At 61.4% G+C, this 55,325-nt stretch carries 56 protein-coding genes and 3 pseudogenes (2 of these 59 cut by a window edge); 23 read left to right on the top strand and 36 right to left on the bottom strand.

All coding sequences use genetic code 11. The features are described 5' to 3' along the window. Both gltB and ASE04_RS20035 read left to right on the top strand, forming a co-directional pair. Positions 1–1,027, top strand: the 3' end of a protein-coding gene (gene gltB / locus ASE04_RS20040) for a glutamate synthase large subunit (protein ID WP_200960748.1). It extends 3,698 nt beyond the left edge of the window; only the last 1,027 of its 4,725 coding nucleotides appear in the window; its start codon lies beyond the left edge, outside the window; it ends in the stop codon at positions 1,025–1,027. A gap of 220 nt (positions 1,028–1,247) precedes the next feature. Continuing rightward, positions 1,248–2,702, top strand: a complete 1,455-nt coding sequence (locus tag ASE04_RS20035; protein WP_056820990.1) for a glutamate synthase subunit beta — start codon at positions 1,248–1,250, stop codon at positions 2,700–2,702. A 142-nt stretch (positions 2,703–2,844) separates the two neighbouring features. On the opposite strand, the gene ASE04_RS20030 is transcribed toward ASE04_RS20035, so the two are convergent. Both ASE04_RS20030 and ASE04_RS20025 read right to left on the bottom strand, forming a co-directional pair. Then, the gene (locus ASE04_RS20030; RefSeq protein ID WP_244490459.1) at positions 2,845–3,921 is read right to left on the bottom strand and encodes a DUF1254 domain-containing protein; all 1,077 of its coding nucleotides are present in this window, start codon (positions 3,919–3,921) and stop codon (positions 2,845–2,847) included. Next, positions 3,888–5,338, bottom strand: a pseudogene (locus tag ASE04_RS20025) (DUF1254 domain-containing protein). Before ASE04_RS20025 ends, ASE04_RS20030 begins: the two are co-directional and overlap by 34 nt. Before the next feature lie 263 nt (positions 5,339–5,601). On the opposite strand from ASE04_RS20025, the gene ASE04_RS20020 reads away from it, so the two are divergent. Further along, positions 5,602–5,985, top strand: coding sequence for a glyoxalase superfamily protein (locus ASE04_RS20020; protein WP_056820985.1), 384 nt, complete (start codon positions 5,602–5,604; stop codon positions 5,983–5,985). Between the two features lie 134 nt (positions 5,986–6,119). On the opposite strand, the gene ASE04_RS20015 is transcribed toward ASE04_RS20020, so the two are convergent. Further along, positions 6,120–7,328 (bottom strand): SGNH/GDSL hydrolase family protein, encoded by a 1,209-nt coding sequence (locus ASE04_RS20015; protein ID WP_056820983.1) that lies wholly within the window; start codon positions 7,326–7,328, stop codon positions 6,120–6,122. 84 nt (positions 7,329–7,412) lie between these two features. Continuing rightward, positions 7,413–8,636 (bottom strand): lytic murein transglycosylase, encoded by a 1,224-nt coding sequence (locus tag ASE04_RS20010; RefSeq protein WP_056820981.1) that lies wholly within the window; start codon positions 8,634–8,636, stop codon positions 7,413–7,415. A 200-nt stretch (positions 8,637–8,836) separates the two neighbouring features. On the opposite strand from ASE04_RS20010, the gene galU reads away from it, so the two are divergent. After that, entirely contained in the window at positions 8,837–9,724 is an 888-nt protein-coding gene (galU, locus tag ASE04_RS20005) for a UTP--glucose-1-phosphate uridylyltransferase GalU (protein ID WP_056820979.1), read from the top strand. A 4-nt stretch (positions 9,725–9,728) separates the two neighbouring features. On the opposite strand, the gene ASE04_RS20000 is transcribed toward galU, so the two are convergent. Continuing rightward, positions 9,729–11,252 carry an outer membrane beta-barrel protein gene (locus tag ASE04_RS20000; RefSeq protein WP_056820977.1) on the bottom strand — a complete coding sequence of 508 codons (1,524 nt, stop codon included), beginning with the start codon at positions 11,250–11,252 and terminating at the stop codon, positions 9,729–9,731. Between the two features lie 123 nt (positions 11,253–11,375). Here ASE04_RS20000 and ASE04_RS19995 point away from each other — a divergent pair, with 123 nt between their 5' ends. Continuing rightward, the gene (locus tag ASE04_RS19995) at positions 11,376–12,371 is read left to right on the top strand and encodes a KpsF/GutQ family sugar-phosphate isomerase (protein ID WP_056821486.1); all 996 of its coding nucleotides are present in this window, start codon (positions 11,376–11,378) and stop codon (positions 12,369–12,371) included. Here the strand turns inward: ASE04_RS19995 and ASE04_RS19990 are convergent, their stop codons facing one another. Together ASE04_RS19990 and ASE04_RS19985 are read right to left on the bottom strand one after the other, a co-directional pair. Continuing rightward, the gene (locus ASE04_RS19990; protein ID WP_056820975.1) at positions 12,372–12,827 is read right to left on the bottom strand and encodes an NfeD family protein; all 456 of its coding nucleotides are present in this window, start codon (positions 12,825–12,827) and stop codon (positions 12,372–12,374) included. Between the two features lie 3 nt (positions 12,828–12,830). Further along, positions 12,831–13,838 (bottom strand): SPFH domain-containing protein, encoded by a 1,008-nt coding sequence (locus ASE04_RS19985; RefSeq protein ID WP_056820973.1) that lies wholly within the window; start codon positions 13,836–13,838, stop codon positions 12,831–12,833. A gap of 202 nt (positions 13,839–14,040) precedes the next feature. Between ASE04_RS19985 and queC the strand changes: the two genes are divergently transcribed. Genes queC through queE form a run of 3 tightly spaced genes read left to right on the top strand, consistent with a single transcriptional unit; the run spans position 14,041 to position 15,841 of the window. Further along, positions 14,041–14,751, top strand: a complete 711-nt coding sequence (gene queC, locus ASE04_RS19980; protein ID WP_056820971.1) for a 7-cyano-7-deazaguanine synthase QueC — start codon at positions 14,041–14,043, stop codon at positions 14,749–14,751. Continuing rightward, on the top strand, positions 14,751–15,107 hold the full coding sequence (gene queD / locus ASE04_RS19975; protein ID WP_056820969.1) for a 6-carboxytetrahydropterin synthase QueD: 357 nt from the start codon (positions 14,751–14,753) through the stop codon (positions 15,105–15,107). The genes queC and queD overlap by 1 nt, the downstream gene beginning before the upstream one ends. Next, positions 15,104–15,841, top strand: coding sequence for a 7-carboxy-7-deazaguanine synthase QueE (queE, locus tag ASE04_RS19970; protein ID WP_056820967.1), 738 nt, complete (start codon positions 15,104–15,106; stop codon positions 15,839–15,841). Before queD ends, queE begins: the two co-directional genes overlap by 4 nt. Before the next feature lie 168 nt (positions 15,842–16,009). Here the strand turns inward: queE and hemH are convergent, their stop codons facing one another. The 7 genes from hemH to ASE04_RS19930 form a co-directional block, all read right to left on the bottom strand. Then, positions 16,010–17,047 (bottom strand): ferrochelatase, encoded by a 1,038-nt coding sequence (gene hemH / locus ASE04_RS19965; RefSeq protein WP_056820963.1) that lies wholly within the window; start codon positions 17,045–17,047, stop codon positions 16,010–16,012. A 122-nt stretch (positions 17,048–17,169) separates the two neighbouring features. Beyond that, positions 17,170–19,056, bottom strand: a complete 1,887-nt coding sequence (locus tag ASE04_RS19960) for a bifunctional metallophosphatase/5'-nucleotidase (RefSeq protein ID WP_056820961.1) — start codon at positions 19,054–19,056, stop codon at positions 17,170–17,172. Positions 19,057–19,429: 373 nt separating this feature from the next. Beyond that, complete coding sequence (omp10, locus tag ASE04_RS19950) at positions 19,430–19,798, bottom strand: outer membrane lipoprotein Omp10 (RefSeq protein ID WP_056820957.1); 369 nt, start codon at positions 19,796–19,798, stop codon at positions 19,430–19,432. 170 nt (positions 19,799–19,968) lie between these two features. Continuing rightward, complete coding sequence (locus tag ASE04_RS19945; protein WP_056820955.1) at positions 19,969–21,420, bottom strand: homospermidine synthase; 1,452 nt, start codon at positions 21,418–21,420, stop codon at positions 19,969–19,971. A 136-nt stretch (positions 21,421–21,556) separates the two neighbouring features. Then, positions 21,557–22,435: a heme-dependent oxidative N-demethylase family protein gene (locus ASE04_RS19940; protein WP_056820948.1), complete on the bottom strand. Its 879-nt coding sequence runs from the start codon at positions 22,433–22,435 to the stop codon at positions 21,557–21,559. 9 nt (positions 22,436–22,444) lie between these two features. Next, positions 22,445–22,813: a nuclear transport factor 2 family protein gene (locus tag ASE04_RS19935; RefSeq protein WP_056820939.1), complete on the bottom strand. Its 369-nt coding sequence runs from the start codon at positions 22,811–22,813 to the stop codon at positions 22,445–22,447. Positions 22,814–22,832: 19 nt separating this feature from the next. Then, positions 22,833–23,117: a YciI family protein gene (locus tag ASE04_RS19930; protein WP_056821483.1), complete on the bottom strand. Its 285-nt coding sequence runs from the start codon at positions 23,115–23,117 to the stop codon at positions 22,833–22,835. Positions 23,118–23,247: 130 nt separating this feature from the next. On the opposite strand from ASE04_RS19930, the gene ASE04_RS19925 reads away from it, so the two are divergent. After that, positions 23,248–24,153: a sensor domain-containing diguanylate cyclase gene (locus tag ASE04_RS19925; protein WP_056820937.1), complete on the top strand. Its 906-nt coding sequence runs from the start codon at positions 23,248–23,250 to the stop codon at positions 24,151–24,153. On the opposite strand, the gene ASE04_RS19920 is transcribed toward ASE04_RS19925, so the two are convergent. The 3 genes from ASE04_RS19920 to ASE04_RS19910 are packed head-to-tail and all read right to left on the bottom strand — an operon-like array spanning position 24,150 to position 27,814. After that, complete coding sequence (locus tag ASE04_RS19920) at positions 24,150–24,776, bottom strand: aminotransferase class IV family protein (RefSeq protein WP_056820936.1); 627 nt, start codon at positions 24,774–24,776, stop codon at positions 24,150–24,152. The genes ASE04_RS19925 and ASE04_RS19920 overlap by 4 nt on opposite strands. Continuing rightward, positions 24,773–25,933, bottom strand: a complete 1,161-nt coding sequence (locus ASE04_RS19915) for an aminodeoxychorismate synthase component I (protein WP_056820934.1) — start codon at positions 25,931–25,933, stop codon at positions 24,773–24,775. Before ASE04_RS19915 ends, ASE04_RS19920 begins: the two co-directional genes overlap by 4 nt. A 21-nt stretch (positions 25,934–25,954) precedes the next feature. Next, positions 25,955–27,814 (bottom strand): M3 family oligoendopeptidase, encoded by a 1,860-nt coding sequence (locus ASE04_RS19910; protein WP_156408844.1) that lies wholly within the window; start codon positions 27,812–27,814, stop codon positions 25,955–25,957. Between the two features lie 205 nt (positions 27,815–28,019). On the opposite strand from ASE04_RS19910, the pseudogene ASE04_RS19905 reads away from it, so the two are divergent. From ASE04_RS19905 to ASE04_RS19900, 3 genes and pseudogenes are all read left to right on the top strand, one after another. Continuing rightward, positions 28,020–29,276, top strand: a pseudogene (locus ASE04_RS19905) (sigma-54-dependent transcriptional regulator); the annotation flags it as partial. 87 nt (positions 29,277–29,363) lie between these two features. Continuing rightward, positions 29,364–29,573, top strand: a pseudogene (locus tag ASE04_RS32265) (helix-turn-helix domain-containing protein); the annotation flags it as partial. A gap of 180 nt (positions 29,574–29,753) precedes the next feature. Then, positions 29,754–31,643 carry a DUF882 domain-containing protein gene (locus ASE04_RS19900; protein ID WP_056820929.1) on the top strand — a complete coding sequence of 630 codons (1,890 nt, stop codon included), beginning with the start codon at positions 29,754–29,756 and terminating at the stop codon, positions 31,641–31,643. 152 nt (positions 31,644–31,795) lie between these two features. Here the strand turns inward: ASE04_RS19900 and ASE04_RS19895 are convergent, their stop codons facing one another. From ASE04_RS19895 to ASE04_RS19885, 3 genes are all read right to left on the bottom strand, one after another. Further along, positions 31,796–32,059 (bottom strand): DUF2312 domain-containing protein, encoded by a 264-nt coding sequence (locus ASE04_RS19895; protein WP_056820927.1) that lies wholly within the window; start codon positions 32,057–32,059, stop codon positions 31,796–31,798. 88 nt (positions 32,060–32,147) lie between these two features. After that, on the bottom strand, positions 32,148–32,453 hold the full coding sequence (locus ASE04_RS19890; RefSeq protein ID WP_056820925.1) for a DUF1244 domain-containing protein: 306 nt from the start codon (positions 32,451–32,453) through the stop codon (positions 32,148–32,150). A gap of 11 nt (positions 32,454–32,464) precedes the next feature. Further along, complete coding sequence (locus ASE04_RS19885) at positions 32,465–33,256, bottom strand: N-formylglutamate amidohydrolase (protein ID WP_056820924.1); 792 nt, start codon at positions 33,254–33,256, stop codon at positions 32,465–32,467. A 200-nt stretch (positions 33,257–33,456) separates the two neighbouring features. Here ASE04_RS19885 and ASE04_RS19880 point away from each other — a divergent pair, with 200 nt between their 5' ends. The 3 genes from ASE04_RS19880 to ASE04_RS19870 all read left to right on the top strand — a co-directional run bounded on the left by ASE04_RS19880 (position 33,457) and on the right by ASE04_RS19870 (position 36,148). Next, entirely contained in the window at positions 33,457–33,942 is a 486-nt protein-coding gene (locus ASE04_RS19880) for a DUF1036 domain-containing protein (RefSeq protein WP_156408843.1), read from the top strand. Then, the gene (pyk, locus tag ASE04_RS19875; protein WP_056820921.1) at positions 33,942–35,381 is read left to right on the top strand and encodes a pyruvate kinase; all 1,440 of its coding nucleotides are present in this window, start codon (positions 33,942–33,944) and stop codon (positions 35,379–35,381) included. The genes ASE04_RS19880 and pyk overlap by 1 nt, the downstream gene beginning before the upstream one ends. Before the next feature lie 131 nt (positions 35,382–35,512). Then, complete coding sequence (locus ASE04_RS19870; protein ID WP_056821476.1) at positions 35,513–36,148, top strand: LysE family translocator; 636 nt, start codon at positions 35,513–35,515, stop codon at positions 36,146–36,148. A gap of 4 nt (positions 36,149–36,152) precedes the next feature. Here ASE04_RS19870 and ASE04_RS19865 read toward each other — a convergent pair whose 3' ends face one another. The 3 genes from ASE04_RS19865 to ASE04_RS19855 are packed head-to-tail and all read right to left on the bottom strand — an operon-like array spanning position 36,153 to position 37,518. Next, on the bottom strand, positions 36,153–36,704 hold the full coding sequence (locus ASE04_RS19865) for a DUF4865 family protein (protein WP_056820919.1): 552 nt from the start codon (positions 36,702–36,704) through the stop codon (positions 36,153–36,155). Beyond that, positions 36,701–37,099, bottom strand: coding sequence for a cupin domain-containing protein (locus ASE04_RS19860; RefSeq protein ID WP_056820917.1), 399 nt, complete (start codon positions 37,097–37,099; stop codon positions 36,701–36,703). Before ASE04_RS19860 ends, ASE04_RS19865 begins: the two co-directional genes overlap by 4 nt. After that, entirely contained in the window at positions 37,099–37,518 is a 420-nt protein-coding gene (locus ASE04_RS19855; protein ID WP_056820915.1) for a tautomerase family protein, read from the bottom strand. Before ASE04_RS19855 ends, ASE04_RS19860 begins: the two co-directional genes overlap by 1 nt. A 108-nt stretch (positions 37,519–37,626) precedes the next feature. Between ASE04_RS19855 and ASE04_RS19850 the strand changes: the two genes are divergently transcribed. After that, on the top strand, positions 37,627–38,556 hold the full coding sequence (locus ASE04_RS19850) for a LysR substrate-binding domain-containing protein (protein WP_056820913.1): 930 nt from the start codon (positions 37,627–37,629) through the stop codon (positions 38,554–38,556). Here ASE04_RS19850 and ASE04_RS19845 read toward each other — a convergent pair. Further along, the gene (locus tag ASE04_RS19845; protein ID WP_056820912.1) at positions 38,547–39,491 is read right to left on the bottom strand and encodes a GlxA family transcriptional regulator; all 945 of its coding nucleotides are present in this window, start codon (positions 39,489–39,491) and stop codon (positions 38,547–38,549) included. The genes ASE04_RS19850 and ASE04_RS19845 overlap by 10 nt on opposite strands. A 117-nt stretch (positions 39,492–39,608) precedes the next feature. Between ASE04_RS19845 and ASE04_RS19840 the strand changes: the two genes are divergently transcribed. Beyond that, positions 39,609–40,406, top strand: coding sequence for an SDR family NAD(P)-dependent oxidoreductase (locus ASE04_RS19840; RefSeq protein ID WP_056820910.1), 798 nt, complete (start codon positions 39,609–39,611; stop codon positions 40,404–40,406). Between the two features lie 270 nt (positions 40,407–40,676). On the opposite strand, the gene ASE04_RS19835 is transcribed toward ASE04_RS19840, so the two are convergent. Together ASE04_RS19835 and ASE04_RS19830 are read right to left on the bottom strand one after the other, a co-directional pair. After that, entirely contained in the window at positions 40,677–41,651 is a 975-nt protein-coding gene (locus ASE04_RS19835; RefSeq protein ID WP_056820908.1) for a threonine ammonia-lyase, read from the bottom strand. A gap of 69 nt (positions 41,652–41,720) precedes the next feature. Continuing rightward, positions 41,721–42,782 (bottom strand): helix-turn-helix domain-containing protein, encoded by a 1,062-nt coding sequence (locus ASE04_RS19830; protein ID WP_056820902.1) that lies wholly within the window; start codon positions 42,780–42,782, stop codon positions 41,721–41,723. Positions 42,783–42,942: 160 nt separating this feature from the next. Here ASE04_RS19830 and ASE04_RS19825 point away from each other — a divergent pair, with 160 nt between their 5' ends. Then, positions 42,943–43,650 (top strand): hypothetical protein, encoded by a 708-nt coding sequence (locus tag ASE04_RS19825; RefSeq protein ID WP_056821471.1) that lies wholly within the window; start codon positions 42,943–42,945, stop codon positions 43,648–43,650. Here ASE04_RS19825 and ggt read toward each other — a convergent pair whose 3' ends face one another. The 7 genes from ggt to ASE04_RS19790 all read right to left on the bottom strand — a co-directional run bounded on the left by ggt (position 43,651) and on the right by ASE04_RS19790 (position 49,380). Beyond that, entirely contained in the window at positions 43,651–45,402 is a 1,752-nt protein-coding gene (gene ggt, locus ASE04_RS19820) for a gamma-glutamyltransferase (RefSeq protein WP_056820901.1), read from the bottom strand. Between the two features lie 69 nt (positions 45,403–45,471). After that, entirely contained in the window at positions 45,472–46,527 is a 1,056-nt protein-coding gene (locus ASE04_RS19815; RefSeq protein ID WP_056820899.1) for an alpha/beta fold hydrolase, read from the bottom strand. Positions 46,528–46,595: 68 nt separating this feature from the next. After that, on the bottom strand, positions 46,596–47,213 hold the full coding sequence (locus ASE04_RS19810) for a tetratricopeptide repeat protein (RefSeq protein ID WP_056820897.1): 618 nt from the start codon (positions 47,211–47,213) through the stop codon (positions 46,596–46,598). Between the two features lie 91 nt (positions 47,214–47,304). Further along, on the bottom strand, positions 47,305–47,430 hold the full coding sequence (gene ykgO, locus ASE04_RS19805; RefSeq protein WP_003566454.1) for a type B 50S ribosomal protein L36: 126 nt from the start codon (positions 47,428–47,430) through the stop codon (positions 47,305–47,307). A 177-nt stretch (positions 47,431–47,607) separates the two neighbouring features. Next, a complete protein-coding gene (locus ASE04_RS19800) occupies positions 47,608–48,669 on the bottom strand; it encodes a 5-(carboxyamino)imidazole ribonucleotide synthase (protein WP_056820895.1) in 1,062 nt (353 codons plus the stop codon). Further along, positions 48,666–49,160, bottom strand: coding sequence for a 5-(carboxyamino)imidazole ribonucleotide mutase (gene purE, locus ASE04_RS19795; RefSeq protein WP_056821466.1), 495 nt, complete (start codon positions 49,158–49,160; stop codon positions 48,666–48,668). Before purE ends, ASE04_RS19800 begins: the two co-directional genes overlap by 4 nt. A gap of 16 nt (positions 49,161–49,176) precedes the next feature. Beyond that, positions 49,177–49,380, bottom strand: coding sequence for a YdcH family protein (locus ASE04_RS19790; RefSeq protein WP_056821461.1), 204 nt, complete (start codon positions 49,378–49,380; stop codon positions 49,177–49,179). 229 nt (positions 49,381–49,609) lie between these two features. Here ASE04_RS19790 and ASE04_RS30265 point away from each other — a divergent pair, with 229 nt between their 5' ends. Further along, entirely contained in the window at positions 49,610–49,783 is a 174-nt protein-coding gene (locus ASE04_RS30265) for a YdcH family protein (protein ID WP_082597410.1), read from the top strand. Positions 49,784–49,934: 151 nt separating this feature from the next. Here ASE04_RS30265 and ASE04_RS19785 read toward each other — a convergent pair whose 3' ends face one another. Next, positions 49,935–50,195 carry an ArsR/SmtB family transcription factor gene (locus ASE04_RS19785; RefSeq protein WP_056820892.1) on the bottom strand — a complete coding sequence of 87 codons (261 nt, stop codon included), beginning with the start codon at positions 50,193–50,195 and terminating at the stop codon, positions 49,935–49,937. Positions 50,196–50,264: 69 nt separating this feature from the next. After that, positions 50,265–51,029, bottom strand: coding sequence for a sulfite exporter TauE/SafE family protein (locus tag ASE04_RS19780; RefSeq protein WP_056820886.1), 765 nt, complete (start codon positions 51,027–51,029; stop codon positions 50,265–50,267). A gap of 108 nt (positions 51,030–51,137) precedes the next feature. Between ASE04_RS19780 and ASE04_RS19775 the strand changes: the two genes are divergently transcribed. Both ASE04_RS19775 and ASE04_RS19770 read left to right on the top strand, forming a co-directional pair. Continuing rightward, positions 51,138–51,791, top strand: coding sequence for a thiamine phosphate synthase (locus ASE04_RS19775; protein ID WP_056820882.1), 654 nt, complete (start codon positions 51,138–51,140; stop codon positions 51,789–51,791). A 10-nt stretch (positions 51,792–51,801) separates the two neighbouring features. Further along, positions 51,802–52,884, top strand: coding sequence for a tetratricopeptide repeat protein (locus ASE04_RS19770; protein ID WP_056820875.1), 1,083 nt, complete (start codon positions 51,802–51,804; stop codon positions 52,882–52,884). Positions 52,885–52,887: 3 nt separating this feature from the next. Here the strand turns inward: ASE04_RS19770 and ASE04_RS19765 are convergent, their stop codons facing one another. Beyond that, complete coding sequence (locus tag ASE04_RS19765; protein ID WP_056820870.1) at positions 52,888–54,624, bottom strand: hypothetical protein; 1,737 nt, start codon at positions 54,622–54,624, stop codon at positions 52,888–52,890. A gap of 344 nt (positions 54,625–54,968) precedes the next feature. On the opposite strand from ASE04_RS19765, the gene ASE04_RS30260 reads away from it, so the two are divergent. Beyond that, a complete protein-coding gene (locus ASE04_RS30260; RefSeq protein ID WP_443216890.1) occupies positions 54,969–55,298 on the top strand; it encodes an STAS domain-containing protein in 330 nt (109 codons plus the stop codon). Beyond that, a protein-coding gene (locus tag ASE04_RS19755; RefSeq protein ID WP_056820863.1) for a response regulator crosses the window boundary here: on the top strand, positions 55,295–55,325 show its beginning. Its footprint extends 338 nt past the window's final position; the window shows 31 of its 369 coding nt (coding positions 1–31); it begins with the start codon at positions 55,295–55,297; the stop codon falls past the right edge of the window. The genes ASE04_RS30260 and ASE04_RS19755 overlap by 4 nt, the downstream gene beginning before the upstream one ends.

Below are 55,325 nucleotides of genomic sequence, written 5' to 3'. Positions count from 1 at the left end.
GCTCGAGAAGGACGAGATGCTTGCGCACTGGAAGTCCAAGGGTCTCGACTTCAGCCGCATCTTCCACAAGGTCGAGGCGCCGAAGGAAGCCACCTACTGGACGATGCGCCAGAAGCACCCGATCGACGACATTCTCGATCGCAAGCTGATCGCGGAAGCCGAGCCGGCACTGTCGTCGAAGACGCCTGTTGCCTTCGAAGTCGACATCAAGAACGTCGACCGCTCGGCGGGTGCGATGTTGTCGGGTGAAGTGGCCAAGCGCTACAATCATCGTGGCCTGAAGGAAGACACGATCAACGTGACGCTCAAGGGCACAGCCGGCCAGTCGTTCGGTGCGTTCCTGGCGCGCGGCATCACCTTCAACCTGATCGGCGACGGCAACGACTACGTCGGCAAGGGACTTTCGGGCGGCAAGATCATCGTTCGGCCGCCGGAGAACTCGAAGATCGTGGCGGAAGAGTCGATCATCGTCGGCAACACCGTTCTCTACGGTGCGACCGAAGGCGAATGCTACTTCCGCGGTGTCGCCGGTGAGCGCTTCGCGGTCCGCAACTCGGGTGCGATCGCTATCGTCGAAGGCGTGGGCGACCACGGCTGCGAATACATGACGGGTGGTGTCGTTGTCGTTCTCGGCCAGACGGGTCGTAACTTCGCGGCCGGCATGTCCGGTGGCGTGGCCTACGTTCTCGATGAGGCCGGCGATTTCGCCAAGCGCTGCAACATGGCGATGGTCGAGCTCGAGCCGGTTCCGGAAGAGGACGACATGCTTGAGAAGCTGCATCATCACGGCGGCGATCTCGCGCACAAGGGACGCGTCGATGTCTCGGGTGACATGACGCGCCACGACGAGGAGCGCCTCTACCAGCTGATCTCCAACCATCTGCATTACACGGGTTCCACCCGCGCCAAGCAGATCCTGGACAACTGGGTCGACTACCGTCCGAAGTTCCGCAAGGTTATGCCGGTCGAGTACCGCCGTGCCCTGGAAGAGATGGAACGTGCCCGCATGGGAATTGCGGCGGAGTAAATACGCTTACTTCCGTTGCGCCGGTGAGTGCCGGCGCGGCGGATGACCGAAATATCTCAATGAACCACGGATCGGCAGCAGCCTCGGGCAGCGCAGACACGTGGATGCACCCAAGGGATATCTTAATGCCGGTCGAAAGAAGCAACCTGCCTCCACTGTCGAGGCTGATGATGGACAACTGGCCGCAGGCGAGGCGGTCATGAGTGTAAGGGACGAAAATATGGGTAAGGTCACAGGGTTTCTGGAAATCGACCGGCAGGTAGCGAAGTATCAGCCGGCGTCGGATCGCATCCGGCATTTCCGCGAATTCACAATCCCGATGTCGGACCCGGAAGTGCAGAAACAGGCAGCCCGCTGCATGGACTGTGGCATCCCTTATTGTCACGGCCCGACCGGTTGTCCTGTGCACAACCAGATCCCTGATTGGAACGATCTGGTTTACAACAACAACTGGGAAGCGGCGATCCATAACCTGCATTCGACCAACAACTTCCCTGAGTTCACCGGTCGCGTCTGCCCGGCACCCTGCGAAGAAGCTTGCACGCTGAACCTCGAAGACACGCCAGTTGCGATCAAGACTGTCGAACAGGCGATCGCCGACAAGGCCTATGAGCTCGGCTTCATCCGGCCGCAGCCGGCTACTGTTCACACCGGCAAAAAGGTTGCGATCATCGGTTCCGGCCCGGCGGGCATGGCAGCTGCCCAGCAGCTTGGTCGTGCAGGTCACGAGGTCCATCTGTACGAGCGCGAAAGCAAGGCGGGCGGTCTCCTTCGCTACGGTATTCCTGACTTCAAGATGGAAAAGAACTTCATCGATCGCCGCGTCGAGCAGATGCAGGGCGAGGGCGTCACCTTCCACTATGGCGTCAATATCGGCGTCGACGTGAAGGTCGAGCAGTTGCTCGCCGACCACGACGCGGTGCTCTATTGCGGTGGTTCGGAAACGCCGCGCGAAGCCGGCATTCCCGGTGTCGAACTGGCTGGCGTCCATGACGCGATGCCGTATCTCGTGCAGCAGAACAAGCGCGTCGGCCGCGAAAACATCGACAGCGTGGGCTGGGCGTCGGACCCGATACTCGCAGGCGCCAAGCATGTCGTCGTCGTCGGCGGTGGCGATACCGCATCGGACTGCGTCGGGACGGCATTCCGTCAGGGTGCTGTGAAGGTCACGCAGCTCGACATCCGCCCGCAGCCGCCGGAGAAGGAAGACAAGCTCGCTGTCTGGCCGTTCTGGGCGACCAAGATGCGCACCTCCTCGTCGCAGGCAGAAGGCGCGATCCGCGAATTCCAGGTGGCAACGCTCGAGTTCGTTGGCGAAGACGGTGTGCTGACCGGCGTGAAGTGCTGCGAAGTCGACGAGCGCCGCAAGCCGATCGCCGGCACGGAGTTCATCATCAAGGCCGATCTCGCCTTCATCGCGATCGGTTTTAGCGGCCCGTTCAAGGACAGCGTGCTCAAGGAACTGGACGGCAAGCTCACGCTCAACACCGACCGTCGTGGCTCGACCAACGTCGTTGCCAACGACCGCGACTACAAAACCTCGGTCGACAAGTTCTGGACGGCGGGCGACGTGCGCCGCGGCCAGTCGCTGGTGGTCTGGGCCATCCGCGAAGGCCGCCAGGCCGCCCGCGCCATCGACGAAGCCCTGATGGGCTCGACGGTACTGCCGCGTTAAGCGACCGGTATCGATACAATGAATGGGGCCGCTTCGAGCGGCCCTTTTTGTTGGGTGGCGATGCTGATCCACCGCATGTTTTCGGACAGGTGTGCAACCTGACAAGTTGGTGACCGCTTCTGGCTACCCGTCTAGGAGCCTATCATCGGGCGACTGGGATCGGCTCCGGGAATGTCCAGCGACCATCCAGCAGTTCCTGACGTGGGCGATATAGCCGGACTGTGTAGTTCCAACCGTTTGCGATAGGGATGCAGTTTTCAACTTTGCCGTCACAGGCTCCGAACTGAACCTTCACCGAACTATCAGGTTCCTTTTTCGCCGTGATATTGTTGAGCGTGTAGGCGTTGAGCTCATTCGCCTCAAAATAACCCTCGGCATTGTAGACGCTGATGGACCAGAAACCATCGACGGGTACGTCCTTGACGGTGAGATCATAGACGGTCTTGCCGTCGTTTTGTGGTGGCGTGACGTTCAGGTAGAACGCGTCCTTGTCGGGATTGCCGCCCCATCCGAGCGCCGTACCGATCAGGTGGCGGATCGGGTTCACCGTCTCCTTGCTCCCGAACGCTCCCCTGAAGTCTGGAATTGTCGAGCCAAGCACCAGTAGCGCATCGCGCACCTTCTTCTGGCTCGCGTCATCCCAGGTTGGAATATCAAATGCCCCTTTGCCGCCCGGCTGGTCGACCTTGATTTGCTCCTGCAGCTTGTGGACCGTTTCGACGTCATCGGCATCGTCGGGAATCACCAGCGTGCGGATACCAATCAGCATGTAACGCGTTCCAACGGCGTTCTTGTCGTAGGTATAACTCCCTGCACCATATCGGATGTCGCCAACCACATAGTGGTCTTCGTTGATCGCCATAAGCGACATGAACCGGTTGCCGGGATCGGGCATCGTCAGGGTGACGGGGCCAGCATCGAGATCGAACACCGCAGAGGAGTAAAGCGTGTCGCGATTGGCGCGGATCACCACCTGATGAGAGATCTGCATCGGCTCCCGGCGATGATGAAACACCCCAGGCCCGCCTGCGTCCTTGATGGCATTTCCGAAATAGAGGTCGGATTCGGCGCGCGTGAAATTATCAACGGTCACCGGTTCGGCGGCAGACACCCCGGCTGCACCGAAAATAGAGAAACCACCCACAACCAACAAAGCTCGCACGGTTTTCATGCCGGTCTCCCTGATCAGTTCATTCGAACCACTGGCGGGGCCTTCCATTGCCCATCCAGCGCTTGCTGCTTGGGCCAGTAGAGCCGCATTGCCAGGAAGAACGGTCCGTCTGGCGCCGGAAGCCAGTTTGCTTCCTTCTCCTCGCCCGGCGAAGCGTTTTGTATGTGCAGCGTCAACCCGCCATCCGCGTCCTTTTTCAGCGTTTCCAGCATTGGCGAGTTGATAAGGTAACGGTTGAGCGGATTTGCCGACAGAATGCTCTCGGGAAGCTTGTAGAGCGTGAGCGACCAGAACGCATTGACCGGCGGCAGCCCGCCCGGCGCGAAGCGCAAGGCGTAGGTGTTCGCCCCGCTCATCGGCTTCATGTCCGCGTCGGTGAAATACACCGGATACATGGCTTCCTGTTTGGAATTGCCGTAGATGCCGAGGACGGCGGCCGACATCCGATAGAGATAGTTGTTGTCGAGAAAATCGCGGGAACCTGCCATGTCGCCGCTTGCGACTTCGCCGGTGTCGATTTTCGCGTGCTTGAACTCCTCGAAGGTCTCCCAGGCGTCCTTGATCCCGAGTTCGATCGCCTGCCCGATATCAGGGTGCAGTGCGTCGACGTCGAATGGCTTATCCGTTCCCACGCCAAGCTTCGCAAACTGCTTCCTGATGTCTGTTTCGCTGGGATTCACCGGGCATAATCGCAATACGAAATCCAGCATCTCGAAGAACTTGGGAGACGTTTTCTGCTCATCTCGGCCAAGGGGCGGAACGAAGGAGATTTCAGGCTGCTGCGGTGGCACCTGGCCAAGGACTGTAGACAATGGCTCAATTTTGTATCCGGACTGAATCTTCTGGACGTTTGCGATGTCATCGGTACCGAAGAGCTGCGTCCGGTAGATGAGGAAGGCCATCTCGGTCTCACACCGGATGACATCCTTGATCCCCGGCGGACGCTCGCCTTTCCAGCCTGGTCCTGCAAGCAGGAAGCGCCCCGCAGCGTTTCCGGTCGCGCGACTTCCAACATAGGCGAAGTTGAAGGTGTACCATCGATGAACTGGACGGAATAGTAGCGTCCTTCGTCCACGTCGGGCACCGTCAAGACCACGGGTTCAGCCCGCAGATCGACGCCGACGAACGAGTAAGGCGTATCCGAGTTCGGCGACTGGATGGCTTTGTCTTCGGGCGTATAGACACGCGCCGTGTTGTGAACCTCATTCCAGTGCCCCTTATACTCCGGGCCCTTGGCATCGACGAAGTAGGAATATTGAATTCGGTAGCTGTCTACGAGCGGAAAGCCATAGACATAGGCGTCCTTGGCGATCTTACGAACATCCTCGACCGACAGCTCCTGCGCGCGCAGGGGAGTAAAGCCGAGCCCAAGGGGCATGATCGCAAGCGCTGCCGAGCGCAGAAGCGCGTCGCGGCGCGTGAGGAGGCCTATGGAACGATGCTGCCCTGTTTCCTGCGATGGCATGTCGACCTCCCGCTGCACCCTAAATTTGCGGCCACTGACGTCAGCCTCTAACGTATGGAAGTGTGCGCTGGCACCAAAGAATCGGGAAGTACGTAACGGTAAATGTACGCGTTCAGGCCCGGTTAGGCGCTCATGCCGAGTGGGCGTTGTGTCCGCGATTGGCGCTTTGCGGACGAGGCGCTCTCGTTTGGCTCGGCCTCTTTGCAGACAGATGGATCGACCTGTAGACTCAACCAGTGGATATCGACGTAGCGGAGACATGCATGAGCGAAATTGCCCTGACATCCATCGTCCCGATCCTCTTTGTGCGTGATGTGCCGGCGAGCGCCCAATTCTTTCACGAGAAACTCGGATTTGACGTCGATTTCCTCCACGGTACGCCGCCGTTTTACGGCGCTGTGTCGCGCGGCGCGGCCTGCCTGCATCTTCGGTGTGTCAGCAAACCGAATTTTGCCAATCTGGCAGCACGCGAGGTCTCGCTTATTCTCGCTACAATTGAGGTTTCGGACGTACGCGGGTTGTTTGAGGAGCTGCGGGGCCGCGGCGCGGAGTTTGCGCAGGAGCCAACCAGCCAGCCCTGGGGTGGAACGGACTTCCATGTCCGCGACCCGGACGGGAACGTGATCTCGTTCGTCGCCTACGAGTGATGGAACCATAGCAGCAGCAGTCGTGAAATGACCGCTTCTGGCGCAAAGCGGACATCCGAGCTCGTCGATCCGAACGAGAGATTTTTCGGAAAGTAGGTATTCCGCGTTAGGGTTGCCGCTTCACACGGCCCATCTTACTTCGCGGAAACTTCGGCCGGTTTTAAGGGCGTCATCGAATAGTCGTCGACGCGCCCTGCCGGTGGCGGGGCCATTTCGCCGTCCTGAACCAATTTGTCGCGCGGTGACTTGCCGGTGGAGACGGGCTGCACGGCTCCTCCGAGGAGCGCCGTTCCGCCGTCGAGATTGGGGTCGGAAAGGCTGATCGGATCGGTGTGGTCGGCAGGGTTGGAAGAGAGGTCGAGCGCCGGCACATTGCTGCTGTCGAGCCGGACCAGATCGGGGCTCGCCTGTGTGCCGAGGATGCGGCGGACTGGCTTTTCGACATAGAAGGCGAGCTTGCGGCGGCCTGCCTCGGTCAGATTGATGCCATCCGATGTTCTCAGGCGAACCTGCTGACCGTTGATGTCGGAGCCGGTCACGATGAATTCGCCGTTCTCGTTGACAAAGCCGTCCCAGACATCGACGAACTCGCCGCCGACGCTCTCGACCTGCTTGCGGTAGAGCTGGTTCATCTGCAGCGCGTCCGATGTCATCGAAGGAGAATCGAAAGCCGGCAATCCGACCCAGAGCAGGGGAATCTTGCGGGCGGTCACTTCCTTGCCGAAGCTTGCGACACGGCGCTGATATTCCGCGAACCAACCGTCGGTGCGGAATTTCTCCTTGCCGCTGTCGGTGACCATCTGCTGCCGGTCGTTGGCGCCAAGCAGGACGACGACCATCGCCGGCTTGCTTTCGTCCATGAACTTCGTCAGCTGCGACGGCCAGTCGTAATAGTCGTCGCGCACGAGGCCCGAGGCGACGTTGCTATGGGTCTCGATGACCACACCCGGCGAATCCTGGAAAGCAGCGTCCATGCCGACGCCGAGCCCGCCTGCAAGAAAGTCGCCGACGACGAGAATCTTCTGGGCGGTGTCGAGCTTTTCCACGGCCTTCTCTTCCGGGGGCGCGACCGGCGGTGCCGGGCGGGGAGCAGCAACAGTCGCTTTCGGAGCCGTCTTCTTCTTCTTGGGAATGGAGCGCGGCGGCGCGCTTCCGTTCGGAGCCGGCGGGTAATCGTCGATGTAACGGCGGCCGAGGAAGAAATCGAGAATGGAACGGCGCTGATAATAGCCTTGCTGTGCTTCAGCAACGCCAAACGGCGGCAGGATGCCTGAGGACAATATGAGGGCGGCGGCGCCGATGACGCCCCAGCGGGCGGTTTCCCTCTTTACTCGTTTACGCATATCAACAGCCTCGCATCTGCCGCTATTTTCTCACGGAGCGGCGGAAGCGTCCACACCTCAAAACGTAGGGTGCGGACACCGGTCCTACTTGCGAAGCGCGTTCAGCAACGGCAGCGAGGGTTCGCCATCCTGCTGCATGCCCATTCGGCTCTGGACGGCTGATATCGCGGCCTTGGAGCCGCTGCCGAAGTTGCCGTCCACTTCACCGTCGTAGTAGCCAAGCGCCTTGAGGCGTGTCTGCAGCTCGAACTTTTCCTTGACGTCGAGCGTGCCATCAGGCCGCGGCCAGCGCTGCTTCATGCCGCCGTAGCCGGCAATCTCGTCCGCCAGGAGGCCGACCGCGATCGCATAGCTGTCGGAGGCGTTGTACTTCTTGATGGTGAAGAAGTTGCTGGTCATCAGGAAGCCCGGGCCGTTCGGACCGCCCGGCATTTTCAGAATGGCCTTGCTGCCGCCGTCACGAAAGCTCTTGCCGTTCGGCCGCGTCACGCCCATGGCTGCCCATTGGGCAAGGGTGTGGGTCTTGCCGACCTGCTTTGCCGCGTTCTGCGAAACGCTCACCTCGTAACCCCAAGTCTTACCGGCTTCCCAGCCGTTCTTCATGAGGAGGTTAGCCGACGTCGCGAGCGCGTCGGGGACGGAATTCCAGATATCGCGATGACCGTTGCCATCGGCATCGACCGCGTAAAGAAGGTAGCTAGTCGGAATGAACTGCGTGTGGCCCATGGCGCCTGCCCAGGAACCGGTCATACCGTCGGGCGAGATATCGCCGTTCTGCAGGATTTTCAGCGCGGCGACGAGCTGCTTCTTGGCGAAATTCGCGCGGCGTTCGTCGGCATAGGCAAGCGTTGCCAGCGCGCGCGGAACGTAATGCAGCCTGTCGTCCTTCTCGAGAACTGCGCCATAGTTGGACTCCATCGACCAGATGGCGAGGAGAATTGTTTTGTCGACGCCGAAGTGGCGCTCGATCGCATTGAGTGTGGAGGCATGTTTCGCCGCCATCTTGCGGCCGATCTGCACCGTATACGGGTTTACACGAGAATCTACATAGTCCCAAATTTTCGTTGTAAATTCAGGCTGATAGGCAGCTTTTTCGAGCACCGTGGGATCCGGATCCGTGACGCCGGAGAAGGCTTTCCTGTAGGTTGCCTTGCTGATGCCATTTTGCGCGGCAGTTTGATAAAAGTCCGCGATCCATTTCTGGAACCGCTGGTCAGCCTTCGCGTTTAGGGGGGCCAGACCGGCAGTCGCGGTCACGATGAATGCGATAGCAAGACCACGAAGGGAGTTTCTGTGATTTTGAGTCATCGGCGGTCATCCGTCCTTTCGTTTCAGGCACAGCAGAGCGCGAAAGCCCGCTCAGACCTGAGACTAACCGAACGGAGTCAACAAATTCTTTACCATGACCCATGAACACAGTCACCATTTGCAAAACGGTAGCAAATCTCGTCTAGTTCAATCAAAAATGCCTTTTATTTCAAGCGGTGAAATCACTGCAGGAGGATTGTGTGGCAGAGCATAAGAAAGTTCGCAAAGCTGTATTTCCGGTCGCAGGTCTGGGGACTCGCTTCCTTCCGGCCACCAAGGCGGTTCCGAAGGAAATGCTGACGGTCGTTGATAAACCGATCATTCAGTACGTCGTTGACGAAGCTCTGGAAGCAGGGATCGAACAATTCGTTTTCGTCACGGGCCGCAACAAGCACATCATCGAAGACTACTTCGACATCCATTTCGAGCTTGAGCAGACCCTGCGTGAGCGCAGCAAGAAGGCGGAAATGACGCTGCTTGCCGGCCAGCTTCCCAAGGCTGGTACGGTCAGCTTCACCCGCCAGCAGGAGCCGCTCGGTCTCGGACATGCGGTGTGGTGCGCACGCGAGATCGTCGGCCATGAGCCTTTCGCCCTGCTTCTTCCTGACATGATCATGAAGAGCGAAGGCAAGGGCTGCATGAAGGGGATGATCGACCTTTATGCGCAGAGCGGCGGCAACATCATCGCCGTCGAAGAGTGCGAACCCGAACAGGCGCACAAGTACGGTATCGTCGGCGTCGGCGACGCGATCGGCGACGGCTTCCGCATCACCGATATGGTCGAAAAGCCGGCCAAGGGTACTGCGCCTTCCAACTTCTTCATCAACGGTCGCTACATCCTGCAGCCCGAGGTCTTCAAGATCCTCGAAACCCAGGAGCGCGGCGCCGGCAACGAGATCCAGCTCACCGACGGCATGCTGAAGCTGCTGAAGGATCAGGATTTCGCCGGTTACCACTTCAAGGGCACGACCTACGACTGCGGCGCCAAGGATGGCTTCATCCTCGCCAACGTCGCGTTCGCGCTGGAGCGTGCGGACATTCGTCCGACCGTCGAAGAAGGCTTCAAGGCGCTGCTCAAGACACTCTGAGCGATCAGCGTTTCAGTTTGAGACCGACGCCGGCTCGCAGTTGCTGCGAGTCGGCGCTTGTTTTTCTGGAGGTCACTTCGTAGCCGATCGTCGTAGTCAGATCGAGGTAGCGGTTGATGTTCCAGGTCAGGCCGGCGCTCGTCGTATAGACGGTCTCGTCGTTGGTCGGGCTATCCGAAGGGTAGTCGCGCAAGGTAATGCCGCCGAGGAAGGTGCCGACCAGATTGTCACGCAGCTGATGGCTGACGGTCGTCGTCAGGGCATGCGAGACGTAGCCCGACTCGCCCGCCGTGGTCGAGGGCTGGATGCTGGTCTGCAAACCGAAATCGATATCCGTTCCGCGTAGCGGCGACCACAGGAGATGGGCGTCGATGACGCCCGCGTCGATATCCGAGAGACGATCGTCATCGAAGGTCGCGACCTCATAACCGATCCCGACCTCGCCGCGCAGTTTCTCGCCCATGTCGACTTCGACGCCGACCTTGGCGCCGTAGGATTGGCCGGAGCGGCGATAGCCGGCGCTGTCGACCGTATCGTCGTAGATCGTCTTGCCGACGTTCGCCTCGAGGAAGGGAATGAGGGCCGGTGACAATTCGTAGCCGATACGGCCGCGAAGTGTGCCGCTCGTCTCGTTTCTGTCGCTGAGGTTGACAGTCGTGCCGTCGCTCAGCGTGGCGTCCGAGTAGATCGTTCGCGTCAGGTCGATCCCGGTGCTGCCGCGCAATATGCCGAAGTCGCGCTCGATCGAGGCGCCGACGGAGAGTTCCTGAACATCGGACTGCTTGTCGGCGTCCTGCACGGCGTTCGGATCGTCAGTATCCTCACGGTAGAAATGGTAGCCGCCGGTCAGGTGGGCGGTGGTATCCTCGGGCAGGTCGAGGCGCAGGTCCCCATTGATCTTGAAGTCCGGCTGCTCTTCGCCTTCACCGGTGAAATTCTGCTGCCACGCACCCTGCGTCGTGATCGTCAGCTGGTGCAGGGCCCAGTCGGACGTCAGGGTGGCGAGAAAATCGGTTTCGAGGAAGCCGCGTGTCTGCTTGACGTCGCCATCCCGCTGGGTCTCGGCGTTGACGCTCTGCGTTACCGTCGGTCGAAGCACGAACGTGCCGACGCGAATTCCCGGCGTTTCCTCGGTCGAGACGTAAGCGTCCGGTTTGCGTGCGGGCAGGCGTTCGTCGAGTGCCGGTTCGCGCGTGTTGAGACGCAGTATGTCCTCATCGAGGATCGAGCCTGTCGTCTCGTCGCTTACCGGCTGGTCGCCGGTCGTTTTCGCCGCGGTTGTGCTTGTGGCGGTCGCGTCGTCATCGGCGGTCGCGGCCCTGGGTGCCGATGCGTCATCGGTATTGGCGCTGTCATCGCCGATTGGCGAAATGGGCGCTGCCGGCGAATTCGCGGCCGAGCGCGTCGTCTGGGTAGATTGTGCCTGCGCATGACCGGGCTGAAGCGCCACGCAGCCGAGGGCTGCCGACACGGCAACGCACGCCGCGCGGAGCGGCGTCAGACTGCTCGTGTTTCTCCAGTGGGCCATGAATGTGCGCTCGGCATGCTTCGAATTATTACCCGAACGTAAACCCTCGTGGTTAATCATTCGTTGCCTGCGGCCAGTCTCCGGCCGATGGACACGGCGGATGAAAACCGCTAACGCATGGCCATGACAAAGGCAGCGGCAAATCTCACCGAAGACGGCATCCTTCAATCCGCGAAGCGTACCGTCGCCACCGAACGGCGTGCACTGGAATCGCTCGAGCGCGCATTCGACAACGGACTGGCCGAGCCCTTCATCCGGGCCGTGGAAACTATCAGCAACATTGCCGGCCGGGTTATCGTCACGGGTGTCGGCAAGAGCGGCCATATCGGCGTGAAGGTCGCCGCCACGCTTGCCTCGACGGGAACGCCGGCCTTCTTCGTCCACGCCGCCGAAGCCAATCACGGCGATCTCGGCATGATCGGCACGACCGATGTCGTCATCGCTCTTTCTAAGGGCGGCGAGAGTGCGGAACTGCGCAACATCATCGCCTATACGCGCCGCTTCTCCATTCCGCTGGTTTCGCTGACCTGCTCCGAGCAGTCGTCGCTGGCGAAGGCTTCTGACATCGTGCTGCTGATGCCGAACGAAGAGGAAGCATGTCCGCACGGACTGGCGCCGACGACCTCGACGCTGATGCAGTTGGCGATGGGGGACGCGCTGGCGATCGCTCTCTTGGAGAAGCGGGGCTTCAGCGCGCGCGACTTCCACGTTTTCCATCCGGGCGGAAAACTCGGCGCCAGCCTCAGCCACGTTGCCGATATCATGCACACCGGCGACCGTGTGCCGCTGGTGGCGAAGGGAACGTCACTCCCGGAAGCCATTTCGACACTGTCGCGCAAGCATTTCGGCTGCGTCGGAATTCTCGATGATGACGGGCGGCTCTGCGGGATCATCACCGAGGGCGACCTTGCGCGCAATCTTGCCCGCAATCTGGCCGAGCTCGTCGTTGACGACATCATGACCCGCACGCCGAAGACCGTGAAGCCGACGGTTCTTGCGACCGCGGCGCTTGCCATGCTCAATCAGAACAACATCGGCGCATTGATCGTCGTCGACGAGGACAACAAACCGGTTGGCCTCGTGCACTTCCACGATCTTCTGAGGATCGGCGTCGCCTGATCAGGTTTCCTCGACTGTCAGATCGCGGCCGTTGCTGGACACGACCTTGACGCGCGCTCCGATCGGCAGATCGGGGCCCATGACCTGCCATTGGGTGTCGTCGAGCCGGATGCGGCCGCGTCCCTCTAGGATGGGTTCCGCAAGCGTTGCGGTGCGCCCGACGAGGCTTGCACCGCGCTGATTGAGGAAAGGTTCATCGCTCGCTCCATGCTCCCTTGTCAGCTTTCGGCCGACGAAGGTGGCGGCGACGGCGAGGATGGCGAAGAGAATTGCCTGCAGCTGCCAGACCCAGAACGCGCTGTCCCAGAAGAGCAGCGAAACAGCGCCGACGACGATCGCCGCAATCCCGATCCACACCAGAAAGAAACCGGGCGCCGCCAGCTCCGCTGCCAGCAGCACCATGCCGGCGACCCACCAGCTCCAAGGTCCAAGCTCCGCTGCGATCCGGGCGATCATGGCTTATCGATCTCCGTCGGGATTGAAGGGATTGATCGTCGGCGTCGAACGCGGCGGCGCCTGGCGGGCCGGCCGTGTCGGCGGGGTGGAGCCGTCACCGAAAACTTCCTTGGCAATGGCGCCGATACCGCTCAGCGACCCCAGGATCGACGAGGCCTCGATCGGCATCAGAACCACCTTGGAGTTGCTTGCCGAGCCGATCGAAGTGAGGGCTTCGGTGTATTTCTGCGCCACGAAGTAGTTGATCGCCTGAATGTCACCGACGGCGATCGCTTCCGAGACCATCTTCGTGGCCTTGGCTTCGGCCTCGGCCAGACGCTCGCGCGCTTCGGCGTTTCTGAACGCCGCTTCGCGCTGACCTTCAGCCTGCAGGATCGCCGACTGCTTGGCGCCTTCGGCCCTGAGGATCTGCGCATTTCTCGAGCCCTCGGCCTCCAGAACCTGAGCGCGCTTTTCGCGCTCGGCCTTCATCTGCCGCGCCATCGCGTCGACGAGGTCGCGCGGCGGCTGGATGTCCTTGATCTCGACGCGCGTGACCTTGATGCCCCACGGGCGCACCGCATCGTCGACGACGCGCAGCAGGCGATCGTTGATCGCGTCGCGGTTCGACAGCAGCTCGTCGAGATCCATGGAGCCCATGACCGAGCGGATGTTGGTCATCGTCAGGTTGAGGATGGCGTTCTCGAGGTTCGAGACCTGATAGGCGGCCTCGGCGGCATTCAAGATCTGGTAGAAGGCAACGGCATCGGCAGAAACCGAGGCGTTGTCCTTGGTGATGACTTCCTGGGTCGGCACACTGAGGACCTGTTCCATGACGTTCATGCGGGCACCGACGCGCTCGATGAAGGGCGTGATCAGGTTGAGGCCGGGTTCCAGCGTGCGGGTGTAGCGGCCGAAGCGCTCGATCGTGTAGCGATAGCCCTGCGGCACCGTCTTGATCCCAGCAAACAGGACCAGGATGACAAAGATGACCAGAGCAATAACAACGATGTCAAAGCCGCCCAAAACCATGAAACTCCTCCGCGATAGAATCGACTGACGCAACCTTAAACGAGCCGACTTCAAACGCCAGTGACTTTGGCCGGCGGCGTCGTCAGTTCGTGGATTCGATATGGGGGTTCCGCTGACTATTCACAACGGGGCCAGTTTGGCCTAGAAGACCCGCAGGAAATACCGGTCGCAGCCCACCCGGTCAAAACAAGGGATCCTCATCATGAAGACCATCGTCATCTGCTCCGGCGGATTGGACTCCATTTCGCTCGCCCATAAGGTCGCAGCGGAGCATCAACTCATCAGCCTGCTTTCCTTCGATTACGGACAGCGACATCGCAAGGAACTGGACTTCGCCACGGTTTGCGCCAAGCGGCTCGGCGTGCCGCATCAGATCATCGATATCCGGACAATCGGCCGGCACCTGACGGGATCGGCGTTGACCGACGATGTCGACGTGCCGGATGGCCACTATGCCGAGGAGACGATGAAGGCGACGGTTGTGCCGAACCGCAACGCCATCATGCTGGCGATCGCCTTCGGCCTCGCGGCCGCCCAAAAGGCGGATGCGGTGGCCGTTGCGGTGCATGGCGGCGACCATTTCATCTATCCGGATTGCCGGCCGGGTTTCATCGATGCCTTTCAGGACATGCAGAACAAGGCGCTCGATGGTTATGCCAGCGTCTCGCTGCTTGCTCCTTATGTCACCGTTTCCAAGGCCGATATCGTCACCGACGGTGCGAAATACGGGACACCCTTTGCCGAGACGTGGTCCTGCTACAAGGGCGGTACGCGCCATTGCGGGCGCTGCGGCACCTGTGTCGAGCGGCGCGAGGCTTTTCATCTGGCCGGTATCGCCGATCCGACGGAATACGAGGATCCGGATTTCTGGGAGGCCGCAACGTCAGGCTATTCGGCCAGGGAGGTGAAGTGATGTTTCGCATCACCAAGGAATTCCACTTCTCCGCTTCGCACCAGCTGACGCATCTGCCTGCCGATCACCAGTGTGCGCGGCTGCATGGGCACAATTACATCGTCGTGGTCGAGCTTGCGTCTGCGGAACTCGATGAGAACGGTTTCGTTCGCGACTATCACGAGCTTTCGCCGCTGAAGCGCTACATCGACGAGCGCTTCGACCATCGGCACCTGAACGAGGTGTTCGGCCATGACCGTGTCACCTCGGAATATCTCGCCAAGCACTTCTACGACTGGTGCAAGGAGCGGCTGCCGGAGACGTCGGCCGTGCGCGTCAGCGAGACGCCGAAGACCTGGGCGGAATACCGGCCATGAGCGGGGTTCGCGAGGCGCAGATCCGCGTCAGCGAGATCTTCGGGCCGACGATCCAGGGAGAGGGCGTCCTGATCGGCCTGCCGACCGTCTTCGTCCGCACCGGCGGCTGCGATTATCGCTGTTCGTGGTGCGACAGCCTGCATGCTGTCGATAGCGAATACCGCGACCAATGGCTGCCGATGACGGTCGATGGCATATGGGCCGAGGTGACGCGACTTTCCGGCGGCAAGCCGCTGATGGTGTCGCTATCAGGTGGCAATCCGGCGATCCAGCCGCTTGGCGGTCTCATCGCACACGGGCATGCGCAAGGCTACAAGTTCGCGCTTGAGACGCAGGGCAGCGTCGCCAAGGAATGGTTTGCCGATCTCGATGCGCTGGTGCTGAGCCCGAAGCCGCCGTCGAGCGGCATGGCGACGGATTGGGATGACTTCGCGGACTGTCTTCGCTTGGCGGGCAACGGACCCGCGATCGCGTTGAAGATCGTGGTTTTCGACGATCGCGACTATGCCTATGCCCGTGAGGCGGCTGCGCGTTATCCAGATCTCTCCGTCTATCTACAGCCGGGGAACCATACGCCACCGCCGCCCGATGACGACGATGCGCGCGTCGATATTGACGGCATCATGGACCGGATGCTGTGGCTGATCGACAAGGTGACCGAGGACCGGTGGTTCGAGGCCCGCGTGCTGCCCCAGCTGCATGTTCTGCTGTGGGGGAACAAGCGCGGCGTGTGAAGGGGTTGTGTCGCCCGCTGCCAAGACCCCTCCCAACCCTCCCCACAAGGGGGAGGCTTAACCCGGGTGAAGCGCCAGCGCCTGACGGGCCGGCGGTCACTCAGGATTTTCCCCGGGGAGATGACCGGCAAGCCAGAGGGGGTGTTTCCCAGGGGCCTACCCGTCTGATCAGACCCAGCCGAGCAGTTCGCGGCGGACGACCTTTTCCAGCACCCGCATGCCGTCCTCGCTGTCGTTGAGGCAGGGGATGTGGGCGAATTTCTCGCCGCCGTTCTCGTGGAAGGAATGGGCGGCCTGTTCGGCGATTTCCTCGAGCGTTTCCAGGCAGTCGGAAACGAAGCCGGGGTTGAGGACGGCGATCTTCTTGACGCCATCCTGCGCGAGCTTCTCGACGGTCTTGTCGGTGTAGGGCTGCAGCCACTCTTCAGGCCCGAAACGGGACTGGAAGGTCACCATGAATTTGTCTTCGGACAATCCCAGCCGTTCGCGCAACAGGCGACCGGTCTTCTGGCATTGGCAATAGTAGGGATCGCCCTTCCGGAAGTAGGACATCGGGATGCCGTGGAAGGAGGCGAGGATCTTTTCCGGTTCCCAGTCGAGCGTTGCCAGGTGGCTCGTCACCGAATTGGCAAGCGCCTCGATGTAGGCGTCGTCGTCGTGATAGTCGGGAACGGTGCGCAGCGCCGGCTGCCAGCGCATCTTGAGGAGATGCTGGAAAGCCTTGTCGTTGACCGTGGCCGTCGTTGCCGCAGCGTACTGCGGGTAGAGCGGGAACAGCACGATCCTGTCGCAACCGTCGTCCTTCAACGCCTGGATGCGCGATGCGATCGACGGCGTGCCGTAACGCATCGCCCAGTCGACCTGGACGTTGGGCAGGTCCTTGAGACGATCGGCCATCAGCTCGGCCTGGCTGCGGGTATAGGTCCGCAGGTAGCTTTCGTTCTTGTCCTTGTTCCAAATCAGCTCGTAGGCCTTGCCGACCTTACCGGGGCGGGTGTTGAGGACGATGCCGAAGAGGATCGGGTACCACTTCCACGGCGACCACTCGATGACGCGCTTGTCGGTCAGGAATTCCTTCAGATAGCGGCGCATGGACGTGTAGTCGGTACCGTCAGGGGTGCCGAGATTGACGAGCAGGACGCCCACCTTGCCGGATTTCACGGGCGGGTGACCCGCCGGGCGGTGCGCAGTATCAACAGTCGTCATTCAAACCCCGGTATCTTGTCTGTCCTGGCTCATACGCAGCCGAGTCTCGATGGTTCACCCTATAGGAACAAAAGCCGGCCCGGGAAACCCCGGACCGGCTTTCAGGGTCGAGACAAATCGTCTTACTTCGACGGAATCTGCAACTCCTTGCCGACCGTCAGGTGGCGCGGCGCGGGCTTGCCGTTTGCTTCCGAAATCTTCTTCCAGAGCGCGCCTTCGCCGTAGAACTGCTTGGCGAGATCCCAGAGTGTGTCGCCTGATGCGATGACGTGGTTGATCGGCGTGTTCGGTGCAAGTGCGGCGGGGGCAGCCGGGTTTGCTGCCGCAGGGGCTGCGGGTGCGGCTGCCGGGGCGACGGGCGCCGTTGCCGCCGGTTCCGGTGTGGCCGGCGCTGCCGCGTTTGCCGCAACGTCGGTGACACGGCCATCGGTGTAGGGCTTGTAGGGCGAGTGTGCGGCAATGTAGTCGGCCGTCACGTCGGCAAGATCGGGGCCGAAGTCATAGGCGTTCTTGCCCGCTGTGGCGAAGATCGAATAGCCGTCGCCGCCGGCGCGCATGTAGTTGTTGGTCACCACGCCGTAGGTCTTCGCGTCGTCGAGCGGAACGAAGGCATCGCCTTCCTTCGTCTCGACCGAGACGAGACGGCTGCCGGCCGGCTTGCTTTTGTCGTAGCTGTATTTGAGGCCGGAAACCTGCGGGAAACGACCGGCGCCCTGTTCGATCTGGCCCAGGCCATTTTCGAGCGCCTTGCGGATGTCAGCGCCAGTCAACTGGAAGGTCGCCAGCGTGTTCTGGAACGGCAGGACGGTGATCACCTCGCCCTGCGTGACCTCGCCACCATCGATCGAGGCGCGCAGGCCGCCGCCGTTCTGGATGGCGATGGTCATGCCCTGGCTCTTGCCGCGGTCAAGCATGGCGTCGGTCACCAGATTGCCCATCGAGCATTCCTGGACGCGGCAAACGGTGCGGTCGCCCTGGATGGGTCCTTCGGACGAGCCGATCACCTTCTTGCGCAGTTCCTCGATCGGCTTGGCGAGCTCGACGATGCGCGCGGTCAGCGTCGGATCGGGCGTGAAGGAGGAGTCGATCAGGATCGGGTCGCCCTTGGCCTCCTTGACGACGCCGCTGTCGTCGAAGGTGACGAGGAGGTCGCCTAGATACTTGCTGTAGGATGCGGCCTGCACCACCGGAACCTTGTAGCCGCCGGGATTGTCGACCATCGTCGGATAGGGGCCTTCAGCCTTCGCGTCGGTATTCGACAGCAGGCTATGCGAATGGCCGCCAACAACGATATCGACGTCGGGGATCTTGGCGATCGCCGAGAGGTCGCGCGGATAGCCAACGTGGGTGAGGGCGATGATCTTGTTGATGCCCTGCTTCTTCAGGTCCTGGACGGCGGCAGTGATTGACTGCACGTCGTCGGCGATCATGACCTTCGGCCCTGGGGAGGAGATTTCTTCGGTGTCGTTGGTGACGGCGCCGACGATGCCGATCTTCTGGCCGCCGACATCGAGAACCAGCGACGGCTTGATGCGGTCGCCGAGCTTGGAGCCGTCGCCGGCGAGGACGTTGGCGGAGATGACGGGGAACTTCACCTTGTCGAGGAAGGTTGCCAGACCGTCTTCGCTGTCGTCGAATTCATGGTTGCCGACGGTCATGACGTCGAACTTCATGTCGTTCAGCACTTCGGCTTCGACCGCGCCCTTGTAGGTCGTGTAGAACAGCGAACCCTGGAAATTGTCGCCGGCGTTGAGCAGCAGCACGTTCTTGCCTGACAGGGCCTGCCGGCGCTGGTCGATGGCGGTCTTCAGCCGGGCTGCGCCGCCGAAGCATTCCTTCTTTCCCTCTTCCTCGGCCGAGCAGGTTGAATCGAACTTGTTGATCGACTCGATGCGCGAATGGAAGTCGTTGATATGAAGGATATTGAGTTCGTAATCGGCAAAGGCGGCTCCGCTCGACAGCGCCAGCATCGACGCGGTCAACAGACCGAATTGAAATGATTTCGTCATCCTGCTCTCCTGATTGTGGCGAGGCCCACCCCTGCACCTCGCCGTCCCTACGCAATCGATGTTTCCACCAAGCATCTAGCTGCGGCAAGAGAAAAAGCTGTGACAGTTCAGGCGCATTCCAAGGGCGGTAGACGAAAAACCTCTCGCGAGAGGCTGCTTTCTTTTGGGGGACGACGAATCCGCTCAGGCTGCGAAAGCAGTCATCCTCGGAAACCGGCTTGTCGAGAATTTAAGGACGGCCAGCGTGATCTCGCGGCAGCAACGTGACGTCAATCGGTCGCCCGACCCCGTTCTAAAGATAACGGCAGTCGCGTCCTCGGGCCTTGTGACAGACCAGGACCATTAAGTCCAATGCAAATCGGGCTTTACAGCGCTACATGCGGCGCGAAAGCGTGAACTGCGAGCCGGCGTCGGAGGTGCAATTGAGCTGGCTCTGGGTCACCAGCGCGCAGTTGACCTTCGATTGTGTCTTGCGAACCAGCGACGTCATGTTGATTTCGACCAGCGAGGGCGAGGTGTTTATGTATGTGCCGGAAGCGAGCAGCTGGTTGCTGTCGGTTGTGCGGGTCGTGAAGGTACCAGCCTGGAACGTGGAAATGATCCCGTTCGGATCTGCCCATGAGCCCTCAACGCCAGCCGGGGCCGGATTTGCTGCGACCGGCATGGGACGCGGTGACGGCGAAACGCACGCAGACAAGGCCGCCGAGGCACTCGCGATCACGAGGAGGGTTCTGAGTTTCATAAGCTTCTCCCGGAAGATTCAGACCGAAAAGATACGTTTGGTTAAGAAACACATGGCGCGGGCGTCCAGGGAAGGCAAGGCTTCAGCGGCGCCCGAGGGAATTTATACAGCAGGCGTTACAAAAATGCCCGCCTTGCGGCGGGCATCTTTAAATGCGGTTCGTCCGGCGGTTAGCGAACGAGGATATTCTTGAACTGCCAAGGATCCTTGGTGTCGATGTCCTCGGGGAAGAGGCCCGGGCGACCATCCAGCGGGGTCCAGTCGGTGTAGTGACCTTCGACCGGACCGAGGTAGGGCGTCTGCACTTCGAGGCAGCGCTTGTAGTCGATCTCGTCGGCTTCAACGATGCCGGCCTTCGGGTTCTCAAGCGCGTAAACCATGCCGGCCAGAACCGCCGAGGTGACCTGCAGGCCGGTGGCGTTCTGGTAAGGCGCGATGCGGCGGGTCTCTTCGAGCGACAGGCGGGAGCCGAACCAGTAGGCGTTCTTCTCGTGGCCGTAGAGCAGCACGCCGAGTTCGTCGACGCCATCAACGAGTTCATGCTCGTCGAGAACGTGGTGAACCGGCTGCGCGGTGCCGCCATTGCCGAACATCTCGTGCAGCGACAGAACGGCGTCGTTGGCCGGATGGTAGGCGTAGTGGCAGGTCGGGCGGAAGGTCACTTCGCCGTCCTTGTCGCGCACCGTGAAGTAATCGGCGATCGAGATGGATTCGTTGTGGGTGACGAGGAAGCCATACTGCGGGCCCGGCGTCGGGCACCAGGTGCGAACGCGGGTGTTTGCGCCCGGCTGGTCGAGGTAGATGGCTGCCTTGCAGCCCTTCTTGTGCTTCTTGGCGTTCTTCGGCATCCAGTTTTCGTGGGTACCCCAGCCGAGTTCTGCCGGCTGCAGACCTTCGGAGATGAAGCCTTCGACGGACCAGGTGTTCCAGAAGACATTAAGTGGCTTCGGGTTCTTGGTGAGCTGGGTGTCGCGCTCGGCGATGTGGACGCCCTTGACGCCGAGCTTCTTCATCAGCTTGGCCCAGCCTTCGCGGTCGTGCTGATCCGGCTCGTCGAACTTGAGGCCGGTGTCGTTGGCGAGGTTGACCAGCGCCTGCTTGACGAACCAGGAGACCATGCCGGGGTTTGCGCCGCAGGTGGAAACGGCGGTGGTGCCGCCCGGGCTCTTCTTCTTCTCATGGCGAAGGGTTTCGCGCAGCGCATAGTTTGTGCGCTCCGAGTTCTTCATGTTCTTGTCGAAGTAGAAGCCGAGCCAGGGCTCGATGACGGTGTCGATGTAGAGAACCTCGAGCTTGCGGCAGAGCTTCATCAGGTCGAGCGAGCCGGTATCAACCGAGAGGTTGACGCAAAAGCCCTGGCCACCACCCTCGGTGAGGAGCGGCTTCAGCAGCTCCTTGTAGTTGTCCTTCGTCACGTATTCCTTGATGTGACGGACGCCGTGCTGCTTGAGGATCTCCATGTCGGAAGGCTCTTCGCGCGGGTCGATGACGACCATCCGGCTCTTGTCGAATTTGAAGTGGCGCTCGATCAGCGGCAGCGTGCCGCGGCCGATGGAGCCAAAGCCGATCATCACGATCGGGCCGGTAATTTCGGCATATACCGGGTGGGTCTGTTCCGTCATTCTTTTCTCCTGTGGAAGGTGACGAAGGCGGTGGGCCTTAAGGATTCATTTGAAATTGCGCAAATAATGCGAGGTGACCGGCTCTAACCATAAAACGGCGTCACAATAAAGAGCGTTCGGGCCGAGAACGCAAATATCAAGTGGGAGCAAGGTTGCCTGCAAGCGCCCGGAGCTTGGCGGCGAGCTCGGCTTTTTGAAGCGTCAGACCCTTATAGGCCGCCTGCCGATCATCAAGTCCGTCCAGCTGCGAGGCAAAGCTTGCGGCGAGTGCGGCAGCGTTGGGGTGGCCGGCGATCGCGGCGATCGGATCGACATAGACGCGGATCGTGAAAAGGATGTCACCTGACAAGGGAAGCCTGCGCAATGTCTGGCGCTCGACGCGGGCGAAGCGCTCGGAAAGCGTGAAAGGCTTGGCGGATGGCGGGCGTCGATGCTTGGAGAGCGGCAGGAAGAGATCGCCGGTGACGTTCACGGACCAATTCAACCGTTCGACCGGCTGTGAGACCTGCAGATTGTCGAAGATGCGGGTGATCAGGGTTGCGTTGCGGGTGCCTTCGCCAAAGTCGGGGACGTCGGCGTGAATTGCCTGCATCGGCAGTCCGAATTTCTCCCGCAGCGACCAGGAGGAGGGGAAGGCCACGAAACCGGCCACAAGATGCCAGCCGTCCGTCTTGCGCCTCATGATGACGAGATCGTCCTGGATCGTGAGGCCGGCGTTAAACAATGGCGGTGCGTCTTGCAGGGTCGGCGTCTCGCGCAAGTTGGCGGCAAGTTCCGGGTGACACTCCGCCAGATGGACGGAGAGAAGATCGAGAACCTCCTGTTGCGCCTGTGCGGTGTCCTCCTCGGCAACGAAGATCTCGTCGCGATGGGTCTCGGCCAGTCGGCGCTTCTCGCCGACGTAGCGGGCCCAATCGGCATCCGGCTCGATCCAGCGGGCGAGATCCAGCGGCATCAAGCCGATCGTGAAGGGACGGGCCGAGCCGTCGTAGGGCGTATAGGCTGGAAGCGTCATCGGCACATTCTATGCCGTCAACGTTCCCTGATGGAAGACCATTCGCCAATGCCCATCCGGTTCGTGGCGCCAGATCGAACTGCGCAATGATTGAACGGAGGGCTGATCGAGGATGTCGCGCACGGCCCTGTAGGTAACCAGCGCCAGACCGGGCGCGAGCAATTGGGTCTCGAAATCGGTCAACCGGCGCTTGATGCCGTCCACCGGTTCCTGGAGGAGAGCTTCGATAACCGTGTCGTAGCTGTAGATCCTTCCGGACGCGCCGATCTCGCGAAAATCGGGCGACAGGAGCGCTTCGAGCGCCGGGCGCGAATTGCGCACCGCCTGCTCGAACAGCCGCTCCTCCAGCACCCGCAGATGTTCGCCAAGCTCGTTCACGCGCTTCTCATCCCTGCGTTCAGCCTTTCAGGACTTCCAGACCTGCCGCGGTCGTGGTCACGGCTACCTCGGTAATCTCGTATTCGGCGACACCATGAATGGTGAAAGGGTCCTCGGCAACGTAGGCTTCGATCGCTTCACGCTCACCGATGGCAAGAATGACGCCGCCCGTGCGGGGCACCTTGCGTCCGGATGCGAGAAACGATCCGCGCGCATAGCCTTCCTTCACCCATGCCATGTGCGGCTCCATGTGCCGGTCGGCCTCTTCGTTCGGCTTCACATAGGTCAGGGCGAGGATGAACATCGCTGCGGTTCCTTCGGTTGTTGCTTTCTGGCGCATGTGGATATTCGTTCGCCTCAAAACCATCCATCTTCTTTTTATAATTCTGCGTCAAACTGCGAACCATTGTTGTCAGCACGCCCGGAACAATCGGATGAACCAGATATCGGAGCGGCTTGCCGAATTGCAGCAAGACAGTGCCGTCCTGATCGCTCTCTATGATCAGGAAGACCGTCTTCGCTATGCCAATGCGGCTTTTCGTTCGACCTTCGTCATCGAGCCCGATGAAGCGCCATTGTGGTCGGAACTCATGCGGCGGAATACGTTGGCCGGCAGGGGTACGATCATTCGCACCGCCGATTTCGAAGTGTGGCTCGTTTCCGCACAGTCGCGTCGCGGCAAGCTGCCGTTCAGGGCGTTCGAGACCGACGTCGTCGACGGGCGCTGGTTCTGGATGACGGAGACGGTCCAGCAGGACGGCTGGATGCTTTGCATCGCCAGCGATATCACCCACGTCAAGCAAAGCGGGCGGGATGTCAGGCAGGATCGCGACTTTGCGTTGCGCGCGTCGCAGACAGATGAGCTAACCAGCATTTCCAACCGTCGCTTCATGATGGCGGCACTCGAGAGCCTGATCGCCGGCCAGGGCGCGGCGCATCGCGGGGCCGGCTGCATCTGCATCGTCGATCTCGATTTCTTCAAGCGCATCAACGATGTCTACGGCCATCAGTTCGGCGACGACGTGCTGATCGATTTCTCGCGTCGGGTGCAGCCTGTGATCCGCCGGCGTGACAGCTTCGGGCGGATCGGTGGCGAGGAGTTCATGCTGATCCTGCCGGATACGACGCTGGCACAGGCCGAACTCATCGTCGAGCGCATCATCGCAATGGTGCGCGGCGCGCGCCCGGTTCCGACCACTCCGTCCTTCTCTTATACCTGCTCGGCGGGATTGGCGGAGCTGCGGCCGGGCGAGACTGCTCGCGAGGTTTATGCCCGCGCCGACGAGGCTCTTTATACAGCCAAGCAGAGCGGCCGTGACCGGCTGAAGATCGTGGCCTAGCCGACAAGCCGGGCTGGAATCAGCCCGCGCAGCGAATTGCCCATGTAGAGTTTTCCCGCTTTCAGGTCGGCCATCGAGATGCGGCCGACGCGCGCCTTGCGCTGGCAGATCAGCTCGGTACGCAAGACGCCCGCGAGCAGGCCGCAGGAGATCGGCGGCGTGCGCAGCGGGCCCGAACCGTCATCGAGGAAGACCGAGGTGATCGTGCCTTCGCAGACCTCGCCGCGGTCGTTCAGAAGCAGCACTTCGTCGGCGTCGGATGCCGGATACTCGGCGCGAGCAGCCTCGTAGACGCCGCGCCGTGTCGTCTTCATCCGTAGCAGTTTGTCGGTGGAATCGAGACGGGTTGCGGCAATGCGGACCTTCCAGATGGTCCCCTCCGGCACCGGCGCGAAGGGAGCCGTGGTGACCTCGATCTGCCCCAGCCGGTCAAGCGTCAGCCGTATTCGCAGGGCCGTCGTGGCGCCGACAACGGCCGCTTCCAGTTTGGCGGCAGCGCCTGTTGGGTCAGGAAAGCCGATCCGGCGGGCGGAACGGGAGAGGCGGGCAAGATGCAGGCGTAGCCTGACGAAACCTGTTTCCGGCTCCCAGCGCAGCGTTTCGATCAGCGAGAAGTCGTTCACCGCGCGATCTCCCGATCGCCGATCGCAAACCGCGCTTTCAGCAGGCACTCCTCGTATTCGGCCTCGGCGGTGGAATCAAAGACGATGCCGCCGCCGACGTTGAAGACCGCCTTGCCGCCCGGAAACAGGCTGATGGTGCGGATCGCGACGGAAAAGCGCATGGCGCCTGATGGCGCAATCATGCCGATCGCGCCGCAATAGGCGTCGCGGGGTGTGTCCTCGAGCGCGTGCAGGATCTGCATGGCGCTGAGTTTCGGCGCGCCGGTGATCGATCCGCACGGAAAGAGCGCGGCGAAGATGTCGCGAATGGTCAAATCCGGGAGGAGTTTCGCCTGCACGTGGCTGACCATCTGGTGGACGGTTGGATAGGTCTCGATGTCGAACAGTTTCGGCACGTCCAAGGTGCCGACTTCCGTGATGCGCGAGATGTCGTTGCGCAGCAGATCGACGATCATGCGGTTTTCGGCCTGAGTTTTGATGTCTTCGCGCATCGCGGCGATGATCGCGGCATCCTCGCCATCATCAACCCCGCGTCTTGCCGTTCCCTTCATCGGGTGGGTTTCGATCCAGCCTTCTTCATCGGTGCGGAAGAAGAGTTCGGGCGAGCGCGAAAGCAGGATGGGGCCGCCAAGATCGACCAGCGCGCCGTATTTTACCGGCTGTCTCGAAATCAGCGACCAGAAGGCGGCGCGCGGATCGCCGTCCCAGCGGGCGGTGATCGGCATGGTGAGGTTTGCCTGGTAGCAATCGCCCTGGCGCAGGTGCCAATGCAGGCGATCGAAGTGCTCTTTATAGGCGGCGAAATCCCAGCCGGCCCGGGGCTCGCTAAGGAACTCGCCGTTCTCGCCGCGCTGTTTCGGCTGGGCAAGCGGGTGGGTATCGGCTTCGGGTGCATCGAAGACGCCGAAGGCAAGCAGCGGGGTCTCCCGCCCCTCCGGCAGGAACGCTTCCAGCTTCTCCTCGAAGAGATAGCCCGCTTCATAGGCCATGTAGCCCGCCAGCCATTTGCCGGCGGCCTTTGCTTCTTCCATGCGGGCAAGGGCGGCCAAGAACTCGGCGCGCGTCCGGGCGATGATGATCTCCGACGGATCGGAAAAGAGCATCACTTGCCCGGTCGTGTCATCCCGGAACAGAACGTAGCGTTCAGCCTTGGTCATGCCTGCCTTTGGATCGAGAGCTTATGCGCTCTTATCAAGCGCTTCCAATTCGTCGATCAGCCCTTCGATCATCGACAACCCCTTGCTCCAGAACGACGGATCGGTGGCGTCGAGGCCGAATGGCTTCAGAAGTTCCTGGTGATGCTTGGTACCGCCGGCCTTCAGAAGCTCGAAATACTTGTCCTGGAAGCCCTTGTCGGCCTTCTGGTAGACGGCATAGAGCGAGTTCACCAGGCAATCGCCGAAGGCATAGGCGTAGACGTAGAACGGCGAATGAATGAAGTGCGGGATATAAGCCCAGTAGGTCTCGTAGCCTTCCGAGATCTTGATCGCCGGCCCGAGGCTTTCCGACTGCACCGAGAGCCAGAGCTCGCCGATATCGTCTGCGGTCAGTTCGCCGGCCTTGCGGGCGGTGTGAACCTTGCGCTCGAATTCGTAGAAGGCGATCTGGCGTACGACCGTGTTGATCATGTCCTCGACCTTCTGCGCGAGCATCGCCTTGCGCTCGCGCTTGTCCCTCGTTTTGTCGAGGAGGGCGCGGAAGGTCAGCATTTCACCGAAGACGGAGGCGGTTTCGGCAAGCGTCAGCGGCGTCTGGCACATCAGCGCGCCCTGTGCGCCGGCGAGAACCTGATGAACGCCGTGGCCAAGCTCGTGGGCGAGCGTCATGACGTCACGCGGCTTGCCGAGATAGTTGACGAGCACATAGGGATGCGCCGAAGGAACGGTCGGATGGGCGAAGGCACCGGGCGCCTTGCCGGGACGAACGGGAGCGTCGATCCACTGCTCGTCGAAGAAGCGCTTGGCGATCGCGGCCATCTCCGGCGAGAAGTTGCCGTAGGCAGAGAGAACTGTGTCCTTGGCTTCAGTCCAGGAAATCACCGCATTGGAGGTTTCGGGCAGCGGCGCGTTGCGATCCCAGAACTCCATCTGTTCCATTCCAAGCCACTTGGCCTTCATCTTGTAATAGCGATGCGAGAGGCGCGGATAGGCATCTTTGACGGCGGCAGCCAGCGCATCGACCACTTCGCGCTCGACGCGGTTGGCGAGGTGCCTTGAATCGGCGATGTCCTCGAAGCCGCGCCAGCGGTCGGAAATGTCCTTGTCCTTGGCAAGCGTGTTGGTGATCAGCGTGAAGGTGCGGATATTGGTCTTGAAGGTTTCGGCAAGCGCCATCGCCGCCTTGTGACGAACGGCCGGATCGCGGTCCTGCAGCATGTTCAGCGTGACCTCGATCGACAGCTTCTCGCCATCGACGTCGAAGCGCAGCTCCGCCATCGTCTCGTCGAACAGGCGGTTGAAGGCCGCGGCCGAGGTCATCGACTTTTCGAGGAAGAGCTGTTCCAGCTTGTCGTCCAGCTGGTAGGGCTTGTCCTTGCGCAGATCGACGAGCCAGGGGCGGTAGTGCCCGGCATCCGGGTCATTCGCCATGCAGGCGTCGATCACCGCATCGTCGATGCGATTGAGCTCGAGCGCGAAAAACAGGAGGTGGCTGGAGAACTCGGTAATCTTCGCCTGCGCGTCGCCATAGAGCTTGCCGTTCACCGGGTTCGATGTATCGGAGAAATAGGTGAGGCCGGCAAAGGAGCCGAGGCGTCCGATAATGTCGTCCAGCGCCTCGTATTCCTTCAGCGCCTGGCCGATGCCCTCGGCGCCTTTTTTGGTCGCGGCATCCGCAAGCTTGCCCTTCCACTTCTCTTCGAAAGCGATTGCCTGCTTGCCGGCTTTCTCCATATCGCCGGTGAAGGCCGTGGAGGTTGCGGAGGGATAGAGGTCCTGCAGTTTCCAGGTCGGCAGATCGCCGAGAGCGGCATCGGTCGCGGAGCCAGCAGAACTTGCCGAAAAATTAATGGTGGTGCCGGAGAGCATGTTTTTCATCATCGGGGTTCTCTTCCTCTTTTGCGACAGGCTTGACTGTCTATGCGCCTAAAGGCTTGGCATCAAGGGGCTTTCGGCTGCCCACAAGCTCCGTTTCGGGTCGGATTCGGCCCTGCCACAAACGTTAAAATGCAATTGTTTCTCAAAACTGGATGTTCAAGCCTTTCTGCCAAAGTGCGTCTCAGGTTTCGCATGAAGTGAGGCAGCAATGACCGGTTTTAATGAGCTCAAGGGCGCAGCACAGATACTCGTGGTCGAGGATGACCCCGTTCAGCGTCGACTGCTCAAGAACGCGATAGAGCGACACGGCCACGTCGTCCATCAGGCGGAAAATGGCCGTATCGGGCTTGAGATGGTGAAGAGAGGCAGCGGCCTCTACAACGTCGTCGTTCTCGACCTGATGATGCCCGAGATGACGGGCCTCGAATTCCTCGAGGCACTGCACGAATTCGGCACGCAGGTTCCCGTGATTGTCCAGACAGGGCAGGGCGGTATCGAGACCGTGGTGCAGGCGATGCGTGCAGGCGCTTTCGATTTCGTCGTCAAACCGGTTTCCCCGGAGCGGATCGCCAACTCGATTTCCAACGCCCTGAAGCTCGACCAGCGCGAGGTGAAGGCACGGGCCGGTCGCCGTTCGCGGCCCGGCAGCGTCGGCTTCGATGATATCGTCTCCGCGAGCCCCGCGATGATCCGCGTGCTCGACCTGGCGCAGCGCGCCGCGCAGTCGAACATTCCGGTGGTCCTCGAAGGCGAGTCCGGGGTCGGCAAGGAACTCGTCGCCCGCGCCATCCAGTCCGGCAGCGACCGTTCCGGCAAGCCGTTCGTTACGGTCAACTGCGGCGCCATTCCGCACAACCTCGTGGAAAGCATCCTTTTCGGACACGAGAAGGGCGCGTTCACCGGCGCGACGGAAAAGCATATCGGCAAATTCATGGAAGCCGACGGCGGCACCATCTTCCTCGACGAAATCGGTGACCTGCCGCTCGAGGTGCAGGTGAAGCTGCTGCGCGCCGTGCAGCAGGGCGAAATCGAGACCGTCGGGGCGCGAACCGCCTATAAGGTCAATGTTCGCCTGATCTCCGCGACGAACAAGGATCTGATCGAAGAGGTCAAGAACGGCCACTTCCGCGAGGATCTCTACTACCGGCTCAACGTTTTCCCGATCACGATTCCGGCGCTGCGCAAGCGCAAGGAGGATATTCCGCATCTCGTTCGCGTGTTCACCGAACGCTTCTCAAGCGAACAGAAGCATGGCCAGCGGATGACGGTCAGTTCAGGCGCACTCGCCTTGCTGACGGCTTACGACTGGCCGGGCAACATCCGCCAGCTGGAAAACGCGATCTTCCGCGCGGTCGTGCTTGCCGAAGGCCCCGAGCTTGTCGAAGGGGACTTTCCGCAGATCGCCGCGCAGCTGCCCGAGTATGACGTCGTCGATCATCTGGCGCTGGTTGCCGATAACACGGCGAGCGTTCGTCTCAGCGAGCTTTCGTCGGTCGATTATTCCGTGCCGCAGTCGGTCGCGGATCACGTGGCCGCTCGAATCACGGAGACGCCCGATAACGCGATCGCCAGCACAAATCCTTCTGGAGACGTGCGCAAGCTTGCCGATGTGGAAGAGGAATTGATCCGTTTCGCCCTTAAATTCTATCGGGGCCAGATGAGTCAAGTGGCTCGAAAGCTGGGCATCGGACGATCGACATTGTACCGCAAACTCAAGGATTATGGCATCGATCCCGACAATCCACAGAAGGACGCCGCGTAGGGCGTCCCGATTAACTTTCCGGCAATCATCTTTTGTTACCAATCATAAACCACTTGTTAGTGGCCTGTTCACTATGTAAAGAAAAGGTTGAACATGTGTGGCATTTTTGCCATCGTGTGACCGCATTTCACAGTCAAGGGTCAGATTGAGGGACCATCGGCTGTCTGACGGGGATTGAGTTTGCCGGATCTGAATCGGAATACGAAGCCTTCGCGCCCGAACTGGCGCAATAGGTGCGCAGACCTTTGCGGAAAGGTGGTTAGGACGGCTATGGCCGCCCTTCTCGCAGTTGCTATTTCGTCGCCAGTGCTGGTCAGCACGCCGTCTCAGGCGGCCGGCGAAACGCGCAGTCTCAAGCTCTACTTCATCCACACCGGCGAAAAGGCTGTCATCACCTATAAGCGCAACGGCAGGTTCGACCCCAAGGGTCTCGAGCAGCTGAACCGCTTCCTGCGTGACTGGCGCAAGAACCAGCCGACAAAGATGGACCCGCGCCTCTTCGATCTGATCTGGGAAGTCTACCGCCAGAGCGGTTCCAGGGATTATATCAACGTCGTTTGCGGTTTCCGTTCGCCGGGCACCAACGCCATGCTCAAGGGCCGCTCGCGCAATTCCGGCGTCGCCGAGAAAAGCCAGCACATGCTTGGCAAGGCGATGGACTTCTTCATTCCGGACGTCAAACTCGCCACCTTGCGCGGAATTGGCATGAAAATGCAGGTCGGCGGCGTTGGATTCTATCCGAAATCCGGCTCTCCGTTCGTTCACATGGATGTCGGCGGCGTTCGCGCCTGGCCGCGCATGAGCCGCGACGAGCTGGTCAGGCTCTTCCCGAACGGCAACACCATGCATATCCCGGCCGACGGCAAGCCGCTGCCGGGTTACGAGCAGGCTGTTGCCGACTACAAGCGTCGCGTCAACTCGACCGATGTGCAAATGGCAAGCTCGGGCGCCTATACAGGTTCGTCCTCGGATGAGGGGTCGCGCAAGCACAAGACGCTGTTTGCCGCCCTGTTCGGCGGTGGCGCGGATGAAGCTGAAGATAGTTCCGATGATGATAGCGCAGCTCCAGTCGCTGTAGCGAAGGCGACGCCGCCTAAGGCTGCCGAAATGCCGAACGCTGCCAACCCCGATGAGCAAGCGCCCGCCGAGGCTCCGCAAGTCGCAAGTGTAAACGCGCCGATTCCGCAGGTGCGGCCGGCGTTCGCCAATCAGCCTGGCGGTAGCGACGTAGCGAGTGCGCTTGTCGCTCCGCAATCCGGAAATGCAGCGCAGGATGCTCTCTCTGCCGCGACCGCACAGGGTCAGCAGCAGTTCGCGGATCTCAGTGCCTATAGCGTACCTGTACCTTCCCTGCTCGGACCACGTCGTTCTCCTGGCGATGCAGAAGTTGCCTCGGCAGATCCGGCTGCGATGACGGGGAATCTCGCAGCGGTTCCGACGCCGGCTGAACGTCCGGCGCTTGCCGAGAAACTGCTCGCGGCGGCGAATGCCGACTCTGAAGCAGAAGACGATATGGCAGACCAGGACGATACGCTGTCTCCGGCTGTCGCCAACGCTCTTGACCAGCAGAACACCGGAGGCGACCGTCAGGTAGCTTCCAGCCAGCCGCCGGTCACGAACGTCGAACAGGCTATTAACGCCGCCATGCCGCAAAAGGTTCCGGCTGAAAAGCCGCCGGTGCAGCTGGCTGCGCTGGCGCCCGCAAGCTCGTCTTCCGTAGGCTTCGGGGATGGCTTCGATGCGCCGAAGGCATCGGACAACGCGGTTCTGCCGGCAAAGGGCGGACGCCCCACCAAGGTCGAGGCCGCAGAAGCTGACGCGAGCCGCGCGACGGTGCGTACCGAGCCGAAGCTTACGGAGAAGATCATCTCGAAGTGGGCATTGACGAACGCGCGTATGGAAATGGTGACAAAGCCGGTGAAGGCCCCGCGTTTCGTCAGCCAGACGCTGAGAGCGCAGCCAACCTCCGTTTATGCTGCGGGCTTTACGAAGACGGCCTCCATCGATCCCGGCCGGTTTAGCGGCACCGCGGTCAACTTCATGGAAGTGCGCAAGTTCAATACGAACTGAGCCCCAAGCGATAGAAGATACGAGAAAGCCGCCGGAGTGATCCGGCGGCTTTCTTAGTTCGCGGAAGCGAGTGCTCCAAGGATTCATCCAAAAAAAACCCGCCAGGATGAGCCGGCGGGCTTTCGTCAAATCGTATTGCTTTCAGGCCTTGATCAGCCTTCCGGCGGGTTCTCGATCATGCCGAGCGCGTGCAGGTAGGTATCGAGGATCGCATCCTCTTCCATGCGCTCCTGCTCGTCCTTCTTGCGAAGCGCGATGACCTTCTTGAGGATCTTCGTGTCGAAGCCCGTGCCCTTCGCCTCGCCATAGACGTCCTTGATGTCGTCGGCGATCGTCTTCTTTTCTTCTTCCAGTCGTTCAATGCGCTCCACAAAAGCGCGAAGCTGATCGCGGGCTACGCCGTGAGCATCAGACATCGAGTTCTCCCTACAGAGTGTGAAAATTCGGATGGCGTTGACTGCCGTGAAGTCGTCGTGCGGTCAAGCCGATTTAAAAGGATGGGGCCTATTTGTGCGGCATGTTCTGCGCAAATGCGGCTTTTTGCTGGGACGAGGCTTCGTTCTGATGAAGATTTTTCCAATCCTCATAGGACATGCCGTAGACGATCTCGCGCGATTCGTCCTTGGAGAGAGGAACGCCGTCTGCTTCGGCCGCCTCGCGATACCAGTTCGAGAGGCAGTTGCGGCAGAACCCCGCGAGGTTCATGAGATCGATGTTCTGGACGTCGTTTCGGTCGCGCAGGTGCTGGACGAGGCGGCGAAAAGCCGCTGCTTCGAACTCGGTCTGCTGTTCCTTGGTCAGTTCGGACATGGCTGGCTCCTCTATGCGTATGGTCCGGTGCGCGAGGCATGGACATTATAGGCGTGTAACGCGCCATCGGCATTCATCGACTGAAAAATCGGCGCAAGCCGGTCCGCCCAGGCGGCAACGCCGGCTTCATCGCCGATCAGGTCCTGCCGTACCTCAAGCAGGGCGTGCGGGATGCCAGATACCATGCAATGACGATACATCGTGTCGCCCTTCAGCGCGCCGTCGTAGGGTTCGTTGTCCCCGACGATGAGGGCTGGTTCCCGGCGCAGTTGCTCCAGGAGGGGCCGGACGGCACGATCGTCGCTGTCCCAGAGGACGGCGGCATGCCAGGGGCGGGGGATGCCCTTCCAGGCGGGTGTGTAGGAATGGAGCGAGAGCACAAGCGGCGCACGACCTGACGCGTTCGCGGTCTTTGCGATCGTTTCGCTGACGGCATTGTGATAGGGGCGGTGAAAGGCCTCGATCCGGTGGTTCCACTCTTCGGCGGTGATGGGATGATTGCCGGGAACGATGGCACCGTCGGATATTCGCATGATCAGTGTCGGATCGTCCTCGCCCCGGTTCGGGTCGATCAACAGCCGGGAAAAGCCGCCAAGGACAGCCGGAACGCCGAGCCTTTGCGATAGTGTTCGCGTCAGGGCCTCGATGCCGATGTCATAGGCGATGTGCCGCGCGAAGGCGGTGGCCGGAAGGCCGAGATCGCCGTAACGAGGTGGCAGCCGGTTCATGGCATGATCGCCCAGAAGCACCATGCCGCTGTCATGATTTCCGGCTAGGATTTCGAAGGGTTGGAAGTCTTGCATCAGAAGGAGGGCCGATCGTCGTTTGCGGACGTGTCCCTGATCGCACGTGCAAATCGCGGGTTCAAGCACACTCGTCGATCAATCGTGCGTCGATGGCGAAGCATAGGCTGCAGCATCGGGAATATAATCGATTAGCATTGCGTTGACATTCGCCGGGAGGCGGCGCAAGAAGGCACAACAACGAATAACCGGGGAGCCCATTGGAAGTCGTGCTGATCCAGACCGCGCCAAGTTTCCTTATGCGTTGCGGGCCGCTTGCCCGTTTTGCACTGTTTGTTTTAGCGGCCTTCGCGCCGTTTTTTATTGCCGATGCAGCCCGCGCCGATTTTCGCGTCTGCAATGGGACCCAGAATCTGGTGGGCGTTGCGATCGGCTATCGCGCTAAAGACGGTTGGATCACGGAGGGCTGGTGGCAGGTACCGGCAACGACCTGCGCGACGCTGATCGAGGGAGAGCTGCAGTCGCGATACTACTATCTCTACGCCGAAGACGCTGCCCGGGGAGGCCGATGGACGGGTGACGTGCAAATGTGCGCGGCGGAGAATGAGTTCAAGATCACGGGCGTCAATGATTGCTATGCCCGTGGCTATCAGAAGATGGGGTTCAAGGAATATGACACGGGCCGCCAGGGCAGCTGGATGGTCCAACTTTCCGATACTCCAGGCACGCAAGAAAGCCCGAATTGATGAAGCGCAACCGCAAAGTTAAAATCCTCGCCACCCTTGGACCCGCCTCGTCCGAGGAATCGATGATCGAGAAGCTGCACCAGGCTGGTGCCGACGTCTTCCGCATCAACATGAGCCATGCCAGCCACGATGTGATGCGTTCGCTGATCAAGCGTATCCGCGCCGTCGAGGCGCGCTCCGGCCGTCCGATCGGCATCCTCGCCGACCTTCAGGGTCCGAAGCTGCGCGTCGGCAAGTTCGCCGAAGGCAAGGTCGACCTGAAGCCGGGCGACACCTTTACGCTCGACAACAACGAAACGCCCGGCGATGCGACCCGCGTGTTCCTGCCGCATCCTGAAATTCTGGAGTCCGTGCAGCCTGGCCATCGCCTGCTGATCGACGACGGCAAGCTCGCGCTGCGGGCTGAAAAGTGCGATGGCAAGAGCATCGTGACGACCGTCATTTCCGGCACGAAGATCTCCGACCGCAAGGGCGTGAGCCTGCCTGATACGCTGCTCACCGTCGGCGTATTGACCGACAAGGACCGCACCGACCTCGACGCCGTTCTGGCGACCGATGATGTCGACTGGGTCGCTCTGTCCTTCGTGCAGCGTCCCGAAGATCTGGCCGAAGTGCGCAAGATTGCCAAGGGCCGCGTCGGCATCATGTCGAAGATCGAAAAGCCCCAGGCGATCGAACGCATCGAAGAGATCATCGAGCTTTCCGACGCCCTGATGGTTGCCCGTGGCGACCTCGGCGTTGAAATGCCGCTCGAATCCGTTCCCGGCATCCAGAAGCAGCTGATCCGCGCCTGCCGCCGTTCGGGCAAGCCGGTTATCGTTGCGACGCAGATGCTGGAATCGATGATCACCGCGCCGGTTCCGACGCGCGCCGAAGTCTCGGACGTCGCGACCGCCGTGTTCGAAGGCGCCGACGCCGTCATGCTGTCGGCTGAATCCGCTTCCGGCGATTATCCGGTCGAGTCGGTTGCCACAATGGCCTCCATCGCCAGCACCATCGAGCGCGAGCCTCACTATCCTGGCATCATCTACGCGCAGCGCGCCCAGCCGGAAGCAACCGGCGCCGACGCGATCTCGCTCGCCGCACGCCAGATCGCCGAAACGCTGCGGCTGTCCGCTATCGTCTGTTACACCTCGTCGGGCACGACGGGCCTGCGCGCCTCGCGCGAGCGTCCGCAGGTGCCGATCCTGGCGCTGTCGCCGGTCATTCAGACGGCTCGCCGTCTCGCCATCGTCTGGGGCCTGCACTGCGTTGTCACGCATGACGCGACCGACCTCGACGACATGGTCAACCGTGCATGCCGCATCGTTGCCGACGAAGGCTTCGGCAAGCCGGGCGACCGCATCATCATCTCGGCTGGCGTGCCGCTCGGGACACCAGGCGCCACCAACATGCTGCGCATCGCCTATATCGGTTCCGACGGCCAGAGCGGTATCTAAGGCGCATTAACCGCTATTCACCAGAGCCCGCTGCCTTAACAGGCGGCGGGTTTTTGCTGTCCTGAAGCATGGGTGTCTTGCGGCTGGCGGGCGCACATGCAAGGGTCGGCTTCCTTGTTCGGGAGGGCGTCATGCACATTGTTACACTTCTCGCATTCGTGGCCGTCTCCTTCGTCGCGATCGCGACGCCGGGACCGACGGTGCTTCTGGCGATGACCAACGGCTCGCGTTACGGCGTTCGTCGGGCGATCCCGGGCATGATCGGCGCGGTGCTGTCCGACTTTGTGCTCCTCGGTGCCGTGGCGATCGGTCTCGGCGCTCTTCTGGCGGCGTCGGAATTCTGGTTCTCGATGCTGAAATATGTCGGCGCTGCCTATCTCGCTTTTCTCGGGATCATGATGCTGCGCACCAAGGGCGGCTTCAACGCGGCGCTGAAGTCGGAAAACGAGATGACCGGCGGAACCGCCTTTTCCATCGGCCTCAAGAGCTTCATGGTCGCCGTCACCAACCCCAAGGGTTACCTGTTCTTCTCGGCGTTCCTGCCGCAGTTCATCAATCCCGCGCTACCTCAGGCGACGCAGTATGCCGTGCTGGCGGTGGTCTTCGCGTCGCTCGATTTTCTGATCATGCTCGGTTACGCGGTCTTCGGTTCGCAGGCGGTCCGCCTGCTGAAGACGGCAGGTGCGGTCTGGTTGGAGCGCGCCTGCGGTGGGGCGATGCTGGCGCTGGCGGGATCGCTTGCGCTGTACCGCCGGGCAACGAGCTGACGCTCTAGGGAAGCGATACGTGACCGACACGATAGATTTGACCGGCGGCCGCAATGAGCGGTGCGGAGCGATGCAGGCTGAAGCGCACGGCCGTCCAGCTTGTCGGCTCGAAGGCTGAGACCGAGGCGACGATGTCGGCCGACCGCGCTTGTCTTTGCACGCGTTTGATTTCCTCGTCTCTGATTTCGGCAAGCGAGGAGTAGGGCTCGATGGCGATCGTTTCCCCGGTGGCGAACTTGGCTTCCGCCACTGCAGGCGTGGTCTCCGCGTGCCAGACGATCCAGGTCTTCACCGCGGGCCAGCCAAAGGATTGCGTCAGGCCCCCGAAGCCGGGGCCGGTGAGGAAGTCGCTGGCGCGCTCCGGCTGCTGCCAGAGATAGAAGGGGGCGTAGAGGTTTTCACGGGATCCGAACTCGCCTTTGCGGGCGCTGAGGTAGGCCTTGAAGCCGAGGCCGGGAAAGCCGTCGAGCATCGGTCCCTTGTCGCGGATACGCCGGTCAATGATCGACATGTCGTAATCGGCGGGTAGGGTGAAGCTGTACTGCATCGCTATCATGAGAGAACCTCCACCTGTTCCAGCCAGTCGACGATGCGACCGGCCTCGGTTGCCTGGACGCTGATGTAGCTGAACGCGCTGTCAGGCGTCGCGCCATGCCAGTGTTTCTCGCCGGCGGCGAACCAGACTGCATCTCCGGCACGCAGTTCCTCCACCGCGCCGTCTTCGCGTTGCGCTAGCCCCTTGCCCGATAGAACATAGAGCAGCTGCCCGCGCGGATGCGTGTGCCAGCGTGTGATCGTACCGGGATCGAGGCTTGCCCGCATCGCGGTGTTCTCGCCATCGGCTGCGCCTTCCAGCAGCATCTCGACCCAGAAGGGCGCGGTGGCAATATCGGCGGGCGAGCGGACGGCATTGCCCTGACGGTGGATCGTCATGCGCTCAGGGTTGCCCATCACGGGGCACTCCCGAAGGCGCGGGCCTCCCAGCCGGGCTCGATCATCTGCGCCTTTCCATCGCCGAACGACCATTCGTCGGGTGATGTGGTGGTGACGACGATCATGACGTCTTCCGGCCGGATGCCCGGCGATACCCCGAGAAGTTCGGCGGCGCGCTTGAAGAAGGCTTGTCGCGTTTCGGTCGAGCGAGGCTTGCCGGCGGTGATGGCGAAAAGCACGAAGTCGTCGGAGCGTGGTCCGGCGAGGTAGTTCTGGTCGAAGATCAGCTCGCCCGGTTCATGCTGGTGGATGACCTGGAAACGGTCTGTCGGCGGCACATTGAAGGTCTCGACCATGGCGCGATGAATGCCATCCGAAACGGCGCGAAGATACTCCGGCGACTTGCCGCGCAGCAGAGAGATACGAACGAAGGGCATAATTGCCTCCTTTAGGTGAATTCTTGACAGGAGGAGCATCGCACGTCACGATAGTGCAGAAAATCAGAATTAAATGAACTAATGATCCGATAAAATGGGATTATTACGATGCGACGGACGATCTTCGATCTCGATGTGCTCAGGACCTTCGCGACCGGAATGGAGCTTGGTAATTTCGCGCGGGCTGCCGACCGGCTCGGGCGTTCGACCTCGGCCGTCAGCGCCCAGCTGAAGAAGCTGGAGGAGCAGGCCGGCACGCCGATCTTCCGCAAGGCGGGACGCGGCCTCGCGCTCACCGATGCGGGGGAGACGATGCTGGCCTATGCGCGCCGCCTGCTGGAGCTCAACGACGAGGCGGCCGCAGCGGTACAGAGTATCGAACTCGAGGGCTGGGTCAGGCTCGGATTGCAGGAGGATTTCGGCGAAACGCTTTTGCCTGATGTGCTCGGCCGCTTTGCGCGCGCGCATCCGAAGGTCCGTATCGAGGCGCGTGTCGTGCGCAATGTCGAGCTGATCGAGCGGGTAACCTCGGGCAAGCTCGATCTGGCGCTGGCGTGGAGCGACGGCACGCTGACGCCCTATTGCGAGAAGATCGCCGAAGTGCCGATGCGCTGGATCGGGCCGGCGGAAGGGGCGGTCGACTGGAGCCTCGGCAGCGGCGAGCCGGTACCGCTCGCCTCGCTCGAGGCTCCGTGCCTGTTGCGCACGGCGGCGACCAAGGCGCTCGATACGGCGGGCATTCCCTGGCGGCTCGCCTTCGTCAGTCCGAGCCTTGGGGGATTGTGGGCAGCGACGGCTGCCGGGCTCGGCATCAGCATCCGCACGCCAATTGGCCTGCCGCGGAAGGTGAAGCCGCTTGCCACCAACGAAGCCGGCTTGCCCGAGCTACCCTCGCTCGGCCTTGTGCTGCATCGCGCCGAAGCGGAGTCCGGGCCGGCAACTGCGCGGCTTGCGTCCATCATGCTGCAATCCGTTAGGGAGGCTGTCGCTGACGCGGTGCCATCGGCCATCCAGCCGGCTGCGAGAGCCTATGCCTGATATTCGCGCTGGGCGTTTCGCCGGATCGCCTGCGGCGGCTGGCCGAAGGCGCGCAGAAAGGCACGGCGCATCCGCTCGCGATCGGCGAAGCCTGTTTCCGCGGCAACGACGTCGATCGGGTGCCGGCCCTGTTCCATCATCAGGCGAGCCGCCTCAAGGCGCAGGTTCTCCACGGCCTTGGCCGGCGACTGCCCTGTCTCCGCGCGGAACGTCCGGCTGAACTGGCGGGGGCTGAGTGCGGCTGCCTCTGCCAGCTCCTCGACGGATAGCGTGTTCTTCAGGTTGCCGCGCGCATGCACCAGTGCCTTCTGAATGCGGTCCGATTTGGGTTCCAGTTCCAATAGTGCAGAGAACTGCGACTGGCCGCCGGCGCGGCGATGGTAGACGACGAGCTTGCGGGCGACGGCGCGGGCGATGTCGGCGCCGTGATCCTTCTCGACCATGGCAAGCGCCAGATCGACCCCGGCGGTCATCCCCGCCGAGCTCCAGACGGATCCGTCGATGATGAAGATGCGATCCTCCTCGATTCTGACCTGGGGATAGCGTGACTGCAGCTCGCGGGCGAGGAGCCAGTGTGTCGTGGCGCGACGGCCGTCGAGCACGCCCGCGTCGGCAAGCAGAAAGGCGCCGGTACAGATCGAGGCGACGCGGCGGGAGGCGGCAAGCGCGTTGCGGATGAATTCGCTCTCTCCTGGAGTCGGCAACTTGATGCCGACGGCGCCCGACACTAGCAACGTATCGAAAGCGGGATCGTCGAACGGCGTCGTTTCCATCGTGACGCCGAAGGAGCCCCGTATCGGTCCACCGGTCTCGGAGAGGTAGGCGATGTCGTAGGCCTGTTCGCCGAGCTCGAGGTTTGTGAACTCGAAGGCGGAGATAGCGGCGAGGCTCATCATCTGAAAGCCCGGAAAAAGCAGGACGGCGATGCGCTGCATGGCTCAAAACTCCGTTTGTCCTAAAAGGTGGTTTATATGACATTCAAGACATTGGCAATCAGGCGTAAGACTCTCCTCAAGCCAACAGCAGGCGCTGTTGCTACTTGGAGAACGACAATGACCGAACAGCACAAAGGAACCGCACTCGTTACCGGCGCGTCATCGGGGATCGGTGCCATCTATGCTCAGCGGCTCGCAAAGCGCGGCTATGATCTCATTCTGGTCGCCCGCAATGCGGAACGGCTTTCCGAACTTGCCACCAAGCTCACCCGGGAAACGGGCAGGACGATTGAAACCATCCCAGCCGACCTCGGCAAGGCGGCCGATCTGGCGCGTGTCGAGGCGGTGCTGAAGAGCGATCGCAGCATCACGCTTCTGGTCAACAACGCCGGCGTCGGCGCCACCGCGCCGCTGCTTGCCTCCGACGTCGACAAGATGCAGGCGATGGTCGATCTCAACGTCACGTCGTTGATGCGGCTGACCTACGCCGCCGTGCCCGGCTTCGTTGCTCGCGGTGGCGGTGCAATCATCAATATCGCGTCGATCGTGGCGATCGCGCCCGAGGTGCTGAACGGTGTGTATGGGGCGAGCAAGGCTTTCGTTCTGGCATTCAGCCAATCGCTGAAGCACGAGCTGGCGGACAAGAACATCCGCATCCAGGCGGTGCTGCCAGGAGCGACCGCGACCGAATTCTGGGGCATCGCCGGGACGCCGGTCGAGCACCTGCCGACCGAGATCGTCATGCAGGCCGAAGACATGGTGGACGCAGCCCTTGCCGGCTTCGACCAGGGCGAGTTCGCGACCATCCCGGCTCTCGAGGATGCCGGATTGCTCAAGGCCTACGAGGATGCTCGCCAGGCGCTGATACCGAACCTGTCACGCTCGGCACCGGCGCTCCGCTATAAAGCCGATTGAACGAAAGAGTGAGGCAGGTTGGCCTGTCTCGCTCTTTGTTGGCAAACCTCTGTTGTTCGACATCCCTTGCTTCTCCGTCATTCCGGCCTTGAGCCGGAATCCAGCCCGCCGGGCGTCTGTCCGGCCAGGGAGTCTTTCGTGATCAATGACTTGATCGCGCTGGATACCGGCACGAGGCCGGTATGACGGTGATGGGTATCTTGCTCTCGTCCAGACATTCAATCGAGCTGACGGCTTCGTCAGCCGTCTGGAGGCAGGCCTGGTCCGCCTCTATCCGTGCCGGGCCAGTGCCTCGGCGAAGACATCGGCGTCGACGTTGCCTCCCGAGGTAACGACGACGACGTTTTCGTCTTCCAGCTCATCGCCATGGAAAAGGGCTGCGGCGAGTGCGACCGCGCCGCCGGGTTCGACAACGATCTTCAGCCGGACGAAGGCGAGGGCCATTGCCCGACGCGCCTCGTCGTCCGTCACGACGATGCCGGCACCGGAGAGGCGCTGCAGGATCGGGAAGGTGATGCTGCCGGGCTGCGGCGTGATGATTGCATCGCAGATCGAGCCGGTCATCGTTGCGTTGCGCTCGATCTTGCCTGAGGCCAGCGACCGCGTGAAATCGTCGAAACCATCCGGTTCGCAGGGGCGAACGCGAAATGCCGGTGCGCTGGCTTCGAGTGCAAGCGCAATCCCCGATGACAGGCCGCCGCCGCCGCAGGGCACCAGCACCTCGGCCGACTTGACGCCTTCCTCCTCCGCCTGCTCGGCGATCTCGAGACCCGTCGTGCCTTGGCCAGCGATCACCTGTGGCTCGTCGAAAGGCTTGATGAGCGTCAGCCCACGGGCGGACGAAAGCTCGGCGCCGATGGCGTCGCGATCCTGTGTCGCACGGTCGTAGAGCACGACTTCCGCGCCGAGCGCCCTCGTGTTGGCGATCTTCAGCTTCGGCGCGTCGGCCGGCATGATAATGACCGATGGCACGCCATGCAGCTTGGCGGCGAGCGCCACGCCCTGCGCGTGATTGCCTGACGAGAAGGCGATGACGCCGCGGCTGCGAACGGCCGGATCAAGCGCGGAAACGGCCGACCAGCCGCCACGAAACTTGAAGGAGCCGGTGTGCTGCAGGCATTCGGCCTTCACGAACACGCGCCGGCCGGCAATTTCGTCGATGAAAGGGGAGGAGAGAAGCGGCGTGCGGCGCGCATGGCCGCGCAGACGAGCGCGAGCTGCGACGATCATTTCAATGCTGACCATGGAGACTCTTTCGAATGACGGTACGCCCCTCAATAGGGTGGCACGCGCTTGATGTGAACGACGACTTTGTCACCGTGACACGAAAAGCGTCGGGCGTGTATCGGCTGCGTCGTATTGGCGGCGCCCGCGCCGCCGAAACTCGGTCGGGTTGGTTCCGGCAACGCGCAGGAACTCGCGATTGAAGTTCGATTTGCTGATGAAGCCGCAATCGAACATCAGCCGCGTGATGGGCTCGTCCGTCGTCACCAGCGCCTCGCATGCGGCTCGGATGCGAAAGTCGTTCACATACTGAGAGACGCTGACGCCGTGGACGCGGTTGACTGCCATCGAGACGCGGCGGGCCGGCAGGTTCATCTTGCGGGCGATGCGGCCGAGATTGAGGTCGGGATCGCGATAGAGCTGTCGGGATTGCATCAGGCTTTCCAGCGCACGAGCGATGGCATCGTCTTCGTCGCTCGGGGCGGGTGGCGTGGTGGCTTCCGATGGCAGGGCGGCGAGCGACTGGCTGCCGCTGGCAATTGACGCTGCCGTGCCGAGGATCAGAAGTGTAATGACATTGCCGACGGCGACGATTGCCCCGGAGTGGATGCCGCCACTCTGTTCGAGGTCGAGACTGATCGCGATATCGGCCGCCGACGAGGCGATCAGCGCCAGTCCGGTGATCACGAGCGAGCGATAGGAGAGAAGCGCGCCATCGAGACGCGAGGAGATGAGCGCATCCGGGCCGTTGCGGGCGAGGCAGAGCAGGGCTGCGCCGTAGGCAAGGAAAGTCGCGGTCACGACCGGACCAACGAGATCGCGCCAGAAGACCAGGAGTGCGACGATCAGAACGCTCGGCAGGATATGCGGCCAGAAGCGGAGGAGCGATGTCTGGCGTTCCGCGGCGAGGTTGCGAAAGCTGATCCAGGCGAGCGCCGCGATCATGCAGGCGACGACGGGCTGGATCGGCAGGATGTCGATCACGTCATAGCCCCAGCGGACGCCGATGATGATCGATTGCAGCGTGTAGGCGCCGATCAAAAGTAGGAACGGGCGCTTTTCCTGTTCTGCCCAATCGTTCTGCCTGAGCATGCGGATGAGCAGGATGACGAGAAGGAGGGCAACGACAAAGGGAAGCGGAACGAAGATCATGATGGTTGGGCTCGGTGAGACGCGTTCAATAACTGCACGACTATGGCCTCGATCGCAATCGCGGGCGACCCGGATCACGATCGAGGTCTCGAGATCGGCTCCCGGTCTTCACCTTGCACGCAATCGCCAGCCGCCGGCCGGCGCGTCCAAGGAGAAACCGATGACCCTCATCCTCTTTATCCCCGCATTCACTCTGACGCTTGCCTCCGCCTTCGCCGGACCGCGCATGGCCGGCGAGACACTTGATGTTTCACTCATCCGATCCGTTGTCATCAGCGGTGAGGCAAGTGAGGTCAGGCTAACCACTGATGACGCGGGCCCCTACACAGCGAATACCAGCGCGCGGCGCAACGGCTGGTTCTCAAGCTTCTATTCGAGCTGGTTCTTCAATAGCTGCCGCGATCGAAGCGCGATGCGCATCGATGGGACGGTCCTGAAGATCGAGGTGATGCAGACGGCATGGGCGGATCTGTCCGATTGTACGCCGGAGATTTCCGCAAATGTCGCGCCTGGAACCACCGTGCGCATCGAGCAGGAGGCGCTGAAGGCGCAGCTGGATGGCGATTTCGCCAATGTCGCGATCACCAGCAAGGCGGCTGACATCAGCTTTGATGGCCACGCCGCCGGGATCGATATCCTCGGCACGGCGGTGCGCGCGCATCTGCGCTACGACAGCATCCGGCAGGACGAGACCGTCAACATCACCGCGCAGTCGTTGCAGACGGACCTCACCTTCGGAAGCGGCGTGCCGGTGGATTACTCGGTGATTGCCAAGGCATCCTATGTCGACAGCCTGGAACCGAGCGTGCCCGGCGCCCGGCCTCGCGTGAGCATCAAGGGCGATTATGTCCACGCCCGCATCCGCTGATCAGTAGCCGCCGGCGGAGCCCTCGGTGGCGCGGCTGTCCATCGCGCCGTAGTAGCGCGCGCCGCCACCTTTCTCGATATCGGCGAGGCTCTTGCCGCCGACCAGGATGCCAGCGGCCTGTCCCCATTGCGGCGGGCCGCTGCTGCCATCGTCGAGCGTATGGCCCATACCGATCAGGGCCCGGATGGTATCGGGCGACAGCGCGTAGGGCTCGAGATAGATCTTATCGGGCTGCCACTGGTGATGAATGCGAGGGGCATTGACCGCCTGGCTGATGTCCATGCCGAAATCGACAACGTTCAGGATCGCCTCAAGCGTGATGGTGATGATGCGCGAGCCGCCGGGGCTGCCGATTACCATGAAGGGCTTGCCGTCCTTGGTGACGATCGTCGGGCTCATCGAGGAAAGCGGGGTCTTCTTCGGGGCGATCGCATTGGCTTCGCCCTGCACGAGGCCGTAAAGGTTCGGAACGCCTGGCTTCGAGGTGAAGTCGTCCATCTCGTTGTTGAGCAGGATGCCGGTGCCGGGGGCGACGACGGCGGCGCCGAAGTTGCCGTTCAGCGTGTAGGTGACGGCGACGGCGTTCCCTTCATCGTCGATGATCGAATAGTGCGTGGTCTCGACGCTTTCCTTGGCACCGAGCGGCTTCAGGTTGGCCGAGGTGCCGGATTTGTAGGGATCGATCTTGGCGCGGATCGCCTTGGCGTAGCCCTTGTCGAGCAGGGTCGAGACGGGGTTGTCGACGAAGTCAGGGTCGCCGAGGGCGGCGTTGCGGTCGACATAGGCGTAACGCATCGCCTCGACCATCAGGTGCACGGTCTCGGCGGAGCCGTAGCCGAGGAAGGAGAGCGGGTAGTCTTCCAGCACGCTAAGGATTTCGCAGATGATGACGCCGCCGGAGGAGGGAGGAGGCGAGGAGATGATGTCGTAGCCGCGATAGCTGCACTCGACCGGCTTCAACTCACGCACCGCGTACTGCTCGAAATCCTCCTTGGCGAGAATGCCGCCCTTTGCTTGGCTTGCCTTGACGATCGCGTCGGCGGGCATGCCCTTGTAGAAGGCGTCGGGTCCCTTGTCGGCGATGCTGGAGAGAACGGCGGCAAGGTCGGGCTGCACGAGCTTTTCGCCGACGGCGTAAGGCTTGCCCTCCGGCTTCAGAAAGATCTTTGCCGCGGCTTCGTCCTTGGCGAGCCGCTTGGCGCTGCCGGTGATACTGGCGACATCGCCCTGTTCCAGCGTGAAGCCTTCCGTGGCGTAGCGGATCGCCGGCGCCATAAGGTCCTGCCGTGACTTGGTGCCGTATTTCTCGCGGGCCATCTCGAAGCCCTTCACGGATCCGGGCACGCCGACGGCGAGATAACCGTCGAGGCTGGCGCGCGGGACGATATCGCCCTTGGCATCGAGATACATTGTCTTGGTGGCTGCGAGCGGCGCGCGCTCGCGGAAATCGAGGAAAGTCGTCCTGCCGTCCTTCAGGCGGATGGTCATGAAGCCGCCACCGCCGATGTTGCCGGCCGTCGGGTAGACGACGGCGAGCGCGTAGCCGACGGCGACCGCTGCATCGACGGCATTGCCGCCGCTCTTCAGCACCGAAACACCGACATCCGTTGCCAAATGCTGGGCCGTCACGACCATGCCATGCTCGGCTTCAACAGGCGTCGGCGAGGCGGCGAACGCCGGAGGAAGAGGCGGGACCGCCAGGACAAGCCAACCGGCGACCAGCAGTGCAGCGGATTTACGCAGATGGCTCATGACAACCCCCTCGAGCGGTGCGATCCACTGGATATGGGATCGCTGCTTGCGTGGGCAATGCGGGGTTGGTCAACAAACTTCCGCTACGGCGGGCGCAGGGCTGCTAGCTTGTTCGAACGCCTGCGCTCCGTTCGCCGCGGCAAGCCGCTCTTCGACCATGGCCGCGACGGCTCGCAGGTCGCGGGGCTTGCCGGCGATCTTTTCCAGCGCGGCAATCGCCAGATCGGTGGCGAGGTAATCCGGCTTGTGGCCGAGACCTTTTACCTTGACGAGCTCGGAGCCGGAAATATCCCGGGCGAGACCCTGGGAATGCAGATGCTCCCAGACGATGTCGTCGCTGTCGCCGGTTATGATGACGGTCGGCGCCTTGATCCTGTTGTAGAATGGCGAATGCTTCTTGACGTAGCCGAGCAGTCCGACAAAGTCGCGGGCATTATTGTAGAAGGTATCCGGCCGAAGGACGAGGGATGGTGCGGTCTTGCTGATATAGTCCCGGGGTCGCGCATTTGGCCGAAACACGTTTCGTGTGCCGCGCTCGAGGCGTCGCATGCCGAGCGGTATGACCAGCATGTGGTTGAACAGCCAGCCGATCAGCGGCGCCGTCGCGACACGATAGTACCAATCGACGCCGCCCGGCCAGGGGTGGGTTGCCGGGGCAAGGAACAGCAAGCCCTTGGTCCTTTCGGGATGCCGGACGCCGAAGGCTGCCGCGACCGCGCCGCCGAAGGAATGGCCGACGATGATCGCTTCCATGATCCCCTTCCGCTCCATCAATTGCGCGATGGCGTCGGCCTGTCCAGAGGGCAGGGCATTATCGGGCCCGCCGCGCTCGGAGTAGCCGTGGCCGGGGCGGTCGATGAAGAGCATCTCGGCGCGTCCCTGCAAGGGCGCCAGGAACGCACCCATCTGATCGAGGAGATTGCCGCTGGCTCCATGAACGAAGACCAGTGGCGGCAGATCGGCTGTCAGGGGTCGCGGAATGTGGACGGCATTCATGCGATAGCCGCCGATATCGGTCAGTTCGCCGATGTTGGGATAGGCGCGTTCGAACTCCCGGGCCTTGTAGGCGGAGTAGCCGATCGCAACGGCAATGGGCGCAAGGAAAGCGGAGAGGATGGCGAACATGGAGGCGACCTGCAACAATATCTGTCAGATCGTACGCAAGCTCGGCATCAGCGGTTCACGCTCAAACATCAGGTCCGGCTTCCCGCCAGTTTTTCAGAGAGCGTGTTCATCTGCTCCTGGGCGGTGCGGTTGGCTGGATAGATATCGAGAAACCGTTCCCAGGCCTTCAACGCCAGCTGATCGTTGCCGGTATCGGTGAGGATCGTCGCCATGCCCGAGAGGGCGCCGAAATGGCGGGGCTCGAGATCCAGCACGCGTTCGATGTCGGCCATGGACTTGCGATAATTGCCGTTCGCATAGTTCAACGTCGCGCGGCGGTTCCAGCTCTCGGCGTAATTGGGCTTCAGCGCGATCGCCTGGTCGAGAAAATCGAGGGCTGCCGGCGTCCGTTTTTCCTCAATGGCCTTGTCGGCCCACTGCATCAGAAGATTGACGGTAGCGCTTCCCGAATCGTTCCACTCGGTGCGAATTTCGTCGGCAATATTGTTTGCCTTGTCGCCGTTGCGCTCGCGCTTCAGCTGCGCGTAGAGCTGGTCAAGGTGCTGCTGAGGGGAAAGGTTGGCTTCGGGCTGCTCCTTGATCGTATCCTTTTCCTGCGCGATCGCAGGCAAAGTGGTGGGAGCAAGCAGGGCGAGAGCCAGCGGCATAGCCGCAAATGTCATGGCAAAAAAACGCATGGCGGGCATAGTAGCCCGCCAACGCAGAAGATCAAAGCATTTTCACGCTGTCCGCGGCGACTCCGAGTGTATGAACCACGGAGTCAAGCCGGTCGCTAAATCAGCCCTGACGAGCCTTGAAGCGTGGGTTCAGCTTGTTGATGATGTAGATGCGGCCCTTGCGGCGAACCAGGCGGTTGTCACGGTGACGAGCCTTGAGCGACTTGAGCGAATTCTTGATCTTCATTGTTTTGATCCGCGATGTTTAGGGGGAATTCACATTCGCCCGTGTCTATTACAATCAAAAGCGCGCTCAGGGCGCGCTCTTTAGGTTGGGCGTGCAGATAACCCGGCCTCTTGTCTGTGTCAACCACATGAAGGTGTTTTTCACGGGAGAGACGCCGCTTTATACCCTCGAAAGCCGCTATTTTCCAGTCAGTATTGTGACGTGTCCCATCTTGCGGCCGGGCCGGGATTCGGTCTTGCCGTAGAGATGGACGAGGGTATCGGGGCGGCGGAGCCACTCCGGAAGGGCGAGGATATCGTCGCCGATCAGGTTCTGCATGACGCAGTCCGAATGCCGCCCGGCATTTCCGAGCGGAAGCCCGGCCACGGCACGGATATGCTGCTCGAACTGCGAGATGACGCAGGCCGCTTCCGTCCAGTGTCCGGAATTATGAACGCGAGGCGCCATCTCGTTCGCTACCAGGCTGCCGTCGGCAAGCGCGAAAAACTCGATGCCGATCACGCCGACATAGCCGAGCGTCGCCAAGATGGTCTCGGCGGCGCGGCGCGCGGCATCCGCGGTCTGCTGCGAGATGGCGGCCGGGACGGTCGAGGTGTGCAGGATGCCGTCGCGGTGAACGTTCTCGGCCGGATCGTAGCAGGCGACAGTACCGTCGGATGCGCGGGCGGCGATGATGGAGATTTCCCGCTCGAAGGCGACGAAGCTTTCGAGAATGAGAGGAACGTTGCCGAGGCTCGCATAAGCGTCATCGCTACGGTCCGCAGCCGAGCGGAAGACGCGCTGGCCTTTTCCGTCATAGCCGAGGCGCCGCGTTTTCAGGACGCCCTTTTCGCCGAATTCGGTGAGCGCGGCATCAAGATCGGCCTGGCTGTCGATCGCGCGAAAATCGGCGGTCGGGATTCCGCAGTCATTGAGAAAGCGCTTCTCGACGAGGCGATCCTGCGCGGCTTCCAGTGCCTTTGCCGGCGGATAGACGGGCACGGAGCGTGCAAGGACCGCGGCCGCAGACACCGGCACGTTCTCGAATTCATAAGTCACGACGTCGCAGCGTTTCGCGAGCTCGGCGAGGGCCGCGCTGTCGTCATAGGCCGCGACGATCTGGCTGGTGGAGACCTGCGCGGCCGGACAATCGGCCTGCGGCTCGAGGATGACAGTCTGGAAATTCAATCGCGCGGCAGCCATGGCCAGCATCCGGCCAAGCTGGCCGCCGCCAATGATGCCGATCGTCTTTACGTTCATAGGTCGTCCATCGGGTATTCGGCAACGGCTGCGCTCTGGCGCTCGCGCCACTCGTCGAGGCGGTCGGCGATTTCCTCGTCCGACAATGCAAGGACCGCGGCTGCGAGCAGCGCGGCGTTGATTGCGCCGGCCTTGCCGATCGCCAGGGTTCCGACGGGAATGCCGCCTGGCATCTGAACGATGGAAAGCAGGCTGTCCTGGCCGGAAAGCGCCTTGGACTGGACGGGAACGCCGAAAACCGGCAGAGGCGTCATGGCCGCTGCCATGCCCGGAAGGTGGGCGGCGCCGCCGGCGCCGGCGATGATGATCTTGAAACCCTCGTCGCGGGCGCTCTTTGCGAAATTCACCAGTCGATCCGGCGTGCGATGCGCAGAGATGATGCGCGCATCATAGGCAATTTCCAGCGCCTCCAAGGTGTCGGCGGCGTTCTTCATGGTTTCCCAATCGGATTGGCTGCCCATGATGATGGCAACCGGGGGTCTGTCCGTCATCGTCACGACGTTCCCTTCAGGCAATGATATCAGGAATGATCTGATCTTCGAGTTGCGAGAGCTTGTCCTTGATGACCAGCTTCTTCTTCTTCATGCGTTGCACGCGCAGCGCATCACAGCCTGTGGCAATCATGGCGTTGATGGCGGCGTCATAATCCTCATGCTCCTGGCGCAAGCGCGCCGCTATGAGCCTGATTTCAGCCTGTTCCTGATCGGCCATATGCATTCCCCATGATCGTCTTCGGACATTGTCCGGTTTGCCGATGATTTCCGCATGCTCCTATCACCAATTAGCGGTAACGGCTAGTTGGTCACGACCATGAATTTGCCACGTAGTCTTCATGTTTTCGCCTTCGACAAGCATTCAAAAATGTGTCACATTCGAAAGGTTGACGCCTTGGATCTCCGGCGGTGTTGGCCGGGGAGAGGTAAGAGGAAGGAAGGGTCAAATGACTGTTCAAGCTCATCTTGAATCACTCCAGAAGAAGCATGGCGCTTTGGAGGACGAGCTTCATTCACTGATGACATCCCCCGCAAGAGACGACCATGAGATTGCCGAGTGCAAGCGCAGGAAACTGCGCATCAAGGACGAGATTGAGCGTCTCAAATCATCTGTACATTGAGACAGAGAATGAAACTGCCGGTATGGCTTACACCTAATGCAAAAGGAATTTGAAAAGATTTCAATAGTTTGGTGAAGGGCTGTGGCAGATTGCCATTTTTGCGCGCCGGTTGCGGAATATATCGCGACCGGCGCGTTTTCATGTCCAGATGTCAAGCCCAGAACTGATCCAGCCAGAGATTGAGCTTGTCGAAGCCGCGATTGTTGACGGCATAAATGCGCTTCGTGCCGTTTGCCGTTACCGATACGAGGTTGCAGTCCAGCAGTGCTTTCAAATGCTGGGACACGGCCGGACGGCTGATCGGCAACCCTTCCGCGAGCTCGTTCACAGTGCGCGGCGCGCGCCTTAGCTCCTCCAGCAGAAAGCGCCGGTGAGGGTCAGCAATCGCAGTAAAAGGGTCCGTGTTCGACATGCGGGAAAGCTACGTCAAACGGGGCATCTCGGCAAGAAAATTGTGCGGTGCAGCGAAACTGTCCGATGCCTAGTAGCCGAGGCCTTCCCGGGCGATCAGAACAGCGGCGATCAGGGCCATAGAGTACATGAAGGGATAGAAGATCGTCGGCTTCATGCGCTTGACGCACCACGCTCCCGCGAAGGTCGCGACCGGAGCAAAGGGCAGGAGGGTGGCCGAGGTCATCAGGTTCTGTGTGTCGAGCTGGCCAAGGGCGAAATACGGGACAAGCTTGATGGCATTCAGGATCGCGAAGAAGCGCACACTGGTTCCGATGTATTCGCGTGGGGCAAGCTGCAGCGGCAGCGCATAGATCTGGAACGGCGCCCCGCCCGCATGCGCGACGAAGCTGCCGTAGCCAGAAAACGTGCCCCAGATCGTGGCCAGAAGCGGTCGCTGGCCATGCGGGGGCACGACCCTGCCAGCGCCGGGGCCGAAGTTGTTCCAGAAGTAGCGCAGGCAGAAAAGAATGGTGACGGCGCCGATCACGACCCGCAGGACGTTTCCGGGAACAAGGGCCGATGTCGCCCATCCGAGCGCGACGCCGAACACCGCACCCGGCAGCATGATCTTCAGCGTTGTCCAATCGCCATGCTTGCGCCAGATCACCAGCGATATCATGTCCATGAAGACGAGGATCGGCAGGAGGATCGCAGCAGCCTGAACCGGCGAGACGACAAGTGCCAGAAAAGGCAATCCGATCAAGGAGAGGGCGTCGCCCATCCCGCCCTTGGCCAGGCCGACGAGGATGACGGCGGGAACAGCGGCGTAGTAAAATGACAGGTCCATCGGCATGCTTTTGAAAATCCTCCCCTTGCCAGTCCGATCTAACGGAATTACTCACACAAAACGAGTGCGGACCTGCCGGCCAATGGTGGAATCTGCTGCAAACGGAAAGAGTTCATGACCGAACCGGAAAATCGCTGCCGCCTAGTCCTCATCGTTCCCGATGTCGCGGACATTGAAGAGCAGGCAAAGATCGTGGAAGACGCCCTGAGGGGCGGTGACGTCGCGTCGGTTATCGTGCCGCAATACGCGCTGAACGACGGCGATTTCCAGAAACATGCGGAACGGCTCGTGCCGATCATCCAGGCCGCCGCCGCCGCGGCGCTGTTAGCCGGCGACACTCGTGTCATCGGCCGCGCCAAGGCGGACGGCGTGCATGTCACCGGTCCCGCGACCGAAATCGCTGAAGCCATCGACCGCTACGCTGACAAGCTCATCGTCGGCGGCGGCAATGCCGCCGATCGCCACCATGCGCTGGAGATCGGCGAGGAGCGGCCGGACTATATCTTCTTCGGCAAGCTGGATGGCGACATCAAGCCGGAAGCTCATCCGAAGAATCTCGCTCTCGCCGAGTGGTGGGCATCGATGATCGAGATCCCCTGCATCGTGATGGGCGGGACCGACCCGGCGTCGGCGCTCGCTGTTGCCGAGACCGGCGCGGAGTTTGTTGCGATGCGGCTGGCGGTCTTTGGCGAGGCTGGCCGCGCGCCGTCTGTTGTCACCGAGATCAATGCATTGCTGGACGAAAAAGCGCCACGGTTTGAGGATTGATATCGCCCTCATGACGATGAACGCCCGTTTCCTGCGCCTTTTGCTAGTTTCAGTCGCCGCTTCCGTCGCCGCCTGTGCAGGTGGCGCATCGGCGCAGACGGTCGACAACGTCGTGACGCGACCGCTCTCGGACGCTCCGGGCGCCTTGAAGACGAACCGGCCGCAAGCGGACGGAACCGCGCCATCAACAGGCGTCGGGGTTTTCGACCGCATGGGAGCCAAGCTGCCCGATCTTCCCGCTGAGAAGGATTACAAGGGGCCGGTCGACGAGGCCTACGGGGCCTATCAGCGCGGCTATTACCTCACGGCCATGGAAAGGGCGCTGCCCCGCGCACAATTGGGTGATCCTGCCGCGCAGACGTTGGTGGCGGAAATGCTGTCCAGCGGACTTGGCGTCAAGCGCGATCCGAAGGCCGCGGCATTCTGGTACGGCAAGGCCGCCGAGGGTGGCGACGCGGCGGCGATGTTCAAATACGCGCTGCTCCTGATGGAAGGCCGTATCGTCAAGCGCGACAAGGCCAAGGCCGACGACTACATGCACAAGGCTGCCGATGTCGGAAATCCGTCGGCCGCATTCAATTGGGGACAGATCCTGACCGCTGACAATCCCGGCGAGAAGGGATTGAAAATGGCTCTTCCCTACTACGAGAAATCCGCCGAGCAGGGGATCGCCGACGCGCAATATGCGGTGGCGGAGATCTATGCCGCGCTCCCCGATCTGCCGGCCGAGAAGAAGAACCTCGCCCGCGAGTGGATGGCGCGCGCCGCGCATGCGGGCTTCGATACGGCGCAGGTCGATCTCGGCGTCTGGATGGTGAACGGAACCAACGGTCCGCGCGATTTCACCAAGGGCTTCCAATGGCTGCGGCTTGCCGCCAATGGCGGCAACGTGGTTGCGCAGAACAAGCTGGCGCATCTTTATATCAATGCGCTAGGCACCAAGCCGGACCCCGTCGAAGCGGCGAAGTGGTATGTGCTTTCGCGCCGCGCCGGTCTGCCCGATCCGGCCCTCGAAGACTTTTTCCTTGGTATCGAAGACAATCAGCAGAAGGCGGCAATCGATGCCGCCAACAAGTTCCGCCGTACCCGCTAATCCCTAGAACAGCGCGTCGGCGAACAGATCCTCATCCTCGTCGCCTGTCGAGGCAGGAGCGGCCGCTGCTGCCTGGGGTTCTTCGATCGCCGCAATGATGTTGCGGTGGATCGTGCGCTCCTGCGCCATCGTGTAGAGCTTGAAGATCTTGCGATCCAAGGGTGCGATGATCTCCGTCAGATCGGAGATATCGGCAATCTCCGCGCCGGCAACGGTCTCCAATGCGTCGGCGCAGCGTGCGAGGGTATCGCCGAGGTCGCGCTGAAAATCGAGTTTTCCTGCCAGCTGGCCGATCTTGCCGGCGATTTCGCGGCCATGTTCGGCGAGGATTTTCAGTTCGCCATCCATCGTGTCCGCCGCGCCGCGAATGTCGGCGACCGCGCTGTCGAGATTTTCTGCGAGCCCGCCCGATCTGGCATCGGCTGGCGGCGCGATGTTTGCGGCGGCGGCTTCCAGAGCCGGCAGGCCGTTGACGATCGCATCGGCGGATTCGTCAAGCCGTCCCGCAAATATGCGCAACTCGGCGGTCACGACGTTGATGGACTTGCCTTCCTCGCCGAGACGGCTGCAGCGCAGGTTGGTATTCAGCGCCATATAGTTGATGTCGGTCTTGACCTTGCGGATGTTGTCGATCGACTGGAGCAGGTTGGCGGCGGTGCCGAGCGTCGACTGGCTGACCTGGTCGGCCTGACGCGTTGCCGCATCCACTTGCTTGACGATCTCGTGCGCTGCGGAGACGCTGGTTTCCAATGCACGCATGAAGTTGGATTCGCCGTTGTCCATCATCTGATCGCGCAACCGCAGGATCTCACGGGTGTCGTGGCTGAAGCTCGTGATGGTCTTCACGACGCTCTGCGAGTCGCGGTGGAAATCCTGGACCATTTCGTTCATCTGCGCTGCCGTCAGGTGATTGACGACGCATTCGAGGCGCCGACGGGCGTCGGCGTTGAGGCAGCTGCCCTCCGGGCCGCTCAGGAATTCTTCCAGCAGCGAAAACGTGCTCTGCACATGCTCGATGCGCTGGCGGGTGATGTCGCCGATCTGCAGCGCCGAAAGGGTCGAGGCCACCTTGCCCTGAACGCCGCGAGCGATGGCGGAAACGTCGCGTGCGATCGCTGCAAGATGCTGACGATGCTCGGAAATCTTGCGGGCGTCGTCCTGCAGCGCACCGGCGACTTCCGGCACGGTCCCGGAATAGTTCTTTGCCATGTTGACCCCGAAGGCCAGCGCCAGTTTGACTTCCTTTTCGAGTCGGTCGAGATGGCCGGCGAAGCTGTTGACTTCGTCCGTGCCGGAATAGATCCGTTCGAGGATTTCCTGCGCGAAGCCAGCGAATTCAGGCAGGCCGGCGCCGGTGATCTTCACCGTCACGGCAAATGTCCGCAAATAGCGCATCGTCTCCTGCATGTCCGCGACATGTTTGCGGAGCAAATGGCTGCTGTCCGCCAGCGCCGAGAGCGCGCCATGACGCGCCCTTTCGGCTTCAGGCAATTCCGTCAGGTTCTTCACCGTCGTACGCAGATCCGCGCCGGCATCGCTGCCTTCGCTGGCGTTCAATGCGCTGGTGACGCTGTCGAGCGAATTCAACAAATGGTTGAGTCCGTCCATGACGGACAGCAGCACCGATCCACCTTCGAGAAAACGTTCCTCGACCTGGATACGTGCCGCTTCCAACGTGTCGCTGACGCCGGATCCGGAGATCTCGAATGCGCCTATTGCCGATGCCGCCCCGTTTGTCACTTTATTTCCTTTACCTATAAGTCTGGCAGGTTGGGGACTATTTCTACGGGAGTGGATGGAAACGGGAGGTAAACATTCCGGACTCGCCTGCGTTGTGATTAACGGAGCATGAAAAAGTGCCCGCACAGGGCCGTCTAACGCCTATCGATTGAATCAAGATATTGGTTTTAAATCGCTTTTTATAAGTTGAGCGACGTTCACTATAATTTCTCCCGGGTGAGAATTCAGGGAGTCGAGACTCGTCGTAATTGTATTCGGACACAACCGGACTTTACTCCCCGTTAAGCCTATCGTGAGATTCGTCTTTGGGTCGAAAAAGTATTTCTCCGTCCCAGGAGGCCGAGTTGAGCGCCAGTGGCCAGTATAGGCAACATATTTCTCTGCCTGACATCCTAAGCATTAGGAATATCTCAGAGTTGAACCAAAAAATTACTGAATCATTCCAAAGTAATGATTCCATTTTTCTTGATATAGGCGAAGACGCGGAAGCAGATCTGAGTTTCGTTCAGCTTGTCGAAGCCGCTCGTCGGTTCGCCAAAGCGAGCGGAAAGACGATCGCGCTCGCTTCCCCCGCCGGGGTACACGTCCTGAAAGTTCTCGAACGCGCGGGCTTCGTCGAAGCCTTCAACCGCGAAGACGCACAGTTCTGGTTGCATAAAGAGGTCATGCCATGAGCGCCAATATTCTGACTGTCGATGACT

Origin of the sequence: Rhizobium sp. Root708 (assembly GCF_001429725.1) — a bacterium.
GTDB lineage: Bacteria > Pseudomonadota > Alphaproteobacteria > Rhizobiales > Rhizobiaceae > Rhizobium.
The sequence above is the reverse complement of the archived record's forward strand: the minus strand, read 5'-3'. Positions and strand labels throughout refer to the sequence as shown.

Bases quoted from the DNA above. Each gene is read 5' to 3' on its own strand.
- ASE04_RS20035 (WP_056820990.1), top strand. From the start codon at position 1,248: ATGGGTAAGGTCACAGGGTTTCTGGAAATCGACCGGCAGGTAGCGAAG.
- ASE04_RS20030 (WP_244490459.1), bottom strand. From the start codon at position 3,921: ATGGAAGGCCCCGCCAGTGGTTCGAATGAACTGATCAGGGAGACCGGC.
- ASE04_RS20020 (WP_056820985.1), top strand. From the start codon at position 5,602: ATGAGCGAAATTGCCCTGACATCCATCGTCCCGATCCTCTTTGTGCGT.
- ASE04_RS20015 (WP_056820983.1), bottom strand. From the start codon at position 7,328: ATGCGTAAACGAGTAAAGAGGGAAACCGCCCGCTGGGGCGTCATCGGC.
- ASE04_RS20010 (WP_056820981.1), bottom strand. From the start codon at position 8,636: ATGACTCAAAATCACAGAAACTCCCTTCGTGGTCTTGCTATCGCATTC.
- ASE04_RS20000 (WP_056820977.1), bottom strand. From the start codon at position 11,252: ATGGCCCACTGGAGAAACACGAGCAGTCTGACGCCGCTCCGCGCGGCG.
- ASE04_RS19995 (WP_056821486.1), top strand. From the start codon at position 11,376: ATGACAAAGGCAGCGGCAAATCTCACCGAAGACGGCATCCTTCAATCC.
- ASE04_RS19990 (WP_056820975.1), bottom strand. From the start codon at position 12,827: ATGATCGCCCGGATCGCAGCGGAGCTTGGACCTTGGAGCTGGTGGGTC.
- ASE04_RS19985 (WP_056820973.1), bottom strand. From the start codon at position 13,838: ATGGTTTTGGGCGGCTTTGACATCGTTGTTATTGCTCTGGTCATCTTT.
- queC (WP_056820971.1), top strand. From the start codon at position 14,041: ATGAAGACCATCGTCATCTGCTCCGGCGGATTGGACTCCATTTCGCTC.
- queD (WP_056820969.1), top strand. From the start codon at position 14,751: ATGTTTCGCATCACCAAGGAATTCCACTTCTCCGCTTCGCACCAGCTG.
- queE (WP_056820967.1), top strand. From the start codon at position 15,104: ATGAGCGGGGTTCGCGAGGCGCAGATCCGCGTCAGCGAGATCTTCGGG.
- hemH (WP_056820963.1), bottom strand. From the start codon at position 17,047: ATGACGACTGTTGATACTGCGCACCGCCCGGCGGGTCACCCGCCCGTG.
- ASE04_RS19960 (WP_056820961.1), bottom strand. From the start codon at position 19,056: ATGACGAAATCATTTCAATTCGGTCTGTTGACCGCGTCGATGCTGGCG.
- omp10 (WP_056820957.1), bottom strand. From the start codon at position 19,798: ATGAAACTCAGAACCCTCCTCGTGATCGCGAGTGCCTCGGCGGCCTTG.
- ASE04_RS19945 (WP_056820955.1), bottom strand. From the start codon at position 21,420: ATGACGGAACAGACCCACCCGGTATATGCCGAAATTACCGGCCCGATC.
- ASE04_RS19940 (WP_056820948.1), bottom strand. From the start codon at position 22,435: ATGACGCTTCCAGCCTATACGCCCTACGACGGCTCGGCCCGTCCCTTC.
- ASE04_RS19930 (WP_056821483.1), bottom strand. From the start codon at position 23,117: ATGTTCATCCTCGCCCTGACCTATGTGAAGCCGAACGAAGAGGCCGAC.
- ASE04_RS19925 (WP_056820937.1), top strand. From the start codon at position 23,248: ATGAACCAGATATCGGAGCGGCTTGCCGAATTGCAGCAAGACAGTGCC.
- ASE04_RS19915 (WP_056820934.1), bottom strand. From the start codon at position 25,933: ATGACCAAGGCTGAACGCTACGTTCTGTTCCGGGATGACACGACCGGG.
- ASE04_RS19910 (WP_156408844.1), bottom strand. From the start codon at position 27,814: ATGATGAAAAACATGCTCTCCGGCACCACCATTAATTTTTCGGCAAGT.
- ASE04_RS19895 (WP_056820927.1), bottom strand. From the start codon at position 32,059: ATGTCTGATGCTCACGGCGTAGCCCGCGATCAGCTTCGCGCTTTTGTG.
- ASE04_RS19890 (WP_056820925.1), bottom strand. From the start codon at position 32,453: ATGTCCGAACTGACCAAGGAACAGCAGACCGAGTTCGAAGCAGCGGCT.
- ASE04_RS19885 (WP_056820924.1), bottom strand. From the start codon at position 33,256: ATGCAAGACTTCCAACCCTTCGAAATCCTAGCCGGAAATCATGACAGC.
- pyk (WP_056820921.1), top strand. From the start codon at position 33,942: ATGAAGCGCAACCGCAAAGTTAAAATCCTCGCCACCCTTGGACCCGCC.
- ASE04_RS19870 (WP_056821476.1), top strand. From the start codon at position 35,513: ATGCACATTGTTACACTTCTCGCATTCGTGGCCGTCTCCTTCGTCGCG.
- ASE04_RS19865 (WP_056820919.1), bottom strand. From the start codon at position 36,704: ATGATAGCGATGCAGTACAGCTTCACCCTACCCGCCGATTACGACATG.
- ASE04_RS19860 (WP_056820917.1), bottom strand. From the start codon at position 37,099: ATGGGCAACCCTGAGCGCATGACGATCCACCGTCAGGGCAATGCCGTC.
- ASE04_RS19855 (WP_056820915.1), bottom strand. From the start codon at position 37,518: ATGCCCTTCGTTCGTATCTCTCTGCTGCGCGGCAAGTCGCCGGAGTAT.
- ASE04_RS19850 (WP_056820913.1), top strand. From the start codon at position 37,627: ATGCGACGGACGATCTTCGATCTCGATGTGCTCAGGACCTTCGCGACC.
- ASE04_RS19845 (WP_056820912.1), bottom strand. From the start codon at position 39,491: ATGCAGCGCATCGCCGTCCTGCTTTTTCCGGGCTTTCAGATGATGAGC.
- ASE04_RS19840 (WP_056820910.1), top strand. From the start codon at position 39,609: ATGACCGAACAGCACAAAGGAACCGCACTCGTTACCGGCGCGTCATCG.
- ASE04_RS19835 (WP_056820908.1), bottom strand. From the start codon at position 41,651: ATGGTCAGCATTGAAATGATCGTCGCAGCTCGCGCTCGTCTGCGCGGC.
- ASE04_RS19830 (WP_056820902.1), bottom strand. From the start codon at position 42,782: ATGATCTTCGTTCCGCTTCCCTTTGTCGTTGCCCTCCTTCTCGTCATC.
- ASE04_RS19825 (WP_056821471.1), top strand. From the start codon at position 42,943: ATGACCCTCATCCTCTTTATCCCCGCATTCACTCTGACGCTTGCCTCC.
- ggt (WP_056820901.1), bottom strand. From the start codon at position 45,402: ATGAGCCATCTGCGTAAATCCGCTGCACTGCTGGTCGCCGGTTGGCTT.
- ASE04_RS19815 (WP_056820899.1), bottom strand. From the start codon at position 46,527: ATGTTCGCCATCCTCTCCGCTTTCCTTGCGCCCATTGCCGTTGCGATC.
- ASE04_RS19810 (WP_056820897.1), bottom strand. From the start codon at position 47,213: ATGCCCGCCATGCGTTTTTTTGCCATGACATTTGCGGCTATGCCGCTG.
- ykgO (WP_003566454.1), bottom strand. From the start codon at position 47,430: ATGAAGATCAAGAATTCGCTCAAGTCGCTCAAGGCTCGTCACCGTGAC.
- ASE04_RS19800 (WP_056820895.1), bottom strand. From the start codon at position 48,669: ATGAACGTAAAGACGATCGGCATCATTGGCGGCGGCCAGCTTGGCCGG.
- purE (WP_056821466.1), bottom strand. From the start codon at position 49,160: ATGACGGACAGACCCCCGGTTGCCATCATCATGGGCAGCCAATCCGAT.
- ASE04_RS19790 (WP_056821461.1), bottom strand. From the start codon at position 49,380: ATGGCCGATCAGGAACAGGCTGAAATCAGGCTCATAGCGGCGCGCTTG.
- ASE04_RS30265 (WP_082597410.1), top strand. From the start codon at position 49,610: ATGACTGTTCAAGCTCATCTTGAATCACTCCAGAAGAAGCATGGCGCT.
- ASE04_RS19785 (WP_056820892.1), bottom strand. From the start codon at position 50,195: ATGTCGAACACGGACCCTTTTACTGCGATTGCTGACCCTCACCGGCGC.
- ASE04_RS19780 (WP_056820886.1), bottom strand. From the start codon at position 51,029: ATGCCGATGGACCTGTCATTTTACTACGCCGCTGTTCCCGCCGTCATC.
- ASE04_RS19775 (WP_056820882.1), top strand. From the start codon at position 51,138: ATGACCGAACCGGAAAATCGCTGCCGCCTAGTCCTCATCGTTCCCGAT.
- ASE04_RS19770 (WP_056820875.1), top strand. From the start codon at position 51,802: ATGACGATGAACGCCCGTTTCCTGCGCCTTTTGCTAGTTTCAGTCGCC.